This window comes from Pseudomonas sp. LFS044, from assembly GCF_047978245.1.
Taxonomy (GTDB): domain Bacteria; phylum Pseudomonadota; class Gammaproteobacteria; order Pseudomonadales; family Pseudomonadaceae; genus Aquipseudomonas.
On record NZ_JBFPFX010000033.1, the window covers coordinates 1 to 56,375 of the forward strand.

Genomic DNA, 56,375 nt, shown 5'->3' on the forward strand with positions numbered 1-56,375 from the left:
AGTCATGCGCCAAGGCGGACAACCATGGCCTGACTGGAACGGCGCGTTGCAACAAATGTGGGAGCGGGCTTGCCCCGCGAAGCGCCGCGCGGGCGGCGCTCGATCTCAAGGCCAATGAAAAAACCAAGCCAGGCACCCGCCAGCCCCACCGGCGCCATCAACCACCGGCGCCATCAATGCTTCAACAACAAACGCCCCTCGATCGGCACATACCGACTCGCCGCACGGATCAGCGACATCGCGGTCAACCCTGGCACGCCATACACCACCGCCTCGGCGCCATGGCGCTGGATTACCCGCTCCAGCAACAGATCGAAATCACCATCACCCGACGCCAGCACCACCTGGTCGACGCGGCTGGCTGCATCGATCACATCAAGGGTGATGCCCACATCCCAGTCACCTTTCGCCGAGCCGTCGCTGCGCTGAATGAACGGTTTGAGGCGCACGTCGAAACCCAGGTTGCGCAGGATCTGCTGAAACTGCTGCTGCTTGCTGTCACCACGGTCGATGGCATAGGCCACGGCTTCGACGATCTCGCCCTCGCGGCTGACCTCGTTCCACAGCGCGGTGTAGTTGAAGTGGCAGCCGTGGGCTTGGCGCACGGTGTAGTAGAGGTTTTGCACATCGGCGAACAGTGCGATTTTCTTCACTACATACCCTCGGCTGAAAGGGGCGCGAAGCGCCCCCCAAAAAGGCCTGCAGTATGCCAGACCGATCAGACGAAGGTGTCGTCGTCCGAGAAGAACCCGCCATCATCGTTGCCATAGTCGGTGTCGGCAAAGCCACCCTGGTCATTGCCCCAGCCACCGTTGTCGGCCACCTGCGGCTGCGCACCCTGGTCCTGCCAACCGCCGCTATCGCTGGCCGGCGCAGGCTCTTCCTTGATCACTTCAACCACCTCCTCCGGCTGCGAATGGTGGTTGAACAGGCTGCTGACACCTTGCGCCAACAGTACGCCACCGGCCACGCCGGCCGCAGTCTGCATCGCACCGCCCAGGAAACTGCTGGCACCGCCACGGGCAGGCGCGGCGGCAAAGCCGGGTTGCGCGGCCTGCGGCTGGGAAAAGCCCGGCGCGCTCGGCTCACGCCAACCGCCGCCAGAGGCAGCTGGAGCGGGCGGCCGCTGTAGCTGCTGGGGTTGTGGGGCAGGCTCCGGGTTGCGCGCACCCGAGCCAAAGATGCTGGACAGGAAGCCGCCGCCGCTGTTGTTGCCGCTGGCGCGGGGTGCTTCGGCCTGGGCGCGGGCCTGCTTGAGCTCGGCTTGCAGTTGTTTGTTCTGCTCGTCCAGGCGCTTGAGCGCGGCCTCCTGCACCAGGATCGCCTGGGCCATGTAGTAAGGCGCCGCAGGCTGCTGACGCAGGTGCTCCTCGATACGCGCCTGCGCCTGCGCGTCACGCGGCTGGCTCGGGTCTTCGGCTTGCTTGATGCGGCCGAACAGGCCGTCGATCAGGGTTTGTTCTTCGGAATTCATGGGCTACCTCATGGGGAAGCGGGACGTCGGACGTGTCAAAGATGGGGCGCGCGGGCAAAGGATTCAATCACCCGGCCGGTGAAACTTTTTTCAGCAAGTGACTGCTCTGGGCTAAAGTTAGGCCCCTGCTTTTACTGCCATGCGATGTTGACTGATGAATCCGCTGAGCGTTCTGCGCGACTCCCTGCACTTCTTCCGCCACCACCTGACCAGCATCATTGCCCTGTGCTTGCCGCTGGTAGTGCTCGAGGCCCTATTGACCCAACTGCTGAACCGGCAGATGGCCGACCAGGCCTCGCCTGCCTACGGCATGCTGGTAAGCCTGCTGTTCTACCCGCTGTACAGCGCGGCGCTGATCCTCTACCTCGACACCCGCAGCAATGGCCAGGATATTTCCAGGCGCGACCTGTTCGCCCGCGCCGTGCAGTTGTGGCCGCAGCTGGCGCTGCTGCTGCTGATCAGTTCGCTGCTGATCATGGCCGGCCTGGCGTTATTAATCGTGCCGGGCGTGTGGATCATGATCAACCTGGTGTTCGCCGAGTACCTGCTGGTGCTGCGCGGCCTTCCGGTGGTGCAGGCGATGCGCGAAAGCGCGCGCATGACCACCGGGCATTTCATGCGCATCTTGATCTGCGTGGTCAGCGTACTGGCACCGATCTGGCTGATCGAGGGGCTGCTGCTGATGGCCTTCCCGGAACCGGCGCCTGGTGTGGTGCTGGCGATCAACAGCCTGAGCGGTTTCCTGCAGCTGTTCAGTACCGTGGTGCTGTATCGCCTGTTCATGTTGCTGGAGACAGAAGCCACCGCTTGAGCACCCCGCAACCTGCCGCCGCGGTTCTTGCGAAAGCGCCTGAGCTGCGTCGGTTCAGGTACCACGCGGTTTGGCACGCGCGGTCGCCTCGGCCACCAGCGGGTCTTCGGGCCAGTAGTGCTTCGGGTACCGCCCTTTCAAGTCTTTTTTCACCTCGGCATAGGTGGTGCGCCAGAAGTTGCCCAAGTCTTGGGTAACCTGCACCGGACGGCGTGCCGGTGACAGAAGATGCAGCTTGAGCACCTGCCGACCATTCGCTATGCGTGGTGTTTCGGCCTGCCCAAACATCTCCTGCAATCTCACAGCAAGGACTGGCGGGCGTTCGCAGTAATCAATTCGGATGTTCGACCCGGACGGTACCGGTACCGTTTGGGGCGTCTGGGCCTCTAGCTGCTGAGGAAGCGGCCAAGGCAGTAGGTTTCGCAAGATGGAGGACAGGTCTAGCTGACCAAAATGACTCAGACGAGTCACCTTGCCAACGTACGGGCCCAACCACTCTTCCAGAGACTGGCGCAAAGCCTCATCACGCAGGTCAGGCCACTCACTCAAGTTCCCAGCTTCCTCATCAAGCACGCGCAGCAGTTCCACCCTCGCCTGCCACTGTCGAAGCTCGGGCGTCCAAGGCAAAAGCTCCAATCCTTTGCGACGAACGAAGTTGAGCAACGCCTGTACACGGGCCTCATCGCTCAGGTCGGACAACGGCGCGCGGGACAAAATCAGCTCCCCTACTTTCACTTGCCGCTCAGCGCGCAAAGCACCTTCACGCTCATCCCAGTCGAGCTCGTCCACCTGGATAACCTGCTCTTTCAGAACAGTGTCGAACAGCGCTTCATCCAGATCGGCGGCCAGGTAGATCCGCTCCTCACGCTGACCCTGACGGCTACCCAAATCGGCGATCACCAGCCAGGGATGCTTCATCAAAGCATCAGTCTCGGTGAACATCGCTGCACGACCATTAGCCAAGCGATACTCAGCCCCACCAGCACGACGCTGTTGTGCAACACGATCCGGGTACGCCAAGGCAAGCAAGCAGCCTACCCACCTCGGGTGGTCGGGATCAGCGACTGGTTGCCATGCTGAGCCGCGCAAGTATGACCGGTATTGCCTCGCGAGTTGCTTCGCGCGTTGAGCACCACCTTGCTCGCCGCGTTGTGCTCTCTGTTCACCAGACAAGATGCCCAAACGGCTGTGAAGGTCAGCACCAACACCGCGCTGAATATCGCGCTCTCCGAGCAATGCAGCAATGTTGCTCGCAGTCTCTGTCAGACCTAGCTCATGGCCACGCAGAAGCAGATGCGCAATTCGTGGATGACTTGGCAGCTCCGCCATGGCTTGGCCATGCTTGGTCAACTGCCCATCTGATTGGAGTGCACCGAGGCGACGCAGTAAGTCGTTGGCTTGGGAGTAAGCAGCTGCGGGCGGAGCATCAAGCCACTTTAGGTCGCCTGGATGGACACCCCATCGAGCGAGCTGCAGCGCAAGGCCGGTGAGATCCGCTTGCTGAATTTCTGGGGTGCTGAAGGCGGCTACTTGATCGTGCTGCGCCTCAGACCATAACCGATAGCAGATGCCTGGTTCGAGTCGTCCCGCACGCCCGGCGCGTTGGGTAGCACTGGCTTTGGATATTCGCTGAGTGTCCAAACGAGTCATCCCGCTTCGAGGATCAAAGCGCGGAACACGCTCCAACCCTGCGTCGATCACAACTCGCACTCCGTCGATCGTCACACTGGTCTCAGCGATGTTAGTAGCCAGTACAACCTTCCGCTTTCCCGCCGGTGGAGGATCGATCGCAGCGCGTTGTTGATTCAGGTCGAGCTCGCCGTGTAGAGGGCAAATCAGAACGTCACGCTGAAGTGATGGAGAGTTACTCAGAGCATCTTCCAAACCCGTCACCACTCGACGAATCTCCGCTTGGCCCGGCAGAAATACCAAGACGCTGCCGGTCTGTTCAGCGAGCGCATCCAAGCACGCGCTGATGACCCGTGGCTCGATGTATTCGCCAAGCTGCTGTGGCTTGCTCCAGATAGTAGTGACCGGGAACATGCGTCCTTCGCTCGTCACGATCGGTGCGTCATCCAGCAGGCGGGACAACCTTTCCCCTTCGAGCGTCGCCGACATCAACAGCACTTTGAGGGGAGCGTCGTCCCGGAAAAGCTCGCGACCATTCAGCGTCAGTGCCAGGGCGAGATCGGCATCCAGGTTTCTCAGGTGAAATTCGTCGAAGATCACCAAGCCGACACCCTCGAGCGAGGGATCGCTCTGCAGGCGACGTGTGAGAATTCCCTCAGTCACCACCTCGATCCGCGTCTTCGGCCCGACCTTGGTGTCGAGGCGGATCCGATAGCCCACGGTCTCGCCAACCCTCTCACCGAGCTCGCTGGCCATACGCTCTGCAGCTGCGCGCGCAGCAAGACGACGTGGTTCGAGCATGATGATCGTTTGGCCCTGCAGCCAGGGCTCATCGAGCAGGGCGAGTGGGACGCGAGTCGTCTTACCGGCGCCGGGCGGTGCTTGAAGCACCACTTCATTTCGCTCTTGGAGGGCTTCAAGAAGGGCCGGCAGCGCGGCATTGATTGGCAACGAACTCATGTGTACTCCTGCGACAGACGCGCAGTATACAAAGGTTCGTCAGGTCACGGATCTGTGTAGCGGATAGCTGGCCAAACCGGGCCGCTACCCGCCATTCTTCAGTTGCTGAAGAGACCTTTAGCCAGATCCAAAATCCCGCCCGAAACGAACAGACCAATAATGATCTGCTTGTACTCGGCGAAGAAGCTCCACTCAGTCAGCCCACAGCCAACCCCGAGAAGAATGCTCGTCATGAGCACGAATCGCCACGTGGGAGCGAAAATTTTGATGAGGTTTGCGAGCGAAGTGTGCTCGATGAACTCATCAACATGCTTATTGTAAGCACGCCCCAGGATGACCGCAGTCACAAGCAGCACCCCGGCCAACCCCAGAGCTAACCACTGAGTTAGCGGAACAAAAAACAGCGCGCCACTTCCTACAAAAAGCCATTTTCCAAGCGTGGCCAGCTTCTGGCTGTAATCCTTCGCGACCTGGTCAAACCACCAAGGCATACGCGGATCGAAAAACGGTGCATCCAACATGCGCTTCCCCATAGATCTCATGACTATCGTGAAAGGTACTGGCTAGCAGACCTACCAGCGCAGGTCAGCCTTGACCGCCTTATAGAGATCCGCTCGAGAAGTCATGGTGCTGAGTTGAGGTGCCTTGAGGGCTTCCTCTGCGGCACGGATATTTGCCCCTCCGGACTTGCCATGGTCATTCATCAACTTCTCGATGAAGTCAGCGACCTCATAGCCCTCGTCCTTGTCGACCTTAGCTCGGTCAAGTGGGCCGGCGTACGTCCCATCCCCTTCATCGCGCTTCCAGGTGTATTTGTACTTCTGCTGCTGCAGATCCGAATGCTTCACCGTTACTGCCATGTCCTGCCTCCTCGGCTTCGAGATTTCTACGCGCAGCAAACCGCTGCATAAACTCCAGAGGTCGACACTCCAAAACAAGGAGCGTCGGCCCTCTCCAATGGTTAGCTGGTATGGCAGAGCGAGGAGCAGAACCGGCAGCCATTGGACTGCGGGTACGTCACCCGGGCCTGACGAACAGCAGTCAAGCACGAGGTGTGCTCGCCCAAATCTTGGCGGTTGTAGATCGAAGGGAGGAAGGTGCAGCTACCGGTGTGCACTTCATGATCACCGTTGGCTTGCGCGTTTCTGTTCACGTAATAACGAGCCATGGTCAGTTACCCCGCTCTTTGTTGGACTGAGCGAGCACCGAAGCTGCCAACGTTTTGGTAGTCGCGTTGTACTTGTCGCTTTCCAGCACGCGACCAGCAACCGCTTCCATCTCAGCACTGGTCTGCTTACCAGATGACGATTGGGACATGGCAGAAGCTGCCAGCTGCTTCTGGATAGCAGAGGCGTTCGAGTCACGCAGGGTTTCAGATGCCAGGGTGGCAACCTTCGGGGACGTTTCTTTCGTGTTTTTAGACATAGCAGGGAGTACTCCACAGTCTTGAATCGAGATTCAGGCGGGAGCACGTTGAGCAGAAACCTCTGGTAGAGCGTTGACACCCTCCCCTGGTTATCTCTAAATGCGCATCCCACCGCTTTCATGAGCGGTATCGGGTGGCAGGTTCATGCGTTGTGTCTGCAAACGTTGCGCATGTGCCTGCTAGCTTTTTCGATTCCGCTTCAGCCGCCAAAACCCAAGATATAGTGGGCTCTTTACGACCTAGCTACAAGATAAGGGGCTATTTCGAGACGCGCAAGTTGATGGGGTGTGGATAACTTGTGCGCAAACTGTGTCTTGGATCCCATCCTTGTACTGTACGCATGCACAGCCCGCATGGGACAAGGGTTCCAGCGTTTCAATCTTGATTTATCTTGTTACAAATAACTTTTTTCTTTATCAAACCGCCCTGTTTCCCGGCACTGAGCGACGCAATCTGGCAGGATTTTGCGCCGATGCAGCATGCGCATTTCTAGTGGCGCCCCCTCTCGGGCAAGTCGACACCCCATCCGCGAGGCGTCGACTAGCATTGCTTTTTGCTGGGCTTAGCGATGAGACATTTAGCTGAGCTTGTAGGCTTTGTGCAGACGGCCAAGCTCGTCTAAACCTCTGGCAAGCATTGCGCTGTAACCAGCTCGATCCTGGATAAAGGGAGAGAACAGACTGTGCCCAAGCCAGTGCTCAAATCCCTCGTGGGCAACATTGGCCAACGCCATGCCGACAGACCGTACGTCCTCAAACTTCCCATGCTGCAGATCATCCAGGCTCAGGTTGTCGTAGACGTACTGGGTGTCATCTCGTATCGCAGACCATTGTTTGAAGGAGGCGCGCCGCACCTGGCAAGGCACACACCGACCGCAGTGCTTGTATCCGAAACGCTGGAATCGTCCGCAACTTGTTGAAGCCACAGCATGCTCTTTGAGCAGCCCTTGGTTTCGGCATGCAGCGAGCATTTCACCCTTGGTCATCAGGGCATAGGGATTTCGAATCTGCACATTGATGCCAGCAGCATCGAGGATTTGTTGAAGCCGTCCAAGGTATTCAGGATGGGCTGTACGCGTGCTCAGGCTACCGAGCCTGGACATCGTCAATGGAGGGTTGATTGCAATGAAGCCGTTCTCACAGATGTAGAGCGGCACAGTCTGGCCCCGGTGATAACGGTCAAGCGATGTCCCCACCGCCAAACCAAACGCCAAGAAGATTATCGAACGAGCACGCTGCGAAGGCTCCTGCTGCCCGGGTGATTTCGTGACATGGTTAAGGCCAAGTCGCTCCAAGCCCAAACTCTTGGCGAAGCGATCCTGCTTTTCTCCATCACCCCTTACGATCTGGCTCACCGCATATGGCTTCACACCTTGCTCAACCAAATCGATAGCACCGATCAAGCTGTCCAAGCCACCCGACAGAAGCACGACAGAGTCTTCGCTAGGATGCAGAGCCTGCAGCTGCGCAGGTGGCCCGAATCCACCCGCATGGAATGTGAGCGTCCAACGATCCGTGGTGAGAAAGCGCAAAGCTCCTTCAAGCGCTCGAGCTTGAGTATTCCAGAACACCGGATCTTGAACGGCAATCTCTAGATCAATCACACGCGTCCAAGCATCAGCGCTTTTTGCACGGAGAGCAGTGAAGTCTGCTGCGACTACCGCAAGCGCAATGCTCAGGAAATCCCAAGCTCGGGGATCGATCTCCAGGTGGGCTTTCTCAAGAAGCTCGCGAGCATACCCTCCGACACTCACCTGCCCTTTCTCTGCCTTACCGTAGATCACTACCTGCATGGCATCGTTGACACCCGGCACCCTGAAGTCGGCTGGGCCACATACGAACTTCATTCTACGTACCCCTCAAACACTTCAAAGGTGTCCTGCAATGCCTGGCTGACCACCTGCGAAATCCGGCCCGTTGTCAGCCGCGCCCCAGTTGCCGCAATCTTACGGAACGACGCAGAGACACACTCTTTGATGTAGTCCTTGATTTCCTTCAAGCGGCGTACAGCTACGGTTGCCGACTTAGCCTTCTCTTGAATGGTTTTACCGAGGTCGAGCTCATATCGATGGAACACATCCATCGCTGTGTAACGCTCGATCACAAATGCCCGCTGCTCCGTCGAAAGGTTGAGCAGGTCAGCATCCGGATAACGTACGAGAACGTCAGAAAGGGAGCCGCGAATGGATGCTCGCTCAGCTTCTGCATCTTGAGTACCGTCTACCGGACGCACCGCCTCAACTAGCGCATCCATCACCTCCGAAGGTGAACGCCCTTGCCACATAGCGGGATCGAGCACACCTGGTGCGGCCTGGTTGGCAGCATCAGCAACGGATTCAAGTGCAGCACCCAGAGCGCCGGCGACCGAGGCAGTGCCACCGAATCGCGCAGTGGTTGTTTTAGACCCACCGTAGCCCTGACGCACATAGTCGCGAAGGCTTTTGCGCAGGCTGCGCCGATCACCGTTGCTCGCATAGTCACCTAGACCACGCCGTGCACCACCAAATCGCCCGGGTGGCGCTATTGGCTGCGGCGCTTGCGGCACCTGCCGTGGTTCATCACTACCCTCTTCTCCATCGTCGGTTGCCTCCTGATCTGGATCAGGAGGGCCTTCATCTGGTGGGCCACACTCCGGATCGGTCGGATCTAACGGCTCGGGAGGAGCAGGCGGCTGAGGCGGCACCGGAGGCAATGGCGGCGTCCAAGGTGGTACGTATGGCGTGCCCTTCCCAGGCCCGTCGTTATTTTGTGACGTTCCCATTCAACTTCCTTATCGCAGTTTTTACCGGCATGCCGACGTCGGCACTCAGCCAGAAATCGCAGACCGATTTCGCCCATGCTTCATCGCTCAATTTAGGCACGATTCCGGCCTGAATCTGCGCAGGTGGACGCTCCTTCAAAAATGCAGCCAGCCGAAGCCCTTGTTGCGCATCAAGCCTTCCAACAACCAGCATCGCTTCAAGAATGTCTGGCACACCCCATTCCTGTTCTCCACCTGCTTTGTCCAGCAAGCGATCCATAACAACGTTGATCTCAACAGGTGCAAGGGCTCCCAGGCGCTCCTTCAGCTGAGGCGCCATCTCAGGCATCTCAAGCAGAGCCGTCAACAACTCCGCTGCTTCGGAGGACAGTCGATCTTCATCAGTAATGATCGGCGCATGCTCACGGCTCACGTAGATCGCGCCACGAAGATCTTTGTCTGCCAACGCGGGTGGCAGAGCCAACCACTCTTTCACAAAGGGCTGATCCCAAGGCTGGGATAGAGCTAGGTTTTTGCCTTTGTCTATATGGTCTTCCCAGTCTCGAAGCATGGCCGGCTTCCCGTATTTGTCGGTAGCCACTGCCTTCATCAGCTCTTCGTAGGCCTTCGGGTTACCGCTGCGCTCAAACAGCATCAGCTTCACCAGCACCGCTTCATCAACACCTACGCCTTGGGCACGAGAGATGCTCATGCGGATGGCCAGCGCGTTGAGGAAGCGCTTAATGAGTCGCGGGTTGCCTTGAATACCTGAAGCAGAAGTCATGACTGCTGCCAAGCGCTCGGCAGTGTCGAACTTGCCAATCAGTTCGGAGGGGTATTCTTTGTACAAGCCCTGCATGAAGGCTCGATCTACACGATTGCCCTGCCAGGTCGTACGAAGCTGGCCGCGTACCTTTAGCCGGATATCCTCGAGCACCTCTTTTGGCAACGCACTGTTCTCAAGGAACAGCATCATCATGTACGCCCTCACCTCCTGGGTACCCAGTGGAGGAACACGAATAGGCACCTGAATCAGCTTGTCGAAGTAGCTGGTGACCAAGAAATCATCCGGTACGCCGCTGAAGTGCTTTCGCACCGCGTGCTTGATCATCTCGTTATCGGCGGCGATCACAAACGCCGTGTTGCGCAGGAACAGGAATAGGCGGATAGCTTCAAGTGTGGAAATCGTGGTCTCGGGAAGGCAACGATCCAGATCATCTATGAGCACCACCAGCGTGACGCCCAACTCGTCGAGGATGTCTTCAAAGTTATCCCTGAGGGCTTGGATCTCTTTCGGTGGGGATTTCCTGGGAGGTGCGCTACGGAACAACTTTTCCGCCTCACCTTTCGCCTCTTCGGCGGCCTCGTGTACCGCCTCAATTGCGTCTTGATCGATCCCACCAGAACGGACTCGGTCGTACAGTCCTACTACATCGTTTATCAAGCCAGGCGCTGGAATGCCTGTTGCGAGGGATACGATGCCATTACCGGCAAGCTTGGCGACACGCAGCCAATTCACACGCGCGGTGAGATCAGCAACTTTTTCTAAACCTTTTCTACGGGCCTTCGCCTCAGCTTCCAGCTGCGATGCGATCACGTCCATCAGCGCTGCGCGTGCATCGTCGTAACCTTGATACAGCCAGGCATTGAACTCAACGAACACGAAGTCTTTGGCCGGCTTTTCACCTGGCTCGGGCGGGTTTTTCAAAGAGGCCTGGATCAGCTTGATCATCGACGACTTGCCGGCGCCCCAGGCACCAGAGACGCCGATGGAAATCGGACGGCCGTTGGCTGAGTAGATAATCTCAGCAACCGTGTCTGCTACCCCTGAGAAATTGAGGAAGTCAGTATCCGTCTCGTTATCAACCCACATGGCGACCCTCCCTGGAAGTCTTGGCGTGAAGCAACTCCGGCCAATAGTAGCCGTCGCGCTTGGCAACTGGCCACTACAACCGGCACGACTTATGCGGGAGGTGATCGTCTGTCGCGAGCTTGCATGTGCTCCGCTCGCCTAAAGGGGTCAGCCAGGCTGAAGGGACTCTGGTGAGATCAGTCAATTACTGCCGGTAGCTCTGATCCATCCCAGTCGTCCAAAACAGTCCACGCTTCGCCAGGCTGCAGTTGAACCACAACACTCGTCTCAGGAGTCGCGTGAATCTCAACCCTTGGCTCACCGCGCTCTTCGACGTCGCTGAAGTAGAGCGCTTCAACGCCCGTATAAATGTACTCCCTCCTTGGCGCCCGTATAACCGTCCCAAACAGCCCGAACACCAACGAGTCTTCTTGCGCCAGCTTGATCTGAGAAGAACAACCTCTGGACTGAGCACGCTCCATCGCACCAGGTTCGTACTCATTCAGTACCCCTGAGCAAACAAAACCAGAGGTCTGCTGCGTATGGACGGGGCCAGCTAAAAGCTTCACGTACTTCTTCAGCTCTTTATAAAGCTCATAGTCGAAGTCGAGCTCATTCAGCAGCACAGGCCTACCACACTGCTCAGCGATCTTGCGTGCCACGTCTATATAGAGAATCACCCACTGCAACTGGGCGTGGAACTCATCCGAGACCGTGCTCGATTTTGAGTCAAACGCTGCAGCATTGCTGCCAACCTCCAGCTCAAACACCAGCCTTCCCTTGTCCATCAGCTGGGCTGCTTTCAACAGTCGAGAAAAACGAGGCAGCTCGAGTATGTTTTTCCCCTTCCAAGACTCAACGTTGAATGACAGATCAAACTGATGATCCTGGCCCTCATGCGAGCAATGGGCTTTGACCGCGATGAAGCCCTCCAAGGCCGAGCCCTCGAAGACTGTTCGTAAAGTGCCGGAGGTGTAGTAGCAGGTGAATGACTCAAGGAACACTTCGCTCCCGTTATCCGTGCGGATGTAGAGATTGGCTACGATCGGCTTCTTGACCCCGCCGATAATCAGCACCCCTTGGCCACCATCATTGGCTCTCTGCTGAATAGCGTCAAAGAGTTTGGAACCCTTGAGCTCAAAATGCTTGCCGGGGATCCTAAGCTCCCTGCCTTCTTCAACAAACGCCTTCTGCGCCGCCCAGAAGTCATCCAGCTTATCGAGGTTCTGCAAAACCAAGTCGATGCTGACCTTGTCTTGAGCCGCCTGAATCACATGCGTGTAGTGATTTCCGCTTTTGTTCACTTCAACAGTGAAGCGCGAATCGAGGTTTTCCAGGTTAGATTCGTAGCCCTTCACTATCTCCGCTACAGGTGTATCCAGCGGGTCGTTAGCTCGATTCACGAAGCGATGGAGCAGATCTACCGAGCCTTGCTCTGCAGCGACCTTCACTTCCTTTTCGGTGAAGCTTTTCTGGTTCAGTAACGAGTTGGATCTAGCTTCCGCATCGCGCTTCCACTGAAGTAAGGTTTCGACGCTAAAGGCAGAGTCGTCTGCATCGATCAACCTTGAATGTGTCTGGCACATCCAGATGCCGTTATCGAAGTGCCTGCGCTGTTCTGAGGTTTGCTTTTCATCGTACCTCGGGCCACCTGGGGCAGCAGCTTTGATGTGGCATGCGACACCAACGTTTACTGTGCCTCCTCCGTTTAATTTCGCACCATGAGTGTGTACGTGACAGCCTGGGTATGAACATACATTTCCAGCACTGTCGCGAATCTTCTGCGGTGTTGATCCCACGAAGTCGTCACGCTTTGGTTTGGCTTCGGCTTTCTTCTCAGCGCTAGTTTTTGGCTTAGCTTTCGACCCGCTCATGCACTATCCCGGTGATGAATTTGGATGTGCTGATCATGCTTGGAAATTGAGGTGATTGCGATTGCGGTGATGGGGGTGGGGGTGGGGGGGACGGGTAGCTTGGTGACTGAGGAGGCTGGTGCGTTCTGAGGGCTGGAACTGGAGGGACGGTGAAGGCAGGGGGTGAAGCAAGAGCAGGAGCAGGAGCAGGAGCAGGAGCAGGAGCAGGAGCATCAAAGCCTTGTGGGCTTTGACTGAAAAGCGTGACAAGCCAAAGCTGAAGAATGACCGATCAGCAAAACGTGATACTCCTCGAAAATCAGCAGCCCCACGCCTTCAAGCGCAGGGTCGGCCTGCAAGCGGCGGGTCAAGATGCCTTCGGTGACCACTTCGATACGGGTCTTCGGCCCGACTTTGCTGTCCAGGCGGATGCGGTAGCCCACGGTTTCGCCGACCTTTTCGCCCAGCTCGCTGGCCAGCCGTTCCGCCGCCGCGCGCGCCGCCAACCGGCGAGGCTCGAGCATCAGAATGGTCTGCCCGGCCAGCCAGCCTTCGTTCAACAGCGCCAGCGGCACACGGGTGGTCTTGCCGGCGCCGGGGGGTGCCTCGAGCACCGCTTCATCACGGTTTTCCAGTGCTTGGCGCAAGGCCGGCAAAACGGCATCGATTGGTAAAGAAATCATGGTGGTCCTCGAACAGTGACGCGAGTATAACGGCGAACCCAGCCTGCTCTATCATGGTCTTATCATCAGGTGCTGGCGCATCGCCCACCCTGTTGCACACCTTCTTCGGAGATTTAAATGCGCATCCCATCCCGCGTCATCGGTGGCGCCCTCATCGCCACCCTGCTGACCCAGCTGACGGCCTGCGGCACGCTGTTCTACCCTGACCGCCGCGGGCAGATCGAAGGCAAGGTCGACCCGGTCATCGTCGCCCTCGATGCCATCGGCATTCTGTTCTACGTGATCCCCGGCCTGATCGCTTTTGGCGTCGACTTCGCCACCGGTGCCATCTACTACCCCGGCGGTACAACGGCGCAAGTAGCGCCGGAAAAACTGCGCGAAGCCGTGTCGCCCGATGGCAAGGTCGACAACCTCAAGCTGCAGGCTATTCTCGAAAGCGAACTGGGCCAGCGCCTGCCGCTGGACGACCCGCGCCTGATCCAGCACCGCGGCAGCGTCGAGCAGTTGGCGGCATTGGGCATGGTGCCGGCAGCCTGAACCCCGCAAGGAAGCCACCCACGGCATGACCACCTCGGCTGAACACCAGCGCCTGTTACGCCTGGCCACCCGGGCGTCCCTGGCGGTCGCCTGCATCCTGGTACTCAGCAAGGCCGTGGCCTGGTGGTTGAGTGGGTCGGTCAGCCTGCTGGCCGGGCTGACCGATTCGGCACTGGATGCCGTTGCCTCGTTCCTCAACTTGCTCGCCGTCCACTACGCGTTGCGCCCGGCGGACGACGACCACCGCTACGGCCACGGCAAGGCCGAGGCCCTGGCCGGCATGGCGCAAGCGCTGTTCATCGGTGTGAGTGCGGTGCTAATCGGGGTACAAGCGGTGGAGCGCCTGCAATCACCGCAGCCGCTGGGCGACACTGGCGTCGGTATCGGCGTGATGCTGTTGTCGCTGGTGCTGACCATCGGCTTATGGCGCTGCAACGCAAGGTCATCCGTGCGACTGGCTCGACAGCCGTCCGCGCAGACTCGCTGCACTACCGCTCCGACCTGCTGCTCAACGGCAGCATCCTGCTGGCCTTGCTGTTGGCACGCTTCGGCTGGCCACAGCTGGATGCGCTGTTCGGCCTGGGTATCGCGCTGTACATCCTCTGGAGCGCGCTGCAGATTGCCCGGGAAAGCACGGCAATCCTGATGGACAAGGAGCTGCCCGGCGACATCGGCGAAGGCATGGTCAAGCTGGTGCTCGGCATTCCGGGAGTGCAGGGCGTGCACGACCTGCGCACACGGGTCTCGGGCAACCAGTGGTTCGTTCAATTGCACCTTGAGCTGCCCGGCCAGTTGCCGCTGCACGATGCACACGCCCTGTGTGTACAGGCTTCGCAGGTGATCCGCCAGCGTTATCCGAAGGCGGATGTGATGGTGCACGCCGACCCGGTGTGAGGTTCAGTTGATGCTGTAGCCGCGACCACTGAAACAAGCCCCCAGCGCTCGACGATAGGTGTCTGCCACATTGCCCGGCGGTGCGTAAGTTGCCGTGGCCGGGTCGAACCCGGACTGGCTCACCGCCCAGCGATGGCACTGGTAGCGGTCCTGGTCTTGCTGCTGTTCGCCCTGCCCGTTCATCGGGTAGGCCACCACGTCATAAGCGTTGCCTGCGGGTGCTGGGGCGGCCGGTTGCGGGGCGACTGCGGGCGGGCTGACCACCACGTATTGCTGGCTGTCGGCCAGGTATTGGTAGTAGGTCGGCGACCAGGAAGAACAACGCGCCGCCCAGCCAGACTTCGCGGGCATAGGGCGGCAGATAACCCACCCGCACACCGTAGGGCGGGGTTACCACGATGTAGCTGCCACCGTGCGGGCGGTACCAGTAGCCACCGGAATAGAAATAGTCCTCGCCACGGTACGGCACTTTCCAGTAACGGTCGGGGAAATGGTCGACGCTGTGCCCAGGGCGGTATTGCGGCCCCGGCCCCCACCCATTGCCGTGACCATCCGGCCGCCCTTGCCAGTCGCCGCCTGGCCGTTGGCCGGGGCCGCCCGCCTGCCAGTGACGGTTGTCGCCATTTTGCCGAGGTATATCCTGGTAATAGCCCTGCCGCGCAGGCTGGGTCTGACGCACTTCGTCACGCGAGTTGAGCGGCGAACGCCCTTCGCCTGCGCCATTGGGGTCTTGCCGGCCATTGCTGCCATGCCCCTCGTCCGGGCCCTGGGCCATGGCGCCCCAGCTGATGCTCAAACCCAGCAAACCAACACCTGCCAACTGCCAGATGCGCGACTTCATGGTGTCCCTCACGGTTAGAAAACGGCACGCTGCCAGTCTACCGCGCCTGTAACCGGCGGGCAGATGAAATCGCGGTGTCTAGTCCTGAAATAGGTTTACATCTGTTCAGGTAGGCCGACAGGCCTCAAAACGCCCGATGCACAGCATCGGGCGTTTTGTTTTTCAGGGCCATATGAGGCCGTTCTGTGTTGTAGATCTGCACTGCCTCGTCAACCATCTGTCTCGCTTGCTCCAGATCTGCAGGACTACTCAACAGCAGCTCCATCTTGAGGATTCCGTTGATTCGCTCGGCCAGCGCGTTCTGGTAGCAGTCATACCCATCGGTCATGGAGCACTGGACGCCGTGCCGTTGATGCAGTGACTGGTATAGAGCCGAGCAGTATTGGATGCCTCGATCCGAATGGTGGACTAATGGCTGGCGATGACGTCGCTTGCGCAATGCCTACTTGAAAGCTTGCGCCACCGATTCCGCATGCAGGCTTTCATGGACGTGGTGGCCAACGATTTTCCTTGAGTACGCATCCGTTATCAGGCTCAGGTATAGCGGGCCGTTACGTGCGGGCAGGTAAGTAATGTCGGCCACCCAGACGTGTTCCGGCCTTGTCGGAACAATCTGGCTTGGCCCAGGCTTGAGTAAGTTGGGATGGCGGTAGAAGCGATGAAAGCTTTGTGTTGTCTTGTGGTAGGCCCGCTTAGGCAGTACGAGCAAACGGCGCTCTCCCAAGACCTGGAACAGCCTATCTCGGCCGACCTGGAATCGTCTGTCAGGTTGGCAATTCAGCAGATAGTGCAGCTTGCGGGTACCCAGACGGGGCTGGCGCATTCGGACTTGCTGTACAAACTCAACCACCCGGTCTGCCTGGCGTTCTTTGCCATCAGCGGCTCGGTTGCGTTTGTAGTATGCCTGTCGACTGATGCCTAGAAACTGACAAGCCCTGGCAATGCTCAGTCCTGCGACTTGGCCTTGCGAGAGGACTTGCCGGATCGCTTTTTTACGACCGAAACACCATAGTCATTTTTCAGAACATCAACGACCGTCTCGAAGAACTGGGCCTTCTGGCTCATCAGCTCAAGCTGCTGCTCAAGCTCTTTGATCCGCTGCTCTGGAGTGAGCGGTTTGGGGTCAGACATCGCGCAGCTCCTCTCGACTCGGATCGATGCCCCTTGGCTCCAATCCTGCCGACCGTGCTTACGCAACCATACCAGAACCGTCGACCGGCCCTGGATGCCATACCGTTCCTGGGCCTGGCCGTAGGTCATCTCGCCTTTTTCAATCTGATCAACCACCGCCAATTTAAAAGACAGTGAGTAATCTCGCTGTGTGCGCTTTACACCTTGCTCCATCTGACTCTCCGGAAATTCGGGATGGGAGGTGTAAACCTTATTCAGGACGGGACACGGACATGAAAAAAGGGAGGCCATTGGGCCTCCCTTCGAGAATTGTCGTCCGTGCTCGGCACTTGTGGCGCCGGCTCACCTCACACCGTCTTCTGGAAGGTGTGTAGCCCGGGGGCCTGGCGCATCCTGTTGGATGGCTGGCCGCGACCGCCCGCCTAGGGCGCGTCGCCGTGGACTGATGTCCGGGCAGTGATTCTGTTGATAAAGATACCGGTGTGGCGCCGGCAGCGGATTGCGAAGATTGCTCAGATAAATAGCACTTGCGCAATTTTTAACCCTGGATTGATAATTAACCGCAATCTGAACAGAAAAGGCCTTTTCCATGAGCAAGCTGGACCGCTACGACCTGAGCATCCTCGCCGAACTGCAGCGCGATGCGCGCATCTCCAACCAGGAGCTGGCCGAACGCATCGGCTTGTCGCCATCGCCGTGCTCACGTCGGGTCAAGCAACTGGAAGACGATGGCTATATCTCGCGCCAGGTCGCCCTGCTCGATCGCAAGAAGCTCGGCCTGAGCCTGACGGCTTACGTGCTGATCGGCATGGACCGGCACACGCCGGAGCGTTTCGAGACGTTCGAGGCGGCCATCCGCAACCTGCCACAGGTGCTCGAATGCAGCCTGGTGACGGGTATGGACGCCGACTACCAGCTCAAGGTGGTGGTGCCGGACATGGACCACTACCAGAAACTGCTACTGGGCAGCCTGACCCGGATCGAAGGCGTCACCAGTGTGCGTTCGAGTTTCGTGCTGAACCAGGTGCTGGCGAGCACCGAGCTACCTTTGACCCACCTTCGTTAAATGCGCGTGCGGCCCGGCGTATAATCGCCAGCCCAGCCTGCCCGGAGAACACCGATGGATCCCGCCGTATTCGAAGAATGGATGATGATCATCCTGGTCACCGTGTTGATCGGTTTCATGGGCTTCATCGTCTGGGACCTGGCGAAAAAGTCCAAGGCCGGACGGTTTGGCACCTTGATCCTGTTCTGCGTGCTGGGGCTGGGCGTGCTGGCCTTCATCATCAAGAGCGTGGTGGTGGGGTTTCTCGAAGGGGTTTAAAGCTTGGCTGCAACCTCGCGCCAGCACCCCTGCTCCAACCCATCCAGCGACCAGTTGCCAATCCGCACACGCACCAGGCGCAGGGTCGGCAGCCCTACCGCCGCCGTCATACGCCGCACCTGGCGGTTACGCCCCTCGCGAATCACCAGCTCCAGCCAGCTGGTCGGCACGCTCTTGCGAAACCGCACTGGCGGGTTGCGCGGCCATAGCGCCGGCTCATCAAGGCGCCGTGCTTCGGCCGGCAGCGTCGGGCCGTCGTTGAGCTCGACACCGTCACGCAGCCGCTGCAACTGCTCATCGCTCGGCTCGCCCTCCACCTGCACCCAATAGGTTTTCGCCAGCTTGTGCCTGGGGTCGGCAATTCGGGCTTGCAAACCGCCATCGTTGGTCAGCAGCAGCAGGCCCTCACTGTCACGGTCCAGCCGCCCTGCCGGGTAGACACCCGGGATATCGATAAAGTCCTTGAGCGTCGCGCGCCCGTCGCCGTCGCTGAACTGGGTCAGCACATCGAACGGCTTGTTGAACAGGATCAGGCGTGGCTCCGCTGGTGGCGCCTTGGGCTGGCGACGTGGGCCGGCGGCAGGCCGCGCCTGGGGGCGGCGCGGCTTGGAACGGGGTGGCAGTGGCATGGATCCTCAGCGGAACGGCGGCTCATCGAAGCTGCGCAGTTTACGCGAGTGCAACGAATTGAGCTCGGTACGCAGCAAATCGAGGGCGGCGATGCCGATCTTCAGGTGCTGGCTGACCGCACGGTTGTAGAAGGCGTTGGCCGAACCCGGCAGCTTGATTTCGCTGTGCAGCGGCTTGTCGGACACGCACAGCAAAGTGCCGTATGGCACACGCAGGCGATAGCCCTGGGCTGCGATGGTGCCGCTTTCCATGTCTACCGCCACGGCGCGCGACAAGTTGATCAGCGGGCGCTCCTGGGCCCAGCGCAGCTCCCAGTTACGGTCGTCGTAGGTCAGCACGGTGCCGGTGCGCAGGCGCTTTTTCAGCTCCTCGCCACGTTCGCCGGTCACCTGCGCGGCCGCCTCCTGCAGCGCCAGTTGCACCTCGGCCAAGGCCGGAATGGGGATATTCGGCGGCACTACGCGGTCGAGGATACCGTCACGGCGCATGTAGGCGTGCGCCAGCACATAGTCGCCGATGGTCTGCGACTGACGCAGGCCGCCACAGTGGCCGATCATCAGCCAGCAGTGCGGGCGCAGCACCGCCAGGTGGTCGGTGATGTTCTTGGCGTTGGACGGGCCGACGCCAATATTGACCAGTGTCACGCCATCGCCGTCGGCGGCGATCAGGTGGTAGGCCGGCATCTGGTAGCGGTGCCAGACCACGCTGGCCACCAAGGCCTGCGCTTCGCCGTGGTCCATGCCCTTCTCGATCGCCACATTGCCCGGCAACACCATGCGCACGAAGCGCGGGTCTTCACGCAGCTGCTCCAGGCCGTGGCTGATGAACTGGTCGACATAGCGATGGTAGTTGGTGAGCAGGATCCACGGCTGCATATGGCGCCAGTCGCTGCCGGTGTAGTGCACCAGGCGGCGCAGCGAGAAGTCCACGCGGGCGGCATCGAACAGCGCCAGCGGCAGGGTTTCGGCACTGCCCCAGTCGCACAGGCCATCGGCGATGTTATCGGTCGCGGCCGACAGGTCGGTGCTGGGGAATACCCGCGCCAGCTCGGCGGCGGTGATGCCGCTGCCGGCCAGTTCGTCACCCTGGTCGACCACATACGGGTAGGGAATATTCTGTTCGCTGACACCGACTTCGACGGTCACCGTGTAGTCGTGCATCAACGGGCGCAACTGCTCGAGCAGGTAGCCACGAAATGCCGCCGGCTGGGTAACGGTGACGCTGTAGGTGCCGGCCACCTGGACCTTGGCATAGGCGCGGGTGGTGGCGGCGACTTCGCCGTGGCTGTAATAGGTCAGGCGCAGCGCCGGGTAGCGGTACACGGCGCGCTCGTCGGCGTCCGGCTCGGTGCGGTCTTTCAGGTAACGCTTGAGGGCCAGGCTGAGGGCCCCGGTGGCCTGTTCATGCAGGGCCGCCAGACGGTCGACGGCCTGTTCGGGAGTATCAACGACTACAAAGGCGTGGCTCACACTGTGCTTCCTGTCTGGACATGCATGTCAGCCATCTTGCCTGCCTTCGCCGCTAAAAACACCCCCATCGATCGGTGCTGCCGCCATTCGCGGGCAAGCCCGCTCCTACGCTGAACTCAGCTCGGCCAGGCAGGTGTCGCTCGCGCTACCAACGCCGTGACGTCCGCCCCGCGTGGCAGCGCACCGTATGCACGCCCGCCACCTGCCAGGCGGCTGCCGATGAACGCGTCGCTGACCGCCGCGTTACCCGCTTCGAGCAACAGTTTGGCCTGCAGGGCCAGGGCGATATCTTCGGTCAACTGGCGAGCGCGGTACTGGATATCGCTGGTATCGGCAAAAGCCCCTTTGAGGTTGCCGATGTGCGCGGCCAGGCGCGGGTCGCCATGGCCATCGCCCAACTCGGTGAACAGCGCATCGAGCACGCCCGGCTCCTTGGACAACGCCCGTAGCACGTCCAGGCATTGAACGTTGCCAGAGCCTTCCCAGGTCGAATTGACCGGCGCTTCGCGGTACAGCCTGGGCAGGATGCTGTCTTCTACATACCCGGCACCGCCCAGGCATTCGGCGGCTTCGTTGATCATGGCCGGCGCGCGCTTGCAGATCCAGTACTTGCCCACGGCGGTGACCAACCGGGCGAAGTGTGCTTGCTGCGGGTCATCGAGCTGTTCCAGGGCCTGGCCCATGCGCAGGCTCAAGGCCAGCGCCGCCTCGCTTTCCAGGGCCAGGTCGGCCAGTACGTTCTGCATCAGCGGCTGCTCGCTCAGCACCCGGCCACCGACCTTGCGGTGGGCACAGTGGTGGGTGGCCTGGGTCAAGGCCTGGCGCATCAGGGCGCTGGACCCGACCATGCAGTCGAAGCGGGTCATCGCTACCATCTCGATGATGGTCGGAACACCCCGCCCCTCCTCGCCGATCATCCAGGCCAGGGCGCCACGGAATTCCACTTCGCTGGAAGCGTTGGAGCTGTTGCCGAGCTTGTTTTTCAGGCGCTGGATGTAGAACTGGTTGCGGTTGTCATCCGGGCGATGGCGTGGCAACAGGAAGCAGCTCAGGCCTTTGTCGGTCTGGGCCAGGGTGAGGAAGGCATCGCACATCGGCGCCGAGCAGAACCACTTGTGCCCGACCAGCTCGTAGGGCTGGCCCGGCCCTGGGCTGCCGACCGGGTACGCGCGGGTGGTGTTGGCGCGCACGTCGGTGCCGCCCTGCTTTTCGGTCATGGCCATGCCGATGGTCACCCCGGCCTTGTGCCGGTCGCCGACATTGCGCGGGTCGTACTCGCGGGCGAGGATCTTCGGCAGCCAGTATTGGGCAAGCTCGGGTTGCAGCCTGAGCGCGGGGACGGCGGCAAAGGTCATGGTCAGCGGGCAGCCGGTGCCCGCTTCGGCCTGGCTGTGCAGGTAGGTCATCGACGCCCGGGCCACGTGCGCGCCGGGGCGGGGCTCGGCCCAGGGCAACGAAGGCAGGCCGTGCTCGACAGCGGTGCGCATCAGCTCATGGTAGGCGGGGTGGAATTCCACCAGGTCGATGCGACGGCCATAGCGGTCATGGCTGCTGAATTCCGGTTTGTGCGCGTTGGCCAGAAAGCCTGCGGCCATCAGCGGCCCGCCGGCCAAGGCACCGTAGGCGTCGATCCGCGACTCGGCCCAACCGGCCCCGCAACGCCGCGACCACTCTTGCAGCGGCAGGTCGAGGCGGTACAGGTTGGCGCCGTCGAGGGACGGCGGCTGGTTGGTGACTTCGTGGGTTTCAGCGTACTGGTGCAGGTTCATCGGGAACTCCTGGGGCCGGGTAGGGCTGAGAGTTCCAGTGAAGCACTCACTGGGAGGGAGTCAAAGTGACAATAATGACTAAACATGTGACTTGGGTTGCGTCGGGGAAGGTTTAAGCCGCGATAACGCCAGCCTGCTTAACAGGAAATATGACATCCAACTCTTCATCTCTTGTAGGACCTTTCCCAAACCTTCCTTATCGTGAAAAAAATTGCCTCCAGGCTGCTACGTTCAGGCTTCCATCTTCACAGCCGAGGTGAGACATGAGCCAGCGCATTAACATCTTTGGCCGAGGCCAAGGACTGGATGGCGACGAAACCACCAGCGGCGCCATCTGCATCGCCAGCCAAGCCCGTGGCCGGGTCCACGGCAGCTACTGGCTGCTACAAGGTGACAAGACGACCTTCTGTCCGCGCTGCGGGGTAGAAGGCACCATAATTGAAGGCGAGCCCCGCTGGCGGCAGAACAACATACCGACCGCCGTTGATGGCGCCTTGGTTAAATGCGCCTGCCCACTGGGCAGCAATCGCGTGGTTGCCCCGCTGGGCCGAGGTCCCGCCCCTCGCCACACATCAGCACCCGCTGCGGTTTATGAAACGCCCCCACAATTCCGTCCCCATCCGTCCGTAGGGGATTCCTACCAGCCCCACTCCTTGCAACCATCGGCTGGACCGCAAGCTATGGAGCCTGGTTTCTTCATCGTGCCGCAGTGCATGACGTATCAGGAAGTGCTGATCGAACTCGGTGCACCGCGGGCCAAGCTGCCACGGTCGATACTGGAGAGGCTGAACCCGACGCATCATTTGGGTTTCAAAGCTGGGGAGATCTTCGTCATTGGTGATGGACTTAGTCGCCCGGTTTGTACTCAGGAAGAATTGTATGCCATGAGTGCGGCGAAACAGGCGAGGGAAGCATTGGCGAGTCTTACGCCTGAAGAAGCCGAGTTCATGATGAAGCATCAAGCTGAAATCGCAGGGTTGCTTAGCGATGTGAGCCTGGCGATGGGCGTGGGCCAGGCGATGATGGAAAAGGCGCTGGATGAGCTGACTACTACGCTGCGCAAGATTGAGACGCTCCACCAGCAGCAATTCACCCTTCATGGCCATCTTCAAAGCAACGAGTTCTTTGTCGAGCGCAGGAGACTGTTCAAGCAACTGGATGCACAGTTGAGAATGACGTTTCTCAACAAACACCTGGACCTGGGCAGATATGAAGCTTTGCGCCGAGATTTGGGAATATCCAGCAGGAGCTTGGTGCATCATTGGAGCAAAGCCGGCGCTCCTGGACAGATCCCAGGCTATTCGACGCATCTGAACAAGCTGGTGGCTCTGTCAAAATATCTGAAAGCCGGAGGAAACGTCGGAATTGCGCTAGGTGGGATTGGCTCGGCACTTACAATATACGAGGCCTGCCAATCGGAAAATCCAGGCAACTGCAAAAAAACCCAATTCACTGAGATAGGTAATTTTTCAGTCGGCCTCGCAGGAGGAATTGCAGGAGCAAAAGCTGGCGGCGCGATTGCAATTTCGGCCTGCTGGGCAGCCGGCCCAGGCACTCCTGTATGTTCGTTAGTTGTGACGGGATTAGCCGCCCTGGCCGGGAGTTTGGGTGGTATGAAGGCTGGTGAAATAATGGGCGAAGCGATTTACCAGGTTGTTTACGATGAGTGATAAGTTAAGCGCGTCCATTACCATAGTATCGCTAAGCCCCGCAATGATCGCATTTGCAGTCGGGCTTACACTCGACCTGCAGTTAGCCAGCACTCGAAATTTTCACTTGATAATCTCGTCACTACAAAGAAGCCAATGCTTGAGCACCATTAGAACAACCTGGGGAAACTATGGAACAACCTCCAAACTTCTTGTAATCTTTCAATTATGTGGGGCTATGGCGCTTTGTGAACAGTCCATAAAAAAAGGATTATTAGACGCGACGGACGTTTTGGAATTCCCAAAACACATGAGACGTAAGATGGTGCTATCTGCTTGGCTGGGCTGGCTGTCTTTTGCTTGGTTGATGGTGAGCGCAATAGTTTTTTGAACGGTCACCTGAACGGTCAAATACTCCGGCCAGGAGAAATCGTAATGCAGCCCCTTGCAGGGGCTACACCACTGTGCCGTTAGAGCCGAGAGATTCCCGACACAACCCTGCCCGGCGGCACCTGCACCTGCGAGACCGCCACATTGAGGCTCAATTCGAACCGGCTGCCCAGCCCGCGCGTCGACTCATGCACCAGCTTGCCACCCAGCACATCCGCCATCTGCCGACAGATCGACAGGCCGATGCCCAGCCCGCCATAGCGCCGGGTCATCGAACCATCGACCTGGAAGAAGCGCTGGTAGAGGATCGCCTGGTCCAGGTCATCGAAGCCGATACCGCTGTCACTGATGGTGAAGGTCAGCGCCAGGTTGTCCGGCCCCACGCGCCGGCCACGGACCTGCACCACCACCCCGCCCTGGTGGGTGAACTTGAGGCCGTTGTCGACCAGGCAACCCAGGCAACGCATCAGCTTCTGGGCATCGCCAAGCAACTCGTCTGGCAGTTCGGCAGGGATGTCCAGGCTCAGGTACAGCCCCTTGCCCAGGGCAGTTCCGGCGTAGCCCGCGCGTAAATCCTGGAGGGTGCGACGCAAGCTGAACGGCGCAGGCTGCGCGCGCAGGCGGCCGGCCTGCAATTCGGTGAGGGTGAGGATATCGTCGACCATATCCATCATGTTCTGCGACGACGCCACCGCTGTGCGGTGGTACTGGGCCATCTCGGCGCTCAAGGGCAACGTCTGCATCAGCTCCAGCGAACCGATCACACCATTCATCGGCGTGCGCAATTCGTGAGTGACCGTTGCGAGGAATTCGTCCTTGAGGAGGTTGCTCCTGGCCAGTTGCTGGTTCAGTTGCTCCAATGTCCGCCCGGTATCGCGCAGGGTCTGCGCCTGCTGTTCGCGCATGCTGTTGATGCGGTCAGCCAGGGCCAGCGACAACAGCGCCACTTCCAGCGCCGAACCGAGCTGGCTGGCGTACATGGTAATGAACACATTAGGCAGGTAACCCAGCACCATCAGGGTATTGACCAGCCCGCCGAGCAAGAACGCCGTCCAGGCGATGATGAACCAGCGCGCCACGCGCAAGCCGCGGGACCACGCGTACAACCCGGCAGTAAAGATGCTCACGGTGAACAACAGCGCCAGCACCGTGGCCATGCGCAAGGCAATGCCGTAAGGCATGCTCACTGCCAGCAGCATCACCACCACACCACCCAGCATCAGCAGTTGCAGCAGGCGGTCCAGGCCACGGCTGACCTTGCCCAGGCGCAGGAAATGGCGGGCGAACTGGCAGCCGAACACGCCCGCCGCCCCGATGAACAGCGGTGTTGCAGCATTGGCCCACCAGGGGCTGTCCGGCCAGAAGTACGCCACTCCGGCGCCATTGACCGACACCTGGTACAGGCCGAACGAGGCGATGTAGAGGATGTAATAGAGGTAACTGACATCGCGCACGCTGAGGAAGATGAACAGGTTATAAACCAGCATCACCAACAATACGCCGTAGATGATCCCCAGCACGTACAGCCGGGTAGGCTGATCTTCCATGTACGCCTCGGCAGACCACAGTGCCAGCGGCGCCTGCACGGAGCCCTGGCTGTGCAGGCGCAAGTACACGGTGGCGGCCTGGCCGGGTTGCAGGGGCAATTCGAACAGATAGTTGTTCTGGCGGATCTGGCGGCTGGCGTAGGGCAAGGCGTCGCCGGTGCGTTGGGCGAGGCGGTAGCCGCCGTCGGCACCCTGCAGGTAAAGCTCGAGGTGATCCAGCGGCGGGTAGGCCAGTTCCAGTAACCACTGGCGGGGTGTAGCGTCTGCCGAGGCCAGGTACCGCAGGTCGATCTTCAACCAGAACACCGAGGTCGAATACCCGGCGTTCAACACCTCCTCACGGTGCGCACGAAAACGGCTGGCGAATGCGGGCGCGGAAACCTGGGCAATGCTGGCGCTGCCATCGCGGTCCTCATAGACCTGCATGACCTTGCCCAGTGGAAGGTGCCGGGTGGCATCGTCGAAATCGACCGCAGCGGCCAGCATGGGCAAGTAGCCCAGAAGCAAAATCAGCAAATAGCGCATACAGCCCCAGCATGGCCTGCTCGGTCGCGTCGCAGTGGCCTCCTATCCCTATGAGACGACGAAATCCGGCAAAGCCCGTTTATCGAGTTATCAGAGCACTCTAGCATAGCTTTCCACGCTGGCCACGAGCCACTTCAATTTTGGAAGGAAAGGCTCTAAATCAATGCTTTCGGCAACAACATCAACACAAATCTGACCAATTGATCAGCAAAACCCGTTTGTAGGACGATCCGCGCAAATGGGTTTGGTGGTAAGCTCGCCGACCATGAATACCTACAGCTCCCGCCCCGTTGTCCTCTGTCTCTCCGGCCACGACCCAAGTGGCGGCGCCGGCTTGCAGGCAGATATTGAAGCCCTGATCGCCCAAGGCTGTCACGCTGCACCCGCAGTGACCGCCCTGACCGTGCAGGATACCGTCAACGTTTCCGACTTCCGCGTGCTCGACCGCGAGTGGGTGCTGGCCCAGGCCAATGCCGTGCTGGCCGACTCCACGGTGGCCGCGGTCAAGCTGGGCATGCTCGGCTCGATCGAAATGGTCGACACCGTCGCCGAACTGCTCAGTGCCCACCCGCACTTGCCCGTGGTCTGCGACCCGGTGCTGCGCGCCGGTGGCGGGGGCCGCCTGGGCAAGGACGAAGTCGGCTACGCCGTGCGCGAACGCCTGCTGCCACTGGCCGCCATCGCCACGCCCAACCTGCCCGAAGCGCGCATCCTCGCCGAACTGCCCGAAGGTACTGCCGACGAGTGTGCCGAAAAACTGTTGCCGTTTTGTAGACACCTGCTGATTACCGGTGGTCACGGCGACGAAGACGAAATTCACAACCGCCTGTACAGCCGGGATGGCCAGCGCCATACCTGGACCTGCCAGCGCCTGCCCGGCAGCTACCACGGTTCGGGTTGCACCCTGGCCAGCACCTTGGCCGGCCGGCTGGCCTTGGGCGAAGCACTGCAAAGCGCCGTGCGCAGCGCGCTGGACTACACCTGGCGCACCCTGCGTGACGCCGAGCAGCTGGGCAAGGGCCAGTTCGTGCCGCGCCGCCTGCCCCTGGACTTCTGCTCCTGATACGAGGCTTTCAGATGACGCTACGCGGTCTGTATGCAATCACCGACAGCCAGCTGCTCGCCGGCCGTTTCCTGTCCCACGTCGAGGCAGCACTGGAAGGCGGCGTGCGCCTGCTGCAGTACCGCGACAAAAGCGATGATGCCGCCCGTCGCCTGCGCGAAGCCGAAGGCTTGATGAAGCTCTGCGAGCGCTACGGCACGCAGCTGCTGATCAACGACGATGCCGAACTGGCCGCGCGCCTTGGCGTCGGCGTACACCTGGGCCAGACGGATGGCCCGCTGACCCCGGCACGTGCCCTGCTGGGCCGCCAGGCCATCATCGGCTCGACCTGCCACGCCAGCCTCGAACTGGCTGCCCAGGCCGCCAGCGAGGGCGCCAGCTATGTCGCCTTCGGCCGTTTTTTCAATTCCGTGACCAAGCCCGGTGCGCCCGCTGCCAACGTCGAGTTGCTGCAGCAGGCCCGGGCCCGGGTCAGGCTGCCGATCGCCGTGATCGGCGGCATCACCCTCGACAACGCCGCCCCGCTGGTCGCCCACGGTGCCGACCTGCTGGCGGTGATCCATGGCTTGTTCGGTGCCGACAGCGCGCAGGAAGTCACCCGCCGCGCCCGCGCCTTCAACGCCCTGTTCGCTTCCTGATTTCGAGAGAAGATCCCATGTCCCGTTCCGAATCCCTGTTCGCCCAAGCCCAGAAGCACATCCCCGGCGGCGTCAATTCGCCCGTCCGCGCCTTCAAGAGCGTCGGCGGCACCCCACTGTTCTTCAAGCATGCCGAAGGTGCGTATGTCACCGACGAGGACGACAAGCGCTACGTCGACTACGTAGGCTCCTGGGGCCCGATGATTCTTGGCCACGGCCACCCGGACGTGCTGGACGCCGTGCGTAACCAGTTGCAGCACGGCTTGTCGTACGGGGCACCGACCGCGATGGAAACCGAGATGGCCGACCTGGTCTGCTCGCTGGTGCCGTCGATGGAGATGGTGCGCATGGTCAGCTCCGGCACCGAAGCCACCATGAGCGCGATCCGCCTGGCCCGTGGCTACACCGGCCGCGACGCCATCATCAAGTTCGAAGGCTGCTACCACGGCCACTCCGACAGCCTGTTGGTCAAGGCCGGCTCCGGCTTGCTGACCCAGGGCGTGCCGAGCTCGGCGGGCGTACCGGCGGACTTCGCCAAACACACCCTGACCCTGCCGTTCAACGACATCGCCGCCGTCGAGAAGACCTTGGCCGAAGTCGGCCAGACCGTGGCCTGCATCATCGTCGAGCCGGTGGCCGGCAACATGAACTGCGTGCCGCCCGCCCCTGGCTTCCTCGAAGGCCTGCGCGAGCAGTGTGACAAGCACGGCGTGGTGCTGATCTTCGACGAAGTGATGACCGGCTTCCGTGTATCGCTCGGCGGTGCCCAGGGCTACTACGGCATCACCCCGGACCTGTCGACCTTCGGCAAGATCGTCGGTGGTGGCATGCCGGTGGGCTGCTTCGGCGGCAAGCGTGAAATCATGGGCTGCATCGCCCCGCTGGGCCCGGTGTACCAGGCCGGCACCCTGTCGGGTAACCCGCTGGCCATGGCCGCCGGCCTGACTACCCTGAAGCTGATCAGCCGCCCGGGCTTCCATGACGAACTGACCGCCTACACCAGCCGCATGCTCGACGGCCTGCAGCAACTGGCCGATGCCGCTGGCGTACCGTTTGTCACCACCCAGGCAGGCGCGATGTTCGGCCTGTACTTCAGCGGTGCCGACGATATCGTCACCTTCGACGACGTGATGGCCAGCGACGCAGACCGCTTCAAGCGCTTCTTCCACCTGATGCTCGAAGGTGGTGTGTACTTGGCACCGAGCGCGTTCGAGGCGGGCTTCACCTCGATCGCCCATGGCGAGGCGGAGCTGAAGATCACCCTGGATGCCGCTGAAAAAGCGTTTGCCAAGCTGAAGTAAGCGACAATCTGCACCGGCCTCATCGCGGATGAATCCGCTCCTACGCTCGTGGATTCATCCGCGACGAGGCCGGTGCAAGCAATAAAATCTCTTCCTTCATCAGCAAGTTTGCCCACCAACACAGAAATTCGAGTAAAACTTTGTAAGGTAGGCGCTGCTTATCCCATAATGTGCCACCAGAGACCTTGGCCGTAGCTTTGCAGAGGTAAGTCGATCCCCATGAACCGCACCGGCCGCGCCCTGACACTGGGCTGCCTGTTGCTTCTTCAGCCCCTGCTGGCACTGGCGGAGGGCGGTAACTCGTTGCTGATTCCAGCAACGGGGCGCTGCACGCTCAATGTCCAGCCAGAAGACCAGGCCAACGCCCTCAAGGCTTGCGAGCAGACGGCGGCGACCGGGGACGCCCAAGCGCAGTTCGAACTGGGTGAGTACTACTACACGCAAACGCCCAAAGACCTGAAAAAGGCTGTGGACTGGTTCGGCAAGGCCTCGCTGCAGGGCCATGCCGACGCGCAATACCGCCTCGGCGCCATGTTCTTCCATGGCGAAGGGGTCAAGGCCAACAACGTGCAGGCTTATATTCTGCTGAAGATGGCCGCCGTCAACGGCGCCGAAGACGCGCTGGACATGGCTGACGAAGTCACCGAGCAGATGCCCCGCGACGAACTGGAACACGCCACCCAGGTGCTCGGCCAGATCTTCCGCAAGTACCTGCTGGAGCTGCAGAACGCCGAAGGCCGCACACCGTTCTCGCCACTTCCCTGACTGTACTTACTTCTCCGGCATCGGCATCGGGAACGGCATCACATTGCCGCCACCCTTGGCCTCGCTGATCTTTGCCGTGCCCAGCCGCTCCACCTCGTCGATGCGCACGATCGAGTGCATCGGCACGAAGCTGCGGATCACGCCCTCGAACTGGTTCTTCAGTTTCTCTTCGCTCGGATCGACGACGATCTGGGCGCGCTCACCGAAGACGAATTCCTCGATTTCCAGAAAGCCCCACAGGTCGCTCTGGTAGATCTGCTTGGCATACATCTCGAAGACCTGCCCCTGGTTGAGGAAGATCACTTTATAGATGGCGGGTTCGCGTTTGCTCATGTTGGGCGGGATAACACATGCGTAAGAAAAGGCGCGCATCATAGCAGTGCCAGCCGCTACGCGGGTGAACCCGAGCCCACAGCCTTGAAAACGCTGGAGTACTTGTCGGAGTGGGTTTACCCGCAAAGCGGCCGGGACAGGCCACACATACCCTTGATCGTTTCAGTGCTTTCGCCCCTGCCCTTCAAGGGTTATTCTTGGGTTCACCCTTATTGCCGTCGAGCGGCTTAAAACGACCTTGAACGCACCCATAGAACCCCATCGTTTCATCCTCGAACCTTTCGAGGCCCACCGTTTCGCCAACCTGTGCGGCCAGTTCGACGAGCACTTGCGCCTCATCGAGCAACGCCTGGCCATCGAGATCCGCAACCGCGGCAATCAATTCGAGCTGATCGGCGAACCCAAGACCACCTCTGCTGCCGAGCAACTGCTGCGCCGCCTCTACCGCGAGGCCAAGGCTACCGAGCTGTCGCCGGAGACCGTGCACCTGTACCTGCAGGAATCGACCGTCGAGGCCCTCGACAACCCGGCGGTGAACGAGGTCAGCGTCTCGTTGCGCACGCGCAAGGGCAACATTCGCCCGCGCGGGGTCAACCAGCAGCGCTACGTGAAAGAAATCCTCGCCAACGACATCAACTTCGGTGTTGGCCCGGCCGGTACCGGCAAGACCTATCTTGCCGTGGCCTGCGCCGTGGACGCCCTGGAGCGCGAGCAAGTGCGCCGCATTCTGCTGGTCCGCCCGGCGGTCGAAGCCGGCGAGAAGCTCGGCTTCCTGCCTGGCGACCTGGCCCAGAAAATCGACCCGTACCTGCGCCCGCTGTATGACGCCCTGTACGAAATGCTCGGGTTCGAGCACGTTGCCAAGCTGATCGAGCGCCAGGTGATCGAGATCGCCCCGCTGGCCTACATGCGTGGCCGCACCCTGAACAACAGCTTCATCATCCTCGACGAGAGCCAGAACACCACGCTCGAGCAGATGAAGATGTTCCTCACCCGCATCGGCTTCGGCTCCACCGCAGTGATCACTGGCGACATCACCCAGGTCGACTTGCCACGCGGCACCAAGTCGGGCCTGGCCCACGTGATCGAGGTGCTCAAGGACGTTCCGGGTATCAGCTTTACCCACTTCCAACCCAAAGATGTGGTTCGTCACCCACTGGTGCAGCGTATCGTCGAAGCCTACGACCGCTTCGAAGCCCGTCAGGCCAAGCCCGAGGTCAGCAACAAAGATGCTTGAACTTGACCTGCAACGGGCCACGGACGCCGCTGCCCCTGACGATGCTGCCTTCCGCCGCTGGTGCGAACTGGCCTTGCGCCAGCGCACGGCTGACTCGGAAATGACCATCCGCCTGGTCGACGAAGCCGAAGGCCGCGAGCTCAACCACACCTACCGGCACAAAGACTACGCGACCAATGTGCTGTCGTTCCCGGCCGACGTGCCCGACGAACTGCTCGACATCCCGCTGCTGGGCGACCTGGTGATCTGCGTGCCTGTGGTCGAACGCGAGGCTGCCGAACAGGGCAAGGCACTGGAGGCGCACTGGGCGCACCTGGTCATTCACGGTTGCCTGCACCTGCTCGGCTACGACCACATCGAAGACGATGAGGCCGAGGAAATGGAAGCGCTGGAACGGGAATTGCTGGCAGAACTGGGTCACCCTGACCCGTATGCCGACGATGAAAACGAATCAATCACACACTGATACTGCAAGGATCACGAGAACCGCCATGAGCGAAGATCGATCGAGCAACGGGCAAAAGTCCTGGCTGGGTAAACTGACCCAGGCTTTTGCCCATGAGCCGAAAAACCGCCAGGAGCTCCTTGAGCTGCTGCGCGAAGCCCATCAGAACAAGCTGCTCGACAGCGAAGCACTGACCATTGTCGAAGGTGCCATCCAGGTCGCGGACCTGCAGGTACGCGACATCATGGTCCCGCGTTCGCAGATGATCAGCATCAAGGCTACCCAGTCGCCCCGCGAGTTCCTGCCGGCCATCATCGATGCCGCGCACTCGCGCTACCCGGTGATCGGTGAGAGCCACGACGATGTGCTCGGGATCCTGCTGGCCAAGGACCTGCTGCCGCTGATCCTCAAGGAGAACGGCGACAGCTTCAACATCAAGGACCTGCTGCGCCCGGCCACCTTCGTGCCCGAGTCCAAGCGGCTGAACGTGCTGCTGCGCGAGTTCCGCGCCAACCACAACCACATGGCCGTCGTCATCGACGAATACGGCGGCGTGGCGGGCCTGGTGACCATCGAGGACGTACTCGAGCAGATCGTCGGTGACATCGAAGACGAGCATGACGTCGAGGAAGACAGCTACATCAAGCCACTGCCCAGCGGCGACTTCCTGGTCAAGGCACTGACGCCGATCGAGAACTTCAACGAGTTCTTCGATAGCCAGTTCTCCGACGACGAGTTCGACACAGTGGGCGGCCTGGTGATGAGCGCCTTCGGCCACTTGCCCAAGCGCAACGAGACCACTGAAATCGGCACCTACAAGTTCCGTATTCTCAATGCCGACAGCCGGCGGATACACTTGCTGCGCCTGACACCGATCACCCGTTAAGGACAAACATGCGTTGGATCACCCGCCCCGGCTGGCCCGGTAACCTGCTGGCCCTGGCGGCCGGCGCCTCTACCCTTCTGGCCCTGGCGCCATTCGACATCTGGCCACTGGCCTTGCTGTCGATCGCGGTGCTCTACCTTGGCCTGCGCGAGCTTACCCCGCGTCAAGCCATGTGGCGCGGCTGGTGCTTTGGTTTCGGCCTGTACGGTGCTGGCACCTGGTGGATCTACGTCAGCATGAACACCTACGGCGGCGCCTCGCCGCTGCTGGCGATCGTGCTGTTGCTGGCGTTCTTCGCCGCCCTTGCCTGGTTCTTCGCCTTGCCTGCCTGGCTATGGGCACGCTGGCTGCGGCGCAACGAGGCACCGCTGGCGGACGCCCTGTGCTTTGCCGCGTTGTGGCTGCTGCAAGAGGCCTTCCGCGGCTGGTTCCTGACCGGCTTCCCGTGGCTGTATGCCGGTTACAGCCAACTGGATGGCCCACTGGCCGGCCTGGCGCCGCTGGGCGGCGTGTGGCTGATTTCCTTTGCCCTGGCATTGACTGCTGCCCTGCTGTGCAACCTGCACCGCCTGCGCGCACGCCCTTCGTTTCTGGCCGTGGGTGCCCTGCTGCTGCTGGCCCCATGGGTGGTCGGCATGGCACTCAAGGGCCACGCCTGGACCAAACCGGCTGGCGACCCGCTCAAGGTTGCTGCCTTGCAGGGCAACGTCGAGCAGGAACTGAAGTGGGACCCGGCGCACATCGATGCGCAACTGGCGCTGTACCGCGACATGAGCTTCAGCTCCAAACCTGTGGACCTGCTGGTCTGGCCCGAGACTGCCGTGCCGATCCTCAAGGACCAGGCGCAAGGCTACATCGACGTCATGGGCCGTTTTGCCGCTGATCGCCACTCGGCGCTGATTACCGGCGTGCCGGTGCGCGAAGTGGTGCATCACCAGCGCCGTTACTACAACGGCGTGACCGTCACCGGCGAAGGCGACGGCACCTACCTCAAGCAGAAGCTGGTGCCGTTTGGCGAATACGTGCCGTTGCAGGACATGCTTCGCGGCATGATCGAGTTCTTCAACCTGCCCATGTCGGACTTCGCCCGCGGCCCTGAAGACCAGCCATTGCTGCAGGCCAAGGGTTACCAGATTGCCCCGTACATCTGCTACGAAGTGGTCTACCCGGAGTTCGCGGCGGGCCTTGCGGCACGCAGCGACCTGTTGCTGACCATCAGCAACGACACCTGGTTCGGCACCTCGATCGGGCCGCTGCAGCACCTGCAGATGGCGCAGATGCGTGCACTGGAGGCCGGCCGCTGGATGATCCGCGCCACCAACAACGGCGTGACCGCGCTGATCGACCCGTTTGGCCGGATCACTGCCGAGGTACCGCAGTTCCAGCGCGCGGTGCTGTATGGCGAGGTGGTGCCGATGCAGCAGCTGACACCGTACCTGCAATGGCGCTCGTGGCCGCTGGCGATGGTGTGTGTGCTGTTGTTTGGGTGGGCGCTGGCGGCTGGGCGGATTGCCAAGACGGTCTGATGAAGCCTCCACTGGCCTCTTCGCGGGGCAAGCCCGCTCCCACAGGTATACCACCGGATTCGAATACTGTGGTGCACCTGTGGGAGCGGGCTCGCCCCGCGAAGAGGCCGGTGCTGACAGCCAACCATTCAGTAGAACACCCGATACCCAACCAACCCCACCACCTCATTCAGCAACTGCCCGCTCTGCCACATCGCACGGCTTTCCGGCAGCAACCCGGCAAACGGCCGGGCATGATCGCGCCCAAGGAACCCCATCGGCGCTGGCACCACCTCGAACCCCGCCTGCTCGAAGCTCCACCGCGAGCGCTGCATGTGCCAGGCCTGGGTCACCACCACCACCCGGCGAATGCCCAGGGGTTGCAGGATGTCCGCACTGAACCGGGCATTTTCCCAAGTGGTGCGGCTGGCCTCCTCCTTCCACTTCACCTCGACGGCAAAGTCTTCGCGCAGCCTGTCGGCCATCAAGCGCGCCTCACTGGGCGGCGTGCCGTAGTGCAAACCGCCGCTGGTCAGCACCGGCAAACGCGATGCCTTCGCCAGCCGCGCGGCAAAGCGCATGCGCTCCAGGGCCGTCGCCGTAGGCTGGTCATCGCCACCCCAGGCCGGGTCACCGCGCTCTCGCCCCGCGCCCAGTACCACAATGGCATCTGCACGGTTGGCCAGGCTTGCCCATTCGCTTACCGCCAGGGGCGGCTCGGTTTCCAGAAGGCGCGCGCCCTGCTGTACCACCAGCGGCAAGCTCATCAGCCACAAGCCGCCCAGCCCGAGCACGAAGCACGCTGCAGCCAACCGCGGGCGACGGCTGCGCAGCCACCAGCCGGCCAGTAGCAGCAGGAACAGGATGCCGGGGGGCATCAACCATTGTTTGATGAAGAATCGAAGCGGCATCGGCCACACCTCCTTGGCAGGCGTGCAGCCTAAGAGGATCGGCGCCGGTCAACAAGTGCGTAGCCGGCGCCGATCGTGAGAAGTGTGTGTGTGAAGTACCGGCGCGATGGCCTGCGCCTGGCGGCCTGAACGGCTAGCGATGCGGCAGCGTCCTGGATCTCGCCGTCGTGGCGGGGCGTTTCTTGTCCTTGAGCCAGATGATCTTTGCCGATGTCGGTTCCGCTTGTGGGTATGTACCGGCAGTGGCATTACGGCGTTCCGGAAGCGTCTCCAGGTAAGCCTTGATCACTTCGAACTCTGCATGACTCAAACCGCGCAATTCCAGCTCGGCTGGCATCTCGTCGCGCAACCGTACCGACGTCCTGGCAACTTCCAATGCCAGGCCAAGACGGTCGATCAGGCGTTCGTAAAGCTCCGGTTTGCTTGCGGTAAGCTGCGTCTCTCCCATCCGTTCACCTCATTGAAGATAAAGAATATCTCCCCCCACAACTGAGCTTAGCGGCGCTATGAAAAGCAGCCGGATGCAGCGACCAGCGGGCATTCGCAATCAGGGTTTCCCACGATGCGCGGCGCTGCTGTATGCTACGGCGTTCACCCTCATGACACCGGAGTGCCGGCCGCAGCGAGGTTCCGCTGCCTGGAACAAGGTCTCTTCTCTCTCAGCCAAAAGTAGCCATGCACGAACAATACACGCCCCGTGATATCGAAGCCGCCGCCCAGCATTTCTGGGACGAGCAACAGTCGTTCGCTGTTACCGAACAGCCAGGCAAAGACACCTACTATTGCCTATCGATGTTCCCGTACCCGAGCGGCAAGCTACACATGGGCCACGTTCGCAACTACACCATCGGCGACGTGATTGCCCGCTACCAGCGCATGCTGGGCAAAAACGTCCTGCAGCCGATGGGCTGGGACGCCTTCGGCATGCCTGCGGAAAACGCGGCGATGAAAAACAACGTCGCCCCGGCCAAGTGGACATACGAAAACATCGACTACATGAAGACCCAGCTCAAGAGCCTGGGCCTGGCCATCGATTGGGCACGTGAAGTCACCACCTGCAAGCCGGACTACTACCGCTGGGAACAGTGGCTGTTCACCCGCCTGTTCGAAAAAGGCATCATCTACCGCAAGAACGGGACCGTGAACTGGGACCCGGCCGACCAGACCGTACTCGCCAACGAGCAGGTCATCGACGGCCGCGGCTGGCGTTCCGGCGCGCTGATCGAAAAGCGCGAAATCCCGATGTACTACTTCCGCATCACTGACTACGCCGATGAGCTGCTGGAAAGCCTCGACGAGCTGCCGGGCTGGCCTGAACAGGTCAAGACCATGCAGCGCAACTGGATCGGCAAGTCGCGCGGCATGGAAGTGCAGTTCCCTTACGACCAGGCGAGCATCGGCCACGCAGGCACCCTGAAGGTATTCACTACCCGTCCGGACACCCTGATGGGCGCAACCTACGTTGCCGTCGCCGCCGAACACCCGTTGGCTACCCAGGCTGCCCAGGGCAACCCGGCGCTGCAGGCGTTCATCGACGAGTGCAAGAGCGGCAGCGTGGCCGAAGCCGACATGGCCACCCAGGAGAAGAAGGGCATGGCCACTTCCCTGCTGGTCGAGCACCCGCTGACCGGCGAGAAGCTGCCAGTGTGGGTCGCCAACTACGTGCTGATGCACTACGGCGACGGCGCCGTGATGGCCGTGCCGGCCCACGACGAGCGCGATTTCGAGTTCGCCCACAAGTACAACCTGCCGGTCAAGGCCGTGGTGCGCACCAGCGCTGGCGATGAAGTCAGCAGCGAGTGGCAGGCTGCCTACGGCGAGCATGGCCAGTTGATCAACTCCGGCGAATTCGACGGCCTGGATTTCGCCGGCGCCTTCGACGCCATCGAAGCCGCGCTGATCCGCAAGGACCTGGGCAAATCGCGTACCCAGTTCCGCCTGCGCGACTGGGGCATCAGCCGCCAGCGCTACTGGGGCTGCCCGATCCCGATCATCCACTGCCCGTCCTGCGGCGACGTGCCGGTGCCGGAAGACCAGCTGCCGGTCACCCTGCCCGAGAACGTGGTGCCGGACGGCGCCGGTTCGCCACTGGCGCGCATGCCTGAGTTCTACGCATGCACCTGCCCTAAATGTGGCACCGCGGCCAAGCGCGAAACCGACACCATGGACACCTTCGTGGAATCGTCCTGGTATTTCGCCCGCTACGCCTCGCCCAACTATGACCAGGGCCTGGTCGACCCGAAAGCCGCCAACCACTGGCTGCCGGTCGATCAGTACATCGGCGGCATCGAGCACGCGATCCTGCACCTGCTGTACGCGCGTTTCTTCCACAAGCTGATGCGTGACGAAGGCCTGGTCACCTCCAACGAGCCCTTCAAGAACCTCCTGACCCAGGGCATGGTGGTCGCCGAGACCTACTACCGCGTTGCCAGCAATGGCGGCAAGGACTGGTTCAACCCGGCCGACGTCGAAATCGAGCGCGATGCCAAGGCCAAGATTATTGGCGCACGCCTGAAGACCGACGGCCTGCCAGTGGAAATCGGCGGCACCGAGAAGATGTCGAAGTCGAAGAACAACGGCGTCGACCCGCAGTCGATGATCGAAGCCTACGGCGCCGACACCTGCCGCCTGTTCATGATGTTCGCTTCGCCGCCCGACATGAGCCTGGAATGGTCCGACTCCGGCGTCGAGGGTGCCAGCCGCTTCCTGCGCCGGGTCTGGCGCCTGGCCCAGGGCCACGTCAGCCAAGGGCTGCCGGGCAAGCTGGACACCGCTGCACTGAGCGACGAGCAGAAGGTAATCCGCCGTGCCATCCATGCCGCCATCAAGCAGGCCAGCACCGATATCGGCCAGTACCACAAGTTCAACACCGCCATCGCTCAGGTGATGACCGTGATGAACGTGCTGGAGAAGGCCCCGCAGGCCACCGAGCAAGACCGTGCCCTGCTGCAGGAAGGCCTGGAAGCCGTAACCCTGCTGCTGGCCCCGATCACCCCGCACATCAGCCATGAGCTGTGGCAGCAACTGGGCCACGCAGGCTCGGTGATCGATGCCGCCTGGCCAAGCGTCGATGAACAAGCGCTGGTGCAGGACACCATTACCCTGGTGGTCCAGGTCAACGGTAAACTGCGTGGCCAGGTAGAGATGCCGGCCGCTGCCAGCCGCGAAGAAGTCGAAGCCGCCGCCCGCAGCAACGAAAATGTCCTGCGCTTCATCGATGGCCTGACCATCCGCAAGGTCATCGTGGTACCGGGCAAGCTGGTCAACATCGTCGCCAACTGATGGCAACGCCCACCTGCAGCCAGTGCAGGTGGGCGGTATCGGCCCACAAGGGAGCTACAACATGATCAAACGCAATCTGCTGGTAATGGGCCTGGCCGTAATGCTCAGCGCCTGCGGTTTCCAGCTGCGCGGCACCGGCACCAACGAACTCAGCGTCAAGGAGATGGACGTCGGCGCGCGCAACGCCTACGGCCAGACCGTGGTCCAGCTTCGCCAGGCTCTGGAGCGTAGCGGCGTCAACGTTCACACCGGCGCGCCTTATCGCCTGGAGCTGACCAACGAGCAGGAAAACCAGCGTTCGGCGAGCTACAGCGGCGGCAGTCGTACGGCCGAATACGAGCTGACCACCACCCTCAACTACAGCATCCTGGGCCTGAACAACCTGGAGCTGCTGAGCGACAAGGTTGAGGTGCGCAAGATCTACGTGCGTGACGGTGGCAACATCACCGGCTCCGACCAGGAAGCCAGCCAGGCCCGCGTGGAAATGCGCCGCGAACTGGTGCAGTCGATGATGGCGCGCCTGCAGAACCTGACCCCGACGCAGCTTGACGAGCTGCAGCGCAAGGCCGACGAACGCGCCAAAGCCGAAGCCGACGCGCTGGAAGCCGCGCGCCGTCAGCAGGCGGAAACGCCGCAGCAGTCGCCACTGGAAATCCCGGGCAAATAAGCCCGCGCGGGGCACCCCGGTGCCCCGCCTGTTTCCCATGAAACTCGCCCCCGCCCAACTCAACAAGCACCTGCAAGGCGCCTTGGCCCCGGTCTACGTGGTCAGCGGCGACGACCCGCTGCTGTGTCAGGAAGCTGCCGACGCCATCCGTAATACGGCGCGTCAGCAAGGTTTCGACGAGCGCCAGGTGTTCAGCGCCGACGCCAACTTCGACTGGGGCACCCTGCTCCAGGCCGGCGCCAGCCTGTCGCTGTTCGCCCAGCGCCGCCTGCTGGAACTGCGCCTGCCCTCGGGCAAGCCCGGTGACAAAGGCGCCGCGGCCCTGATGGAGTACTGCGCCAACCCCGCCGAAGACACCTTGCTGCTGGTCAGCCTGCCCAAGCTCGATGGCAGCGCGCAGAAGACCAAGTGGGGCAAGGCCTTGATCGAAGGCGCCCATTGCCAGTTCATCCAGATCTGGCCGGTGGATGCCCAGCAGTTGCCGCAATGGATCAACCAGCGTTTGGCGCAGGCGGGTCTGTCGGCCCAGCGCGACGCGGTCGACCTGATCGCCGCGCGGGTCGAAGGCAACCTGCTGGCCGCAGCGCAAGAAATCGAAAAGCTCAAGCTGCTTGCCGAGGGCAACCAGATCACCGTCGAAACCGTACAGGCGGCTGTTGCCGACAGTGCGCGCTTCGATGTCTTCGGCCTGGTCGATGCCATCCTCAATGGCGAGGCCGCACATGCCCTGCGCATGCTCGAAGGCCTGCGCGGTGAAGGGGTGGAGCCACCGGTGATTCTCTGGGCGCTGGCCCGCGAACTGCGCCTGCTGGCCGGGCTGGCGCAGCAGTTCAGCCAGGGCGTGCCGCTGGACAAGGCGTTCAGCCAGGCCCGCCCACCGGTGTGGGACAAACGCCGGCCGCTGGTCAGCAAAGCCCTGCAGCGCCTTTCGGCGCAGCGCTGGGCTCAGTTGCTGCAGGATGCCCAACGTATCGACGCACAGATCAAAGGCCAGGCCGAGGGGTCGCCGTGGACCGGGCTCTCGCGGCTGTCGCTGCTCATGGCCGGCCAGCGCCTGGCGCTGCCTCCCGAGTAAGCGCCGAGGGCCATACACACAATCAATTGGCCCTCCCCTCCCTTCAGGCCTAGAGTCCACCCGCATCCACCCCAACGGGAACCTCGCCATGAGCAAAAAGCCGAAAAAGCACGGCCCCAACAAGGCCAAATCCATCGTCGCCCAGCCACTGTTCCGCTGCCGCCAGGAACAACCGGACAAGGGCAAAGGCAGCTACCGCCGCGAAGCCTTCCAATCGAGAGATTGGGAGGCTTCTTACTTTTTGGCCGCATGAAAGCATCGAAAGCGCAGGCATGGTATGGTCGGCACCTGACCTGAAATTCTGGATCTGTGCATGCTCTTCAGTCTTCTCCCTCGTTGGAAATCCCGCCAGCTGATCGCGGCCTCCAGCTTCATCCTGCTCGTCGCCTGCGCGGAAAAACCCACCGCCGCCGACGCCCTGCCGCTGGCCCCCGCCCAGCCCGCGCCGGCAGTCACCCTGCCCAGCGCCACAACCGACGTCAGTACTGAAATCCAGCCGCTGCAAACCTTTGCACAGTGGCAGGCCGGTTTCCGTGAACAAGCCTTGCAAGCCGGCATTTCGCCAAGCACCTTCGACCGCGCGTTCCTCGGCGTCACGCCGGACATGGACGTGATCAAGGCCGACCGCAGCCAGCCCGAATTCACCCGCCCGGTGTGGGAGTACCTCGAAGGCGCGTTGTCGCCGCTGCGCGTGCGCAACGGCAAAAAGCTGCTCGAGCAGAATGCTGAACTGCTGACCCGGCTGGAGCAGCGTTATGGCGTTGACCGCCAGGTACTGGTCTCGGTGTGGGGCATGGAGAGTAATTTTGGCCAGTTCCAGGGCAGCAAGTCGGTGATCCGCTCGCTGGCCACGCTGGCCTACGAAGGGCGCCGGCCGCAGTTCGCCCAGGACCAGCTGATCGCCGCCCTGCAGATCATCCAGCACGGCGATATCCAGCCCGAGGCCATGCGTGGCTCGTGGGCCGGCGCCATGGGCCAGACCCAGTTCATCCCGACCACCTACAACACCCATGCGGTGGACTTCGACGGCGATGGCCGTCGCGACATCTGGAACAGCACGCCGGACGCCCTGGCGTCCACGGCCCACTACCTGCAGAGCTCCGGCTGGAAACGCGGTCAGCCTTGGGGCTTCGAGGTACAGGTACCGGCAGGTTTCGACTACTGGCTGGCCGACGGCTCGCTGCGCAAGCCTGTCAGCGAATGGCTGCAGATGGGTGTGAAGCTACCGGCAGGCACGCAGCTGCCCGCCAATAGCAACCAGCTCTCTGCTGCACTGCTGCTGCCGGCAGGCGCCCGTGGCCCGGCGTTCCTGGTGCTGGACAACTTCCGCGCCATCCTCAAGTACAACAACTCGTCGTCCTATGCCCTGGCGGTGAGCTTGCTGGGGGACCGCTTCTCGGGCTGGGGCTTCATTGCCGGCAGCTGGCCGAAGGAAGACCTGCCGCTGAGCCGCAGCGAGCGCATGGAGTTGCAGAACCTGCTGAACGCCAGCGGGCACCAGGCAGGCAACCCGGATGGCATCATCGGCGCCAATACCCGCAAAGCCATCCGCAATGCGCAGCAGGGGCTGGGCTGGCCAGCGGATGGGTACCCGACGCACAAGCTGCTCGATAGCTTGCGCCAACAATAATGCTGGGAGTGGCCGGCAAGCCGGTTCCCACAGGCGTAACGCAAGCCTTGTAGGAGCTGGCTTGCCGGCGATGGGCCGCAAAGCGGCCCCAACCTTCTCAAGCCTTGAACAAATCCTGCGCCAACACCAGGCTCTGCGCCTCGCTGTCCAGCACCACCTCAGCCCCCATAGGCAAACACACATTCGGATCACAATGCCCACTGCGCCAGCCGGCCAGCACCGGCACACCCAGGGCCCCGAAGATGTCGTGCAACAGTGGCGTCAAGGCCGCAACGGTAATCCCGGCAAAATCCCCCACCAGCACACCCTTCACGCCCTCCAGCTTGCCGGCAAGGCGCAGCTGGGTAAGCAAGCGGTCCACCCGATAAAGCGGCTCGTTGACGTCCTCGATGAACAGGATGCAGCCCTGCGTATCGATTTCCGCCAGCGTACCCATGGTAGCGCCCAGGATCGACAAGTTGCCGCCCAGCAGACGCCCCCTTGCAACACCCGGCACCACGCTGCTCAAGGGGAACTCGGCGGGATGAACAAGCGCATCCCCCGCCGCTAACGCCCCACTCAACTGTGCCACAAGCGAAGACTCGGTCGGCGCGAGCTTGGCGCCGAGCAGGTCGGCATTGAGCATGGCCCCGTGGAACGTGACCAAACCGGTTTTGCGGTAGATGGCCATGTGCAACGCGGTAATGTCGCTGTAGCCAATCAGCGGCTTGGGGTTGCGGCGGATCAGGTCGAAGTCGAGCCTGTCGAGCAGGCGCATGCTGCCGTAACCCCCGCGCATGCACAGGATCGCGTCGATCGCCGGGTCTGCGAAAGCGTCGTGCAGGTCCTGCACGCGTTGCTGATCGGAGCCTGCCAGGTAGCCCTGGGCCTGCTCCACGCCTGGGTAGATACGGCAGCGGTAGCCACGCTCGGCGAACCACTGGCTGGCCTTTTGTGCGTCCAGCCGGGCTGGGCCGGCTGGGGCGACGATGGCAAAGCAGGCATTGCCCGGCACTGCAGCAGGAAGGCGGCATTCAAAGGTTTCGGCGCAATTCATCGCAACTCCTTGCAGCGCATGGCACACAAACAAAAATGCCGATGCCACCTCTCGGCGCGCATCGGCATGGGTAGCTCAAACCAGGATCAGAGCTTGATCTTGGCTTCGTGAGCCTGCTGGTCGGCGTGGTAGGACGAGCGCACCAACGGGCCGGAAGCGACGTTCTTGAAGCCCATCTTGTAGCCTTCCTCGGCGAACCAGGCGAAGGTGTCCGGGTGCACGAAGCGCTGTACCGGCAAGTGGCTGCGCGAAGGCTGCAGGTACTGGCCGAGGGTCAGCATGTCGATGTCATGCTCGCGCATGCGGTGCATCACTTCGATCACTTCTTCGTCGGTTTCACCCAGGCCGAGCATCAGGCCCGACTTGGTCGGCACGTGCGGGACCAGCTGCTTGAACTTCTGCAGCAGGTCCAGCGACCAATCGTAGTCCGAACCCGGGCGCGCAGCCTTGTACAGGCGCGGTACGGTTTCGAGGTTGTGGTTGAAGACATCCGGCGGCTCTTGCGCGGTGATCTCCAAGGCCACGTCCATGCGCCCGCGGTAGTCCGGCACCAGGGTTTCCAGCTGCACGCCCGGCGACAGTGCGCGAATTTCGCGGATGCAGTCGGCGAAGTGCTGGGCACCCCCGTCACGCAGGTCGTCGCGGTCCACCGAGGTAATCACCACGTACTTCAGGCGCAGGTCGGCAATGGCCACGGCCAGGTTCTTCGGCTCGTCCACGTCCAGTGGCTTCGGTCGGCCGTGGCCGACGTCGCAGAACGGGCAGCGACGGGTGCAGATGTCACCCATGATCATGAAGGTCGCGGTGCCACCGGAGAAGCATTCGCCCAGGTTCGGGCAGGACGCCTCTTCGCACACGCTGTGCAGCTTGTGCTTGCGCAGCAGCTGCTTGATGCGGTCAACCTCAGGGGATACCGGGATGCGCACGCGGATCCAGTCGGGTTTCTTCGGCAGTTCATCGGTGGGGATGATCTTCACCGGGATGCGCGCCACCTTGTCGGCGCCACGCAGCTTGACCCCAGCTTCCACCTTCTTCGGCGCTGGGCGCGGGGTGGCATCCTGGGTAGGTATCAGGTTCGGCACGGCTTCTTGCACAGTTGTCATATTCAGTCGATTCCGCCCGTCAGGGTCGTCTGCTCAGCATAGTCGAGGTGCTTGACCAGCTGTCCGCGCAGCCTTGTCCTGACCTCGTCGAGTTCGATCGGGCCTGCCAGGTCACGCAGCTGGGTCATGGCCAGCCCCGCATACCCACAGGGGTTGATTCGGCGGAATGGAGCAAGGTCCATGTCCACATTCAGAGCAAGGCCGTGGAAGCAACGGCCGTTGCGGATTCGCAGGCCGAGGGAGGCGATTTTCGCTCCATCGACATAGACACCCGGCGCATCGGGCTTGGCCGCAGCAGTGACACCGTAGCTGGCGAGCAGCTCGATGAGTGTCTGCTCGATGCGGCTGACCAGCTCGCGCACGCCAAAGCCCAGGCGGCGCACGTCCAGCAACAGGTAGGCCACCAGTTGCCCTGGGCCGTGGTAGGTCACCTGGCCGCCACGGTCGGTTTGCACCACCGGGATGTCGCCCGGCACCAGCAGGTGCTCGGCCTTGCCGGCCTGGCCCTGGGTGAAGACCGCGGGGTGCTCGACCAGCCAGATTTCGTCCTGGCTGTCGGGGCTACGCTGCTCGGTGAAGCGACGCATGGCTTGCAGCACCGGTTCATAGGGCTGCAGGCCAAGATCGCGAAAACCGAGACAAAGGGACATCAAAGCACCATTTTCACGATGCCGGTCGCGCGCAGGGCACTGTTGATGTCGTGCAGCTGGTCCTCGCTGGTGGCAACGATGTGCAGCTGCACAGTGGTGTACTTGCCTTCCTTGCTCTGGCGTTCGGCCAGCGTGGCAAGGTCGACCTTGGCGTGCTTGCTGAGAATCTCGATCACCGTGTCCTTGAAGCCGACAACGGTATCGCCGATGACCTTGATCGGGTAATCGGCGCAAGGGAATTCGATTTTGTGCGACTTGACGTCAGGTTCGCTCATGGCGGAAACGGCCTCGTAAGCCGTGGCAACAACAACGCCCCCGCAACGATCAGCGGGGGCGTGGCAGGTCACGTTATCAGTTGAACAACCCGTAGAAGAATAGACGGATGCTATCCCACATACGACGGATGAAACCACCTTCCTCAACGCCATCGAGGGCGATCAGGTCGGCGCTGTGAACCACGTTCTCATCCAGTTTGACTTCCACTTTGCCGATCACGTCACCTTTGGCGATCGGTGCGGTGAGCTGCGGGTTCATGGTCATCGAAGCCTGCAGGCGCTTCAATTGGCCTTTAGGCATAGTCATGGTCAGGTCATCAGCCAGGCCAGCCTTGACGATGCTGGTGGCGCCTTTCCAGACCGGAGCCTGCGCCAGCTCGGTGCCCTTCTGGTAGAAGGTCTGGGTTTCGAAGAAGCGGAAACCGTAGGTCAGCAGCTTCTGGGTCTCGGCAGCACGCGACTGTTCGCTGTTGGTGCCGAACACCACGGCGATCAGGCGCTGGCCGTCACGCACGGCCGAAGCGACCATGCAGTAGCCGGCTTCGTCGGTGTGGCCGGTTTTCAGGCCATCGACCGTCTTGTCACGCCACAACAGCAGGTTGCGGTTCGGCTGCTTGATGTTGTTCCAGAAGAACTCTTTCTGCGAGTAGATCGCGTAGTGCGCCGGGTCGACGTTGATGATCGCGCGCGCCAGCGAGGCCATGTCGTGGGCCGAGGAGTAATGCTCAGGGTTCGGCAGGCCGGTGGGGTTCATGAAGTGGCTGTTGGACATGCCCAGGTCGGCGGCAGTCTTGTTCATCATGTCGGCAAAGGCGTCTTCGCTGCCGGCGATGTGCTCGGCCAGGGCGACCGATGCATCGTTGCCCGACTGGATGATGATGCCGTGCAGCAGGTCGCTGACGGTCACCTGGCTGCCAACCTTGATGAACATGCGCGAGCCGCCGGTACGCCAGGCGTTTTCGCTGACGGTAACCGGGTCGTTCTCGCCGATCTGGCCACGGCGGATGTCCAGGGTGGCGATGTAGGCGGTCATCAGCTTGGTCAGGCTGGCCGGCGGCAGGCGCTCGTCACCATTGTTCTCGACCAGCACGTTGCCGCTGGACGCGTCCATGAGTACGTAGGACTTGGCTGCCAATTGCGGAGGTGCAGGCATCATCTGCTCTGCCGCGAAGGCGACAGGCGTGATCAGCAGCAGTACAGGCAGGCAAAGTCGTTTGGCAAGGTTGGTGATGTTCATCCGTCTCTCGAAAATCGCTAATGGTCTGAGATGTTCCCTGGGCCACGTCGTGTGCCCAGCGCCAGTCAGTCTAGTTTTTGCGGCCTTGGGCCGAGCCTGCAAAGTGCGGCTTTATGTCGCTGCGGGCAAAAGCGGACATTGTACATGCCCGCGCCCGGCAATTCATGACAAAACAGACAGGTCAGTCAGCTGTGACCAACTTGGCCTGGCCAAGGTTCGCCAGGCGAATGCTGTCCTGCGCCTGCTGGATCTCGCCCTGGCTGTTGATCGGCCCCAGGCGTACGCGGTGCAGGGTCTGCTGGTTGCGCACGATGGAGCTGATGAACACCGGTGCACTGACCATGGTGCTCAGTTTCGAACGCAGCAACTCGGCGGCGTCCGGGTTGGCAAAGGCGCCCACCTGCAGGAAGTTGCCCCCGCTGCCCGCTGGCACATTGTTGCCCCCGACCTGCACCGGCACCACTGGCGCTGCGTGCTGCTGCGGCGGCGGTGTCCATTGCTCGACGCGCCCGGTGTTGGCGGCAATCGCCTGGGGTTGAGCGGCCTGAGGTTCCTTGAGCATCAACGGCGGTTGCTGGCCTTTCTGGGCCCACCATTGTTGCGGGTCGATACCTTCGACCCGTACGTGCGCAGTGCCGATCTCGGCATAGCCGAGCTTCTTCGCCGCCGCGTAGGACAAGTCGATGATGCGGTCGGAATAGAACGGGCCGCGGTCATTGACCCGCAGCACCACGCTGCGCCCGTTGGCCAGGTTGGTCACCCGCACGTAGGCCGGCAGTGGCAGGGTCTTGTGCGCTGCGCTCATGCCATACAGGTCGTACAGCTCGCCATTGGCAGTGTTCTGCCCGTGGAACTTGGTGCCGTACCACGACGCCGTGCCCTCGGCGCGGTAGTTGCGCGAGTCCTGCATCGGGTAGTAGGTCTTGCCCAGCACCGTATACGGGTTGGCCTTGTAATTGCCGGTATGCACGGTCGGTGTGGCGTCGGGGATCTTGTTCACATCCACGTCCCACCAGGGCGCACCGTCCTTGTGGGCACGGTTGATGTCCAGCCCGGGCTGAGCACGAACGGTATTGCCGCTTTGCTTGGGGGTGGTCGGGCGACTGGAAGAGCAGCTGACCAGCAACATGCCGACCGCCATGCAGGTCAGCAGCTTGAAGCTATTGGCAGAGATGATTGCGCGCATTACTTGACGCCCCGTACTTGGACCAGCTGTTGCGCGAGCTGATGCACCGCCATGGCATACATCACGCTGCGGTTGTAGCGAGTGATCGCGTAGAAGTTCTTCAGGCCCATCCAGTATTCCGGGCCGTTGTCGCCCTCCAGGCGGAAGGCGGTAACCGGCAGATCATCGCGCAGCGCATCATGGCTCGACCAGCCCAGCGCTCGCAACTCCCCGACCGTCTTCACCGGCTCGATGCCGGTGGTCAGGCCTTCGTCGGCCCGGTTACCAGTGACCTGGGCGCGGCTGACCACGCCCTGCCCGGCTACCCAGCCATGGCGCTGGAAATAGCTGGCGACGCTGCCGATGGCATCGTCCGGGTTGTTCCAGATATTGATGTGGCCGTCGCCGTCGAAGTCCACCGCGTAGTTGCGGAAACTGCTCGGCATGAACTGCGGCAGGCCCATGGCCCCGGCGTAAGAACCTTTGAGGGTCAGCGGGTCAAGCTGCTCGTCGCGCGCCAGCAGCAGGTACTCGCGCAGTTCCTTGCGGAAGAATTCGGCACGCGGCGGGTAGTCGAACCCCAGGGTCGACAGCGCGTCGATCACCCGGTAATTGCCGGTGTTTCGACCGAAGAAGGTTTCCACCCCGATGATCGCGACAATGTATTGCGCCGGTACGCCGTAGGCCTGCTCGGCGCGGGCCAGCACCGCTTCGTGCTGGCGCCAGAAGTCCACACCGCGGGCGATGCGCGCGTCGGTGATGAACATCGGCCGGTATTCCTTCCACGGTTTTACCCGTTCGGCCGGACGCGAAATGGCGTCGAGGATCGATTGCTTGCGTTGGACCTCGCGGAACACGCCCATCAACTGCTCGCTGGCAAAGCCGTAGTCGCGGCTCATCTCGCCGACGAACTCGGCCACTTGCGGCGAGCCGTCATAATCACCGGCGTGAGCCTGCTGGACAGCGCCGAACAGGCCCACCGCACCGATCCACGGCGCACAACGGGCAGCCCAGTTACGCACTGCTTGCATGAAATTCTTCACCTTATTCAAACCTGGGCGATCCATTTGCGGTGCGTGTGGATCGACATGAGAACGCCAAACGCTGACAGCAGCGTCACCAACGAAGTTCCGCCATAACTAATGAAGGGCAGCGGCACGCCCACCACGGGCAGAAGGCCGCTGACCATACCGATATTGACGAACACATATACAAAGAAAGTCATGGTCAGGCTGCCCGCCAGCAGCTTGCCGAACAGGGTCTGCGCTTGCGCAGTGATCATCAGGCCGCGGCCAATCAGCAGCAGGTAGACAATCAGCAGCAGGCAGATGCCGACCAGGCCGAACTCCTCGCCGAGCACGGCGATGATGAAGTCGGTGTGGCTTTCCGGAAGGAAGTCCAGGTGCGACTGGGTGCCCAGCAGCCAGCCCTTGCCGAACACCCCGCCAGAGCCGATTGCCGCTTTGGACTGGATGATGTTCCAACCGGTGCCCAGCGGGTCGCTTTCCGGGTCGAGGAAGGTCAGTACCCGCTGCTTCTGGTAGTCGTGCATGACGAAGAACCACATGGCCACCGCCACCGGTACTGCCGCCGCCAGCACGCTGAGGATCCAGCGCCAGCGCAGCCCGCCCATGAACAGCACGAACGCGCCGGATGCCAGAATCAGCAGCGCCGTGCCCAGGTCCGGCTGGCGGACGATGAGAATGAACGGCACGCCGATCAGCACCAGGCTGATTGCCACATGCTTGAGCTGCGGTGGCAAGGTGCGCTTGGACAGGTACCAGGCGATGGTCGCCGGCATGATGATCTTCATGAACTCCGAGGGCTGGAAGCGGATCACCCCGGGGATGTTGATCCAGCGTGTAGCGCCCATGGCGTTATGGCCCATGACGTCCACCACGACCAGCAGCAATACCCCGGCAAGGTACGCAAGCGGCACCCAGCGGGCCATGAAGCGCGGTTCGAGCTGGGCGATGACGAACATCGACACCAGGCCGAGGCCGAACGAGGTGGCCTGCTTGAGCAACAGGTCCCAGTTTTTGCCGCTGGCCGAATAGAGCACGAACAGGCTGCCGGCCGCGAGGGTCAGCAGGATAACCAGCAAGGGGCCGTCGATGTGGATGCGCTGCAGGAAGCTGGCGCGTCGACGCATCACGTCCTCGCTGGAGAGCATGCGATCGAAATTGTTCATCACGGGGCCGTTTCCTGGGCGACGGTGGCAGGAGCGAACTCGGACTTCAGCCGGCCATGCTCGTCGAGCAGCCAGGCGTCCATGATCTGCCGCACCACGGGTGCGGCAACGCCGGAGCCGGACTCGCCGTTCTCGACCATCACCGAGACAACGATCTTCGGATCGTCGGCCGGGGCGAAGGCGACGAACAACGCGTGGTCGCGGTGGCGCTCCTGAAGTTTGTTGCGGTCGTACTTCTCGCCTTGCTTGATCGCCACCACCTGGGCGGTACCGCTCTTGCCGGCGATGCGGTATTGCGCGCCGGCCGCAGCCTTGCGCGCGGTACCACGGGCGTTGTGCATCACCTGCTCCATGCCGTGGGTGACCTTGGCCCAATCGGACTTGTCACGCAGCACGATGTTTTCCATGGGGTTCGGGTCCACTGGGGGCTGGCCTTCGATGGTCCTGGCCAGGTGCGGGCGGTTCCACACGCCTTTGTTGGCGATCAGCGCAGTGGCCTGGGCCAGCTGCAAGGGCGTGGCCTGCATGTAGCCCTGGCCGATACCGAGGATCAGCGTTTCACCCGGGAACCATGCCTGGCGGCGGGTGGCACGCTTCCATTCGCGCGATGGCATCAGCCCGGCCGATTCTTCGAACATGTCGAGCGCGACCTTCTGGCCGATGCCGAACTTGTTCATGTAGCCGGACAGCCGATCAATACCCATCTTGTGGGCAAGATCGTAGAAGTAGGTGTCATTGGAGCGCATGATCGCGGTGTCCAGGTCGACCCAGCCATCACCGCTGCGGTTCCAGTTACGGTATTTGTGATCGTAGTTGGGCAACTGGTAATAGCCCGGGTCGAACACCCGGCTCCCGGCGTTGACCACACCACTGTCCAGGCCGGCGATGGCCACCGCTGGCTTGATGGTCGAGCCTGGCGGATACAGCCCGCGCAACACCCGGTTGAACAGCGGCCGGTCAATCGAGTCACGCAACTCGGCATAAGCCTTGAAGCCGATGCCGGTGACGAACAGGTTGGGGTCGAAGCTTGGCTGGCTGACCATCGCCAGCACCTCGCCGGTGCGCGGGTCGAGCGCCACCACTGCACCACGGCGGCCACCCAGGGCGGCCTCTGCGGCTTCCTGCAGCTTGATGTCGAGGCTTAGCACGATGTCCTTGCCGGGCTTCGGGTCGGTGCGCTTGAGCACCCGCAACACGCGGCCGCGGGCATTGGTCTCGACTTCTTCATAGCCGACCTGGCCATGCAGGTCGTCTTCGTAGAAACGCTCGATACCGGTCTTGCCGATGTGGTGCGTGCCGCTGTAGTTCACCGGGTCGAGCACTTTCAGCTCTTTCTCGTTGATGCGCCCCACATAGCCCACCGAGTGGGCAAAATGCGCACCCTGCGGGTAGTGCCGGACCAACTGGGCGACCACCTCCACCCCGGGCAGGCGGAACTGGTTGACCGCCACGCGGGCGATCTGCTCCTCATTCAGCTCGAACAGGATCGGCACCGGCTCGAATGGCCGCCGCCCCTGCCGCATGCGTTTTTCGAAGAGCGCGCGGTCGTCTGGCGTGAGCTCCAGCACTTCGACGATATTGTCCAACACTTCCTGCCAGTTACCCGCACGTTCACGGGTCATGGACAGGCTGAAGCTGGGCCGGTTATCGGCGATGATCACCCCGTTGCGGTCGAAGATCAGCCCGCGCGTGGGCGGGATCGGCTGCACGTGCACCCGGTTGTTCTCCGACAGCGTCGAGTGATAGTCGTATTGGATGATCTGCAGGTAATACAGCCGCGCAATCAGCACGCAGATAAGCAGCATGATCGCCACAGCGCCGACCACGACGCGGTTACGCACCAGGCGGGCGTCTTTCTCGTGGTCCTTGAGACGGATCGGCTGCGACATCGGACTGCTTACAGGCTCATTTGTGGTAAGGGTGCCCGGACAATACAGTCCAGGCGCGATAGATCTGCTCGCCGATGAGTATCCTTACCAACGGGTGCGGCAAGGTAAGCGGCGACAGCGACCAGCGCTGCTCGGCGCGCGCGCAGACCTCAGGCGCCAGCCCTTCCGGGCCGCCCACCATCAAATTCACCGTGCGCGAGTCCAGGCGCCAGCGGTCCAGCTCGGTCGCCAGCTGCTCGGTACTCCAGGGCTTGCCATGGACCTCGAGGGTGACAATGCGTTCCCCAGGCTGAACTTTGCTCAGCATGGCCTCACCCTCCTGACGAATCAGGCGGGCGACGTCGGCATTCTTGCCACGGGTGTTCAGCGGGATTTCCACCAGCTCAAGCGACAGCTCCTGGGGCAGGCGCTTGGCATATTCATGCCAGCCTTCCTCGACCCACTTGGGCATGCGCGAGCCGACCGCGATCAGGCGCAGACGCACGACGCTTCCTTATTCCCGGTCTTTGAGCTTGTCGGTGAAGTAGTCGCTGGCGTTTTCCGGGCTGTGGTGCTTGGCATCGGCGGCACGGCTCTGCTCGGCACCCAGCCACAGGCGTTCCAGGTCGTAGAACTGGCGGGCAGCGGCGGTCATCATGTGCACGATGACGTCGTTCAGGTCCAGCAGCACCCAGTCGCTGTCGCCTTTGCCTTCTTCGCCCAGCGGCTGTGCGCCTTCTTTCTTCACCGCTTCACGAACCTTTTCCAGCATCGCGTTGATCTGGCGGTTGGAGGTACCGGTGGCAATGATCATGTAGTCGGTCAGGCTGTGCTTTTCGCGCACGTCGATGACCTGGATGTCCTGGGCCTTGACGTCTTCCAGAGCGCTGATGGTCAGCTTGACCAGTGCTTCGCCGCTGATGCCATTGGTTTTCTGCTTGCTCATATAAAACTCGTTCAACTCGTTGGATGAGGCGCCCACGGGGCGCCGTCAGTTAGGCACACGATACAGTTCGTGTGCCTCGATGTAGGCCAGTACGGCGTCCGGCACCAGGAACCTCACCGATCTGCCGCTGGCCAGCAGCTGTCGGATCTGTGTAGCCGACACCGCGAGCGGCGTCTGCCAGACGAACGAAATATTCCCCGCCGGGCCGGACATGGCGGTGGGATCGCTCTCGGAGCGCGCAGCCAGCAGGTTGCGCAGCTCGTCAGGGGGTTCTACGTCCGCATCCGGGCGTTGCAGCACCAGGATGTGACAGTGTTGCAGCAGTTCTTCCCATCGATGCCAGCCAGGCAGGCCACAGAAGGCGTCCCAGCCCAACAGCAAGTACAGCTGGTCGTTGGCGCCCAGTTCGGCGCGGATCGATTCCAGCGTGTCGATGGTATACGACGGTTTGTCTCGCTCCAGCTCGCGGGCATCCACGCTCAGGCGTTCGACGCCCTGCACCGCCTCGCGCACCATGGCCAGGCGATCCTGTGCCGACACCTGCGGAGTGTCGCGGTGCGGCGGGCGGGCATTGGGCAACAGGCGCAGCTCGTCGAGCGCCATGTACTCGGCCACTTCCAGCGCGCTGCGCAGGTGGCCGATGTGCACGGGGTCGAACGTACCGCCAAGAATGCCGATGCGCCGGACTGCCTGGGCCTTGCTCAACTCAGCAGGACTCCTGGCCACGCAGCTGGCCGTCACCGATCACCACGTACTTCTCGCAGGTCAGGCCTTCGAGGCCAACCGGGCCGCGGGCGTGCAGCTTGTCGGTGGAAATGCCGATTTCCGCACCCAAGCCGTATTCGAAGCCATCGGCAAAGCAGGTGGGGGTATTGAGCATCACCGATGCCGAGTCGACCTCGGCCATGAACTGACGGGCCTGGCCCTGGTGTTCGGTGATGATCGAATCGGTATGGTGCGAGCCATAGTGGTTGATGTGCTCGATGGCCTGGTCCAGGCCGTCGACCACACGAATCGACAGGATGGCGTCGAGGTACTCGGTGTGCCAGTCGTCTTCACTGGCGGGCTTGGCATCGACCAATGCACGGGTACGCTCGCAACCACGCAGTTCCACGCCCTTTTCCTGGAAGCGCCGGGCCATTTCCGGCAGGAAGCCTTCGGCCACGCGCTGGTCGACCAGCAGGGTTTCCATGGCGCCGCAAATACCATAGCGGTAGGTCTTGGCGTTGAAAGCAACGCGCCAGGCCTTGTCCAGGTCGGCGTGTTCGGCAACGTAGACATGGCAGATGCCGTCCAGGTGCTTGATCACCGGCACGCGGGCATCGCGGCTGATGCGCTCGATCAGGCCACGGCCACCGCGCGGGACGATGACATCGACGAACTCGGGCATGCTGATCAGCGCGCCTACTGCCTCACGGTCGGTGGTCTCGACCACTTGCACCACCGCTGCCGGCAGGCCGGCCTCGGCCAGGCCGCGCTGAATGCAGGTGGCGATGGCACGGTTGGAGTGGATGGCCTCGGAGCCGCCACGCAGGATGGTGGCGTTGCCCGACTTCAGGCACAGGCTGGCGGCATCGATGGTCACGTTCGGGCGCGACTCGTAGATGATCCCGATCACCCCCAGTGGCACGCGCATCTTGCCGACCTGGATGCCCGACGGGCGATAGCTCATGTCGCGGATGGCGCCGACCGGGTCTGGCAGGCTGGCCACCTGGCGCAGGCCGGTGATCATGCCGTCGATGCGCGCCGGGGTCAGAGCCAGACGGTCGAGCAGCGCTGGCTCCAGGCCATTGGCACGGCCGGCGGCCAAATCCAGTTCGTTGGCTGCGGTAAGCTCGGCACGCGCAGCGTCCAAGGCATTGGCGGCGGCCTGCAGGGCGCGGTTTTTCTGCGCGGTGCTGGCACGCGCGATCACCCGGGAGGCCTGGCGAGCGGCGCGACCCAAACGGGTCATATAGTCAAGAACGGACTCAGTCATGGGTTCGGTGTCTTGGCGAAGGGGAAATCGGCTGATTATAACTGTCGCGCAGGTATACGCCCAGCGGCGGCTGGCGGATGGTAGAAAATGGCCGACGAGAATCTGTAGGAAAGATGTAACGGCACTTATCGAAGTGTCTTGGTTCAGCCTCGATTAAGCCATTCGTTGCTATCATCCGCGCCTTCACCACGACGAATCGCCAGCATGCCAGATACCACCCCCTGCCCTGCCCGCGCTCTGCCCGACAGTTTCTTCGACCGTGACGCCCAGACCCTGGCCAGGGCCCTGCTGGGCAAGGTCATCCGCCATCGCCATGGCGACCTGTGGCTGGCCGCGCGGATCATCGAGACCGAGGCCTATTACCTCAGCGACAAGGGCAGCCACGCGTCGTTGGGCTACACGGAGAAACGCAAGGCGCTGTTCCTCGATGGCGGGCACATCTACATGTACTACGCCCGGGGTGGCGATTCGCTGAACTTCAGCGCCCACGGCCCTGGCAACGCCGTGCTGATCAAATCCGCCTTCCCGTGGGTGGACGCCATCTCCGATGCCAACAGCCTGGCGCAGATGCAGCTGAACAACCCTGACGCCAGCGGCAACCTGCGCCCTGCCGAGCGCCTGTGCGCCGGCCAGACCCTGTTGTGCCGGGCGCTGGGCCTGAAGGTGCCGCAGTGGGATGCCCAGCGCTTCGACCCTGAACGCCTGTACGTCGAAGATTGCGCTATCGACGTGCCACGGATCATCCAGGCTACGCGCCTGGGCATCCCGCATGGCCGCGACGAGCACCTGCCGTACCGTTTCGTCGACGCCGAATACGCCCGCTTTTGTACGCGGAACCCGCTACGCCGGGGCCAAGTCGAAGGGCAAGACTTTTTCATTCTCGAACAAGGAAGCTGAAACATGGGCCAATGGCTCGACAGCCTGACCGGCTGGCTCAGCGCCAACCCGCAGTGGCTTGGTGTGGCGATTTTCCTGGTGGCCTGTATCGAGTGCCTGGCCATTGCCGGCATCATCGTGCCGGGCACGGTGTTGCTGTTCGCCGTGGCGGTGCTGGCCGGCAGCGGTACCTTTTCACTCGGCGAAACCTTGCTGCTGGGGTTCCTTGGTGGCCTGCTCGGCGATGCCCTGTCGTACACGATAGGCAAGTACTTCCACCAGAACATCCGGCGCTTGCCGCTGCTGCGCCACCACCCGGAATGGATTGGCAGCGCTGAAACCTACTTCCAGCGTTACGGCATCGCCAGCCTGCTGGTGGGCCGCTTCATCGGCCCACTGCGGCCGATGCTGCCCATGGTCGCGGGCATGTTCGACATGCCCCTGCCGCGCTTCATCGCGGTCAGCCTGCTGGCCGGTGCGGGCTGGTCGGTCGCTTACCTGTTGCCCGGTTGGGCCACTGGCGCGGCCATGCGCCTGCCTTTGCCAGAAGGGTTCTGGCTGGACGCAGGCATCATCGCCGGCACCCTTGCGGTGCTGATCGGCTTGAGCCTGAACAGCAGCGTCCGTGACCAGCGCCATGGCACGCGGCTGATCGCCGGGCTGAGCTTCCTGGCGTTGGCAGGGGTGTTTCTGGGCTGGCCGTTTCTGCACGAGTTCGACCAGGGCGTGATGACTCTGGTGCAGGAGCATCGCAGCCAGGCCATCGACGGTACCGTGGTGCTGGTGACCCGCCTGGGTGATTTCCGTACCCAGTTCTTCCTCGGTGGGTTGCTCACCGGCCTGCTGCTGCTGGCCCGTCAGTGGCGCCATGCGCTGTTCGCCGGGGGTGCGCTGATGGGCACGGCGATCGCCAACGGTTCGCTGAAATGGCTGTTTGCGCGAGCACGGCCGGAGGTGCTGACCGACCCGTTGACCAGCTACAGCATGCCCAGCGGGCACAGTTCGGCGTCATTTGCGTTCTTTCTGGTGATGGCGGTGCTGGCTGGGCGCGGGCAACCGCCGCGCATGCGCCTGACGTGGATATTGCTGGGGTGCATTCCAGCACTGGCCATTGCCCTGTCGCGGGTTTACCTGGGGGCGCACTGGCCGACCGACATTCTGGCGGGCGCCTTGCTGGCC

The 56,375-nt window shown here is 61.8% G+C and carries 50 protein-coding genes and 4 pseudogenes (1 of these 54 running past the window's edge); 21 read left to right on the plus strand and 33 right to left on the minus strand.

Features of this window, described 5'->3' with window-relative positions; translation table 11 throughout:
* Nucleotides 1-173: 173 nt before the first annotated feature.
* A complete protein-coding gene (locus ACNQPL_RS22810) occupies nucleotides 174-653 on the minus strand; it encodes an NYN domain-containing protein (RefSeq protein WP_346614583.1) in 480 nt (159 codons plus the stop codon).
* A gap of 65 nt (nucleotides 654-718) precedes the next feature.
* On the minus strand, nucleotides 719-1,474 hold the full coding sequence (locus ACNQPL_RS22815) for a DUF2076 domain-containing protein (RefSeq protein ID WP_346614584.1): 756 nt from the start codon (nucleotides 1,472-1,474) through the stop codon (nucleotides 719-721).
* 154 nt (nucleotides 1,475-1,628) lie between these two features.
* On the opposite strand from ACNQPL_RS22815, the gene ACNQPL_RS22820 reads away from it, so the two are divergent.
* Nucleotides 1,629-2,285 carry a YciC family protein gene (locus tag ACNQPL_RS22820; RefSeq protein WP_346614585.1) on the plus strand — a complete coding sequence of 219 codons (657 nt, stop codon included), beginning with the start codon at nucleotides 1,629-1,631 and terminating at the stop codon, nucleotides 2,283-2,285.
* Nucleotides 2,286-2,339: 54 nt separating this feature from the next.
* On the opposite strand, the gene hrpB is transcribed toward ACNQPL_RS22820, so the two are convergent.
* From hrpB to ACNQPL_RS22865, 9 genes and pseudogenes are all read right to left on the minus strand, one after another.
* Nucleotides 2,340-4,874, minus strand: coding sequence for an ATP-dependent helicase HrpB (hrpB, locus tag ACNQPL_RS22825; protein WP_416467977.1), 2,535 nt, complete (start codon nucleotides 4,872-4,874; stop codon nucleotides 2,340-2,342).
* A 98-nt stretch (nucleotides 4,875-4,972) separates the two neighbouring features.
* Nucleotides 4,973-5,395: a hypothetical protein gene (locus ACNQPL_RS22830; protein ID WP_416467978.1), complete on the minus strand. Its 423-nt coding sequence runs from the start codon at nucleotides 5,393-5,395 to the stop codon at nucleotides 4,973-4,975.
* Between the two features lie 51 nt (nucleotides 5,396-5,446).
* Nucleotides 5,447-5,734 carry a hypothetical protein gene (locus tag ACNQPL_RS22835; protein ID WP_416467979.1) on the minus strand — a complete coding sequence of 96 codons (288 nt, stop codon included), beginning with the start codon at nucleotides 5,732-5,734 and terminating at the stop codon, nucleotides 5,447-5,449.
* Nucleotides 5,735-6,044: 310 nt separating this feature from the next.
* Entirely contained in the window at nucleotides 6,045-6,299 is a 255-nt protein-coding gene (locus tag ACNQPL_RS22840; protein ID WP_416467980.1) for a hypothetical protein, read from the minus strand.
* A gap of 578 nt (nucleotides 6,300-6,877) precedes the next feature.
* Nucleotides 6,878-8,146: a Qat anti-phage system QueC-like protein QatC gene (qatC, locus tag ACNQPL_RS22845; RefSeq protein ID WP_416467981.1), complete on the minus strand. Its 1,269-nt coding sequence runs from the start codon at nucleotides 8,144-8,146 to the stop codon at nucleotides 6,878-6,880.
* A complete protein-coding gene (gene qatB, locus ACNQPL_RS22850) occupies nucleotides 8,143-9,060 on the minus strand; it encodes a Qat anti-phage system associated protein QatB (protein ID WP_416467982.1) in 918 nt (305 codons plus the stop codon). Before qatB ends, qatC begins: the two co-directional genes overlap by 4 nt.
* Nucleotides 9,041-10,912: a KAP family P-loop NTPase fold protein gene (locus ACNQPL_RS22855; protein ID WP_416467983.1), complete on the minus strand. Its 1,872-nt coding sequence runs from the start codon at nucleotides 10,910-10,912 to the stop codon at nucleotides 9,041-9,043. Before ACNQPL_RS22855 ends, qatB begins: the two co-directional genes overlap by 20 nt.
* Nucleotides 10,913-11,088: 176 nt before the next feature.
* Entirely contained in the window at nucleotides 11,089-12,765 is a 1,677-nt protein-coding gene (locus ACNQPL_RS22860; RefSeq protein WP_416467984.1) for a hypothetical protein, read from the minus strand.
* 248 nt (nucleotides 12,766-13,013) lie between these two features.
* A pseudogene (locus ACNQPL_RS22865) lies at nucleotides 13,014-13,427 on the minus strand (DEAD/DEAH box helicase); the annotation flags it as partial.
* Nucleotides 13,428-13,544: 117 nt separating this feature from the next.
* Between ACNQPL_RS22865 and ACNQPL_RS22870 the strand changes: the two are divergent.
* Together ACNQPL_RS22870 and ACNQPL_RS22875 are read left to right on the plus strand one after the other, a co-directional pair.
* Complete coding sequence (locus ACNQPL_RS22870; RefSeq protein ID WP_416467985.1) at nucleotides 13,545-13,964, plus strand: polyribonucleotide nucleotidyltransferase; 420 nt, start codon at nucleotides 13,545-13,547, stop codon at nucleotides 13,962-13,964.
* Between the two features lie 25 nt (nucleotides 13,965-13,989).
* A pseudogene (locus tag ACNQPL_RS22875) lies at nucleotides 13,990-14,858 on the plus strand (cation diffusion facilitator family transporter).
* Between the two features lie 3 nt (nucleotides 14,859-14,861).
* On the opposite strand, the pseudogene ACNQPL_RS22880 reads toward ACNQPL_RS22875, so the two are convergent.
* Together ACNQPL_RS22880 and ACNQPL_RS22885 are read right to left on the minus strand one after the other, a co-directional pair.
* A pseudogene (locus ACNQPL_RS22880) lies at nucleotides 14,862-15,699 on the minus strand (DUF6515 family protein).
* Between the two features lie 124 nt (nucleotides 15,700-15,823).
* Nucleotides 15,824-17,043 (minus strand): annotated as a pseudogene (locus tag ACNQPL_RS22885) (IS3 family transposase).
* Nucleotides 17,044-17,419: 376 nt separating this feature from the next.
* On the opposite strand from ACNQPL_RS22885, the gene ACNQPL_RS22890 reads away from it, so the two are divergent.
* Nucleotides 17,420-17,896, plus strand: coding sequence for an Lrp/AsnC family transcriptional regulator (locus ACNQPL_RS22890; protein WP_003249795.1), 477 nt, complete (start codon nucleotides 17,420-17,422; stop codon nucleotides 17,894-17,896).
* Between the two features lie 54 nt (nucleotides 17,897-17,950).
* Nucleotides 17,951-18,154, plus strand: coding sequence for a DUF2788 domain-containing protein (locus ACNQPL_RS22895; protein ID WP_346614590.1), 204 nt, complete (start codon nucleotides 17,951-17,953; stop codon nucleotides 18,152-18,154).
* Here the strand turns inward: ACNQPL_RS22895 and ACNQPL_RS22900 are convergent.
* The 3 genes from ACNQPL_RS22900 to ACNQPL_RS22910 all read right to left on the minus strand — a co-directional run bounded on the left by ACNQPL_RS22900 (nucleotide 18,151) and on the right by ACNQPL_RS22910 (nucleotide 22,022).
* Complete coding sequence (locus ACNQPL_RS22900; protein WP_416467986.1) at nucleotides 18,151-18,783, minus strand: pseudouridine synthase; 633 nt, start codon at nucleotides 18,781-18,783, stop codon at nucleotides 18,151-18,153. The genes ACNQPL_RS22895 and ACNQPL_RS22900 overlap by 4 nt on opposite strands.
* Nucleotides 18,784-18,789: 6 nt before the next feature.
* Nucleotides 18,790-20,253 carry an AMP nucleosidase gene (amn, locus tag ACNQPL_RS22905; RefSeq protein WP_346614592.1) on the minus strand — a complete coding sequence of 488 codons (1,464 nt, stop codon included), beginning with the start codon at nucleotides 20,251-20,253 and terminating at the stop codon, nucleotides 18,790-18,792.
* 116 nt (nucleotides 20,254-20,369) lie between these two features.
* Nucleotides 20,370-22,022 carry an acyl-CoA dehydrogenase family protein gene (locus ACNQPL_RS22910; protein ID WP_416467987.1) on the minus strand — a complete coding sequence of 551 codons (1,653 nt, stop codon included), beginning with the start codon at nucleotides 22,020-22,022 and terminating at the stop codon, nucleotides 20,370-20,372.
* A gap of 263 nt (nucleotides 22,023-22,285) precedes the next feature.
* On the opposite strand from ACNQPL_RS22910, the gene ACNQPL_RS22915 reads away from it, so the two are divergent.
* On the plus strand, nucleotides 22,286-23,692 hold the full coding sequence (locus tag ACNQPL_RS22915; RefSeq protein WP_346614594.1) for a PAAR domain-containing protein: 1,407 nt from the start codon (nucleotides 22,286-22,288) through the stop codon (nucleotides 23,690-23,692).
* Nucleotides 23,693-24,141: 449 nt separating this feature from the next.
* Here ACNQPL_RS22915 and ACNQPL_RS22920 read toward each other — a convergent pair whose 3' ends face one another.
* The gene (locus ACNQPL_RS22920; protein ID WP_416467988.1) at nucleotides 24,142-26,133 is read right to left on the minus strand and encodes a 7TM diverse intracellular signaling domain-containing protein; all 1,992 of its coding nucleotides are present in this window, start codon (nucleotides 26,131-26,133) and stop codon (nucleotides 24,142-24,144) included.
* A gap of 265 nt (nucleotides 26,134-26,398) precedes the next feature.
* On the opposite strand from ACNQPL_RS22920, the gene ACNQPL_RS22925 reads away from it, so the two are divergent.
* The 4 genes from ACNQPL_RS22925 to ACNQPL_RS22940 all read left to right on the plus strand — a co-directional run bounded on the left by ACNQPL_RS22925 (nucleotide 26,399) and on the right by ACNQPL_RS22940 (nucleotide 29,900).
* Nucleotides 26,399-27,196, plus strand: coding sequence for a hydroxymethylpyrimidine/phosphomethylpyrimidine kinase (locus ACNQPL_RS22925; protein WP_346614699.1), 798 nt, complete (start codon nucleotides 26,399-26,401; stop codon nucleotides 27,194-27,196).
* Nucleotides 27,197-27,210: 14 nt separating this feature from the next.
* The gene (gene thiE, locus ACNQPL_RS22930; protein ID WP_416467989.1) at nucleotides 27,211-27,834 is read left to right on the plus strand and encodes a thiamine phosphate synthase; all 624 of its coding nucleotides are present in this window, start codon (nucleotides 27,211-27,213) and stop codon (nucleotides 27,832-27,834) included.
* Nucleotides 27,835-27,851: 17 nt separating this feature from the next.
* Nucleotides 27,852-29,135: a glutamate-1-semialdehyde 2,1-aminomutase gene (gene hemL, locus ACNQPL_RS22935; protein ID WP_346614597.1), complete on the plus strand. Its 1,284-nt coding sequence runs from the start codon at nucleotides 27,852-27,854 to the stop codon at nucleotides 29,133-29,135.
* A gap of 219 nt (nucleotides 29,136-29,354) precedes the next feature.
* The gene (locus ACNQPL_RS22940; protein WP_346614598.1) at nucleotides 29,355-29,900 is read left to right on the plus strand and encodes a tetratricopeptide repeat protein; all 546 of its coding nucleotides are present in this window, start codon (nucleotides 29,355-29,357) and stop codon (nucleotides 29,898-29,900) included.
* A gap of 6 nt (nucleotides 29,901-29,906) precedes the next feature.
* Here ACNQPL_RS22940 and ACNQPL_RS22945 read toward each other — a convergent pair whose 3' ends face one another.
* A complete protein-coding gene (locus ACNQPL_RS22945) occupies nucleotides 29,907-30,233 on the minus strand; it encodes a DUF1820 family protein (RefSeq protein WP_346614599.1) in 327 nt (108 codons plus the stop codon).
* A gap of 238 nt (nucleotides 30,234-30,471) precedes the next feature.
* Between ACNQPL_RS22945 and ACNQPL_RS22950 the strand changes: the two genes are divergently transcribed.
* Genes ACNQPL_RS22950 through lnt form a run of 4 tightly spaced genes read left to right on the plus strand, consistent with a single transcriptional unit; the run spans nucleotide 30,472 to nucleotide 34,327 of the window.
* Complete coding sequence (locus ACNQPL_RS22950; protein WP_346614600.1) at nucleotides 30,472-31,470, plus strand: PhoH family protein; 999 nt, start codon at nucleotides 30,472-30,474, stop codon at nucleotides 31,468-31,470.
* On the plus strand, nucleotides 31,463-31,936 hold the full coding sequence (gene ybeY, locus ACNQPL_RS22955) for an rRNA maturation RNase YbeY (protein ID WP_387530223.1): 474 nt from the start codon (nucleotides 31,463-31,465) through the stop codon (nucleotides 31,934-31,936). The genes ACNQPL_RS22950 and ybeY overlap by 8 nt, the downstream gene beginning before the upstream one ends.
* 25 nt (nucleotides 31,937-31,961) lie before the next feature.
* The gene (locus tag ACNQPL_RS22960) at nucleotides 31,962-32,801 is read left to right on the plus strand and encodes an HlyC/CorC family transporter (RefSeq protein ID WP_346614602.1); all 840 of its coding nucleotides are present in this window, start codon (nucleotides 31,962-31,964) and stop codon (nucleotides 32,799-32,801) included.
* Nucleotides 32,802-32,809: 8 nt separating this feature from the next.
* The gene (gene lnt / locus ACNQPL_RS22965; protein ID WP_346614603.1) at nucleotides 32,810-34,327 is read left to right on the plus strand and encodes an apolipoprotein N-acyltransferase; all 1,518 of its coding nucleotides are present in this window, start codon (nucleotides 32,810-32,812) and stop codon (nucleotides 34,325-34,327) included.
* Between the two features lie 128 nt (nucleotides 34,328-34,455).
* Here lnt and ACNQPL_RS22970 read toward each other — a convergent pair whose 3' ends face one another.
* Together ACNQPL_RS22970 and ACNQPL_RS22975 are read right to left on the minus strand one after the other, a co-directional pair.
* Entirely contained in the window at nucleotides 34,456-35,217 is a 762-nt protein-coding gene (locus ACNQPL_RS22970; protein WP_416467990.1) for a YdcF family protein, read from the minus strand.
* A gap of 133 nt (nucleotides 35,218-35,350) precedes the next feature.
* Nucleotides 35,351-35,665: a hypothetical protein gene (locus ACNQPL_RS22975; protein WP_346614605.1), complete on the minus strand. Its 315-nt coding sequence runs from the start codon at nucleotides 35,663-35,665 to the stop codon at nucleotides 35,351-35,353.
* A gap of 227 nt (nucleotides 35,666-35,892) precedes the next feature.
* Between ACNQPL_RS22975 and leuS the strand changes: the two genes are divergently transcribed.
* The 5 genes from leuS to ACNQPL_RS23000 all read left to right on the plus strand — a co-directional run bounded on the left by leuS (nucleotide 35,893) and on the right by ACNQPL_RS23000 (nucleotide 41,871).
* Nucleotides 35,893-38,499, plus strand: coding sequence for a leucine--tRNA ligase (leuS, locus tag ACNQPL_RS22980; RefSeq protein WP_416467991.1), 2,607 nt, complete (start codon nucleotides 35,893-35,895; stop codon nucleotides 38,497-38,499).
* A gap of 61 nt (nucleotides 38,500-38,560) precedes the next feature.
* Nucleotides 38,561-39,166, plus strand: coding sequence for an LPS assembly lipoprotein LptE (gene lptE, locus ACNQPL_RS22985; RefSeq protein WP_346614607.1), 606 nt, complete (start codon nucleotides 38,561-38,563; stop codon nucleotides 39,164-39,166).
* Nucleotides 39,167-39,203: 37 nt separating this feature from the next.
* The gene (holA, locus tag ACNQPL_RS22990; RefSeq protein WP_416467992.1) at nucleotides 39,204-40,241 is read left to right on the plus strand and encodes a DNA polymerase III subunit delta; all 1,038 of its coding nucleotides are present in this window, start codon (nucleotides 39,204-39,206) and stop codon (nucleotides 40,239-40,241) included.
* An 88-nt stretch (nucleotides 40,242-40,329) separates the two neighbouring features.
* The gene (arfA, locus tag ACNQPL_RS22995; protein WP_016501800.1) at nucleotides 40,330-40,494 is read left to right on the plus strand and encodes an alternative ribosome rescue factor ArfA; all 165 of its coding nucleotides are present in this window, start codon (nucleotides 40,330-40,332) and stop codon (nucleotides 40,492-40,494) included.
* Between the two features lie 60 nt (nucleotides 40,495-40,554).
* On the plus strand, nucleotides 40,555-41,871 hold the full coding sequence (locus ACNQPL_RS23000; RefSeq protein WP_416467993.1) for a lytic murein transglycosylase: 1,317 nt from the start codon (nucleotides 40,555-40,557) through the stop codon (nucleotides 41,869-41,871).
* 97 nt (nucleotides 41,872-41,968) lie between these two features.
* On the opposite strand, the gene ACNQPL_RS23005 is transcribed toward ACNQPL_RS23000, so the two are convergent.
* The 13 genes from ACNQPL_RS23005 to ACNQPL_RS23065 all read right to left on the minus strand — a co-directional run bounded on the left by ACNQPL_RS23005 (nucleotide 41,969) and on the right by ACNQPL_RS23065 (nucleotide 54,320).
* The gene (locus ACNQPL_RS23005; RefSeq protein ID WP_416467994.1) at nucleotides 41,969-42,907 is read right to left on the minus strand and encodes a S66 peptidase family protein; all 939 of its coding nucleotides are present in this window, start codon (nucleotides 42,905-42,907) and stop codon (nucleotides 41,969-41,971) included.
* Between the two features lie 86 nt (nucleotides 42,908-42,993).
* Nucleotides 42,994-44,010, minus strand: coding sequence for a lipoyl synthase (lipA, locus tag ACNQPL_RS23010; RefSeq protein ID WP_346614611.1), 1,017 nt, complete (start codon nucleotides 44,008-44,010; stop codon nucleotides 42,994-42,996).
* A gap of 2 nt (nucleotides 44,011-44,012) precedes the next feature.
* Entirely contained in the window at nucleotides 44,013-44,660 is a 648-nt protein-coding gene (gene lipB, locus ACNQPL_RS23015; RefSeq protein WP_346614612.1) for a lipoyl(octanoyl) transferase LipB, read from the minus strand.
* Nucleotides 44,660-44,935 (minus strand): DUF493 domain-containing protein, encoded by a 276-nt coding sequence (locus ACNQPL_RS23020; protein ID WP_346614613.1) that lies wholly within the window; start codon nucleotides 44,933-44,935, stop codon nucleotides 44,660-44,662. The genes lipB and ACNQPL_RS23020 overlap by 1 nt, the downstream gene beginning before the upstream one ends.
* A gap of 76 nt (nucleotides 44,936-45,011) precedes the next feature.
* Nucleotides 45,012-46,172 (minus strand): D-alanyl-D-alanine carboxypeptidase family protein, encoded by a 1,161-nt coding sequence (locus tag ACNQPL_RS23025; RefSeq protein ID WP_346614614.1) that lies wholly within the window; start codon nucleotides 46,170-46,172, stop codon nucleotides 45,012-45,014.
* Nucleotides 46,173-46,353: 181 nt separating this feature from the next.
* A complete protein-coding gene (locus tag ACNQPL_RS23030; protein WP_346614615.1) occupies nucleotides 46,354-47,358 on the minus strand; it encodes a septal ring lytic transglycosylase RlpA family protein in 1,005 nt (334 codons plus the stop codon).
* Nucleotides 47,358-48,368: a lytic murein transglycosylase B gene (mltB, locus tag ACNQPL_RS23035; protein WP_346614616.1), complete on the minus strand. Its 1,011-nt coding sequence runs from the start codon at nucleotides 48,366-48,368 to the stop codon at nucleotides 47,358-47,360. The genes ACNQPL_RS23030 and mltB overlap by 1 nt, the downstream gene beginning before the upstream one ends.
* Before the next feature lie 17 nt (nucleotides 48,369-48,385).
* Entirely contained in the window at nucleotides 48,386-49,489 is a 1,104-nt protein-coding gene (rodA, locus tag ACNQPL_RS23040; protein WP_346614700.1) for a rod shape-determining protein RodA, read from the minus strand.
* 38 nt (nucleotides 49,490-49,527) lie between these two features.
* Nucleotides 49,528-51,417: a penicillin-binding protein 2 gene (gene mrdA / locus ACNQPL_RS23045; RefSeq protein ID WP_346614617.1), complete on the minus strand. Its 1,890-nt coding sequence runs from the start codon at nucleotides 51,415-51,417 to the stop codon at nucleotides 49,528-49,530.
* A 16-nt stretch (nucleotides 51,418-51,433) separates the two neighbouring features.
* On the minus strand, nucleotides 51,434-51,901 hold the full coding sequence (rlmH, locus tag ACNQPL_RS23050; protein WP_008090421.1) for a 23S rRNA (pseudouridine(1915)-N(3))-methyltransferase RlmH: 468 nt from the start codon (nucleotides 51,899-51,901) through the stop codon (nucleotides 51,434-51,436).
* Nucleotides 51,902-51,910: 9 nt separating this feature from the next.
* Nucleotides 51,911-52,342: a ribosome silencing factor gene (rsfS, locus tag ACNQPL_RS23055; protein ID WP_346614618.1), complete on the minus strand. Its 432-nt coding sequence runs from the start codon at nucleotides 52,340-52,342 to the stop codon at nucleotides 51,911-51,913.
* Between the two features lie 45 nt (nucleotides 52,343-52,387).
* A complete protein-coding gene (nadD, locus tag ACNQPL_RS23060; protein ID WP_346614619.1) occupies nucleotides 52,388-53,047 on the minus strand; it encodes a nicotinate-nucleotide adenylyltransferase in 660 nt (219 codons plus the stop codon).
* 1 nt (nucleotide 53,048) lies between these two features.
* Entirely contained in the window at nucleotides 53,049-54,320 is a 1,272-nt protein-coding gene (locus ACNQPL_RS23065; RefSeq protein ID WP_416467995.1) for a glutamate-5-semialdehyde dehydrogenase, read from the minus strand.
* 204 nt (nucleotides 54,321-54,524) lie between these two features.
* Here ACNQPL_RS23065 and ACNQPL_RS23070 point away from each other — a divergent pair, with 204 nt between their 5' ends.
* The gene (locus tag ACNQPL_RS23070) at nucleotides 54,525-55,217 is read left to right on the plus strand and encodes a DNA-3-methyladenine glycosylase (protein ID WP_346614621.1); all 693 of its coding nucleotides are present in this window, start codon (nucleotides 54,525-54,527) and stop codon (nucleotides 55,215-55,217) included.
* Between the two features lie 3 nt (nucleotides 55,218-55,220).
* Nucleotides 55,221-56,375, plus strand: partial view of a bifunctional DedA family/phosphatase PAP2 family protein gene (locus tag ACNQPL_RS23075; RefSeq protein ID WP_416467996.1) — the 5' portion only. Its footprint extends 162 nt past the window's final position; 1,155 of the gene's 1,317 nt are visible here — the first part of the coding sequence; its start codon is at nucleotides 55,221-55,223; its stop codon lies beyond the right edge, outside the window.

Coding starts and splice junctions, on each gene's coding strand:
- hemL (WP_346614597.1), top strand. CDS start 27,852: ATGTCCCGTTCCGAATCCCTGTTCGCCCAAGCCCAGAAGCACATCCCC.
- mrdA (WP_346614617.1), bottom strand. CDS start 51,417: ATGTCGCAGCCGATCCGTCTCAAGGACCACGAGAAAGACGCCCGCCTG.
- ACNQPL_RS22835 (WP_416467979.1), bottom strand. CDS start 5,734: ATGGCAGTAACGGTGAAGCATTCGGATCTGCAGCAGCAGAAGTACAAA.
- ybeY (WP_387530223.1), top strand. CDS start 31,463: ATGCTTGAACTTGACCTGCAACGGGCCACGGACGCCGCTGCCCCTGAC.
- ACNQPL_RS22860 (WP_416467984.1), bottom strand. CDS start 12,765: ATGAGCGGGTCGAAAGCTAAGCCAAAAACTAGCGCTGAGAAGAAAGCC.
- ACNQPL_RS23005 (WP_416467994.1), bottom strand. CDS start 42,907: ATGAATTGCGCCGAAACCTTTGAATGCCGCCTTCCTGCTGCAGTGCCG.
- lipA (WP_346614611.1), bottom strand. CDS start 44,010: ATGACAACTGTGCAAGAAGCCGTGCCGAACCTGATACCTACCCAGGAT.
- ACNQPL_RS23000 (WP_416467993.1), top strand. CDS start 40,555: ATGCTCTTCAGTCTTCTCCCTCGTTGGAAATCCCGCCAGCTGATCGCG.
- ACNQPL_RS22915 (WP_346614594.1), top strand. CDS start 22,286: ATGAGCCAGCGCATTAACATCTTTGGCCGAGGCCAAGGACTGGATGGC.
- leuS (WP_416467991.1), top strand. CDS start 35,893: ATGCACGAACAATACACGCCCCGTGATATCGAAGCCGCCGCCCAGCAT.
- ACNQPL_RS22815 (WP_346614584.1), bottom strand. CDS start 1,474: ATGAATTCCGAAGAACAAACCCTGATCGACGGCCTGTTCGGCCGCATC.
- rodA (WP_346614700.1), bottom strand. CDS start 49,489: ATGCGTCGACGCGCCAGCTTCCTGCAGCGCATCCACATCGACGGCCCC.
- ACNQPL_RS22910 (WP_416467987.1), bottom strand. CDS start 22,022: ATGAACCTGCACCAGTACGCTGAAACCCACGAAGTCACCAACCAGCCG.
- lipB (WP_346614612.1), bottom strand. CDS start 44,660: ATGTCCCTTTGTCTCGGTTTTCGCGATCTTGGCCTGCAGCCCTATGAA.
- qatC (WP_416467981.1), bottom strand. CDS start 8,146: ATGAAGTTCGTATGTGGCCCAGCCGACTTCAGGGTGCCGGGTGTCAAC.
- ACNQPL_RS22900 (WP_416467986.1), bottom strand. CDS start 18,783: ATGCCACTGCCACCCCGTTCCAAGCCGCGCCGCCCCCAGGCGCGGCCT.
- ACNQPL_RS22855 (WP_416467983.1), bottom strand. CDS start 10,912: ATGTGGGTTGATAACGAGACGGATACTGACTTCCTCAATTTCTCAGGG.
- qatB (WP_416467982.1), bottom strand. CDS start 9,060: ATGGGAACGTCACAAAATAACGACGGGCCTGGGAAGGGCACGCCATAC.
- ACNQPL_RS22895 (WP_346614590.1), top strand. CDS start 17,951: ATGGATCCCGCCGTATTCGAAGAATGGATGATGATCATCCTGGTCACC.
- ACNQPL_RS22940 (WP_346614598.1), top strand. CDS start 29,355: ATGAACCGCACCGGCCGCGCCCTGACACTGGGCTGCCTGTTGCTTCTT.
- ACNQPL_RS22925 (WP_346614699.1), top strand. CDS start 26,399: ATGAATACCTACAGCTCCCGCCCCGTTGTCCTCTGTCTCTCCGGCCAC.
- arfA (WP_016501800.1), top strand. CDS start 40,330: ATGAGCAAAAAGCCGAAAAAGCACGGCCCCAACAAGGCCAAATCCATC.
- ACNQPL_RS22830 (WP_416467978.1), bottom strand. CDS start 5,395: ATGTTGGATGCACCGTTTTTCGATCCGCGTATGCCTTGGTGGTTTGAC.
- ACNQPL_RS22920 (WP_416467988.1), bottom strand. CDS start 26,133: ATGCGCTATTTGCTGATTTTGCTTCTGGGCTACTTGCCCATGCTGGCC.
- ACNQPL_RS22820 (WP_346614585.1), top strand. CDS start 1,629: ATGAATCCGCTGAGCGTTCTGCGCGACTCCCTGCACTTCTTCCGCCAC.
- holA (WP_416467992.1), top strand. CDS start 39,204: ATGAAACTCGCCCCCGCCCAACTCAACAAGCACCTGCAAGGCGCCTTG.
- mltB (WP_346614616.1), bottom strand. CDS start 48,368: ATGCAAGCAGTGCGTAACTGGGCTGCCCGTTGTGCGCCGTGGATCGGT.
- ACNQPL_RS23025 (WP_346614614.1), bottom strand. CDS start 46,172: ATGAACATCACCAACCTTGCCAAACGACTTTGCCTGCCTGTACTGCTG.
- rsfS (WP_346614618.1), bottom strand. CDS start 52,342: ATGAGCAAGCAGAAAACCAATGGCATCAGCGGCGAAGCACTGGTCAAG.
- thiE (WP_416467989.1), top strand. CDS start 27,211: ATGACGCTACGCGGTCTGTATGCAATCACCGACAGCCAGCTGCTCGCC.
- ACNQPL_RS22975 (WP_346614605.1), bottom strand. CDS start 35,665: ATGGGAGAGACGCAGCTTACCGCAAGCAAACCGGAGCTTTACGAACGC.
- ACNQPL_RS23065 (WP_416467995.1), bottom strand. CDS start 54,320: ATGACTGAGTCCGTTCTTGACTATATGACCCGTTTGGGTCGCGCCGCT.
- ACNQPL_RS23030 (WP_346614615.1), bottom strand. CDS start 47,358: ATGCGCGCAATCATCTCTGCCAATAGCTTCAAGCTGCTGACCTGCATG.
- ACNQPL_RS22970 (WP_416467990.1), bottom strand. CDS start 35,217: ATGCCGCTTCGATTCTTCATCAAACAATGGTTGATGCCCCCCGGCATC.
- ACNQPL_RS23020 (WP_346614613.1), bottom strand. CDS start 44,935: ATGAGCGAACCTGACGTCAAGTCGCACAAAATCGAATTCCCTTGCGCC.
- ACNQPL_RS22945 (WP_346614599.1), bottom strand. CDS start 30,233: ATGAGCAAACGCGAACCCGCCATCTATAAAGTGATCTTCCTCAACCAG.
- lnt (WP_346614603.1), top strand. CDS start 32,810: ATGCGTTGGATCACCCGCCCCGGCTGGCCCGGTAACCTGCTGGCCCTG.
- ACNQPL_RS22870 (WP_416467985.1), top strand. CDS start 13,545: ATGCGCATCCCATCCCGCGTCATCGGTGGCGCCCTCATCGCCACCCTG.
- hrpB (WP_416467977.1), bottom strand. CDS start 4,874: ATGAGTTCGTTGCCAATCAATGCCGCGCTGCCGGCCCTTCTTGAAGCC.
- lptE (WP_346614607.1), top strand. CDS start 38,561: ATGATCAAACGCAATCTGCTGGTAATGGGCCTGGCCGTAATGCTCAGC.
- ACNQPL_RS22960 (WP_346614602.1), top strand. CDS start 31,962: ATGAGCGAAGATCGATCGAGCAACGGGCAAAAGTCCTGGCTGGGTAAA.
- ACNQPL_RS23070 (WP_346614621.1), top strand. CDS start 54,525: ATGCCAGATACCACCCCCTGCCCTGCCCGCGCTCTGCCCGACAGTTTC.
- ACNQPL_RS22890 (WP_003249795.1), top strand. CDS start 17,420: ATGAGCAAGCTGGACCGCTACGACCTGAGCATCCTCGCCGAACTGCAG.
- ACNQPL_RS22840 (WP_416467980.1), bottom strand. CDS start 6,299: ATGTCTAAAAACACGAAAGAAACGTCCCCGAAGGTTGCCACCCTGGCA.